The sequence below is a fragment of the Pandoraea pneumonica genome, from assembly GCF_902459645.1.
GTDB lineage: Bacteria > Pseudomonadota > Gammaproteobacteria > Burkholderiales > Burkholderiaceae > Pandoraea > Pandoraea pneumonica.
Genome location: NZ_CABPSK010000001.1, coordinates 1725961 through 1781872, shown reverse-complemented (window position 1 = coordinate 1781872; position 55912 = coordinate 1725961). Strand labels below are relative to the sequence as shown.

General features: G+C 63.2%; 57 protein-coding genes (2 of these 57 running past the window's edge). 35 read left to right on the top strand and 22 right to left on the bottom strand.

Going from position 1 to position 55912, the window contains the following annotated elements; all coding sequences use genetic code 11:
• The 5 genes from PPN31114_RS07805 to PPN31114_RS07785 all read left to right on the top strand — a co-directional run.
• Window positions 1-172, top strand: the final stretch of a protein-coding gene (locus PPN31114_RS07805) for a DNA topoisomerase IV subunit B (RefSeq protein ID WP_150678828.1). Its footprint begins 1808 nt before the window's first position; only the last 172 of its 1980 coding nucleotides appear in the window; the start codon falls outside the window, past its left edge; its stop codon occupies window positions 170-172.
• Window positions 173-282: 110 nt separating this feature from the next.
• Window positions 283-747: a DUF4399 domain-containing protein gene (locus PPN31114_RS07800; RefSeq protein WP_174987772.1), complete on the top strand. Its 465-nt coding sequence runs from the start codon at window positions 283-285 to the stop codon at window positions 745-747.
• A complete protein-coding gene (locus PPN31114_RS07795; protein WP_246182429.1) occupies window positions 728-1672 on the top strand; it encodes a lytic transglycosylase domain-containing protein in 945 nt (314 codons plus the stop codon). The genes PPN31114_RS07800 and PPN31114_RS07795 overlap by 20 nt, the downstream gene beginning before the upstream one ends.
• 309 nt (window positions 1673-1981) lie before the next feature.
• The gene (parC, locus tag PPN31114_RS07790; RefSeq protein ID WP_150678827.1) at window positions 1982-4318 is read left to right on the top strand and encodes a DNA topoisomerase IV subunit A; all 2337 of its coding nucleotides are present in this window, start codon (window positions 1982-1984) and stop codon (window positions 4316-4318) included.
• A 12-nt stretch (window positions 4319-4330) separates the two neighbouring features.
• A complete protein-coding gene (locus PPN31114_RS07785) occupies window positions 4331-4783 on the top strand; it encodes a CopD family protein (protein WP_150678826.1) in 453 nt (150 codons plus the stop codon).
• On the opposite strand, the gene PPN31114_RS07780 is transcribed toward PPN31114_RS07785, so the two are convergent.
• Window positions 4752-5699, bottom strand: coding sequence for a LysR substrate-binding domain-containing protein (locus PPN31114_RS07780; RefSeq protein ID WP_150678825.1), 948 nt, complete (start codon window positions 5697-5699; stop codon window positions 4752-4754). The two genes, PPN31114_RS07785 and PPN31114_RS07780, sit on opposite strands and share 32 nt — an antisense overlap.
• Before the next feature lie 129 nt (window positions 5700-5828).
• Here PPN31114_RS07780 and PPN31114_RS07775 point away from each other — a divergent pair, with 129 nt between their 5' ends.
• Entirely contained in the window at window positions 5829-7094 is a 1266-nt protein-coding gene (locus PPN31114_RS07775; RefSeq protein WP_150678824.1) for an MFS transporter, read from the top strand.
• 147 nt (window positions 7095-7241) lie between these two features.
• On the opposite strand, the gene PPN31114_RS07770 is transcribed toward PPN31114_RS07775, so the two are convergent.
• From PPN31114_RS07770 to PPN31114_RS07750, 5 genes are all read right to left on the bottom strand, one after another.
• Window positions 7242-7697, bottom strand: coding sequence for a RidA family protein (locus tag PPN31114_RS07770; RefSeq protein ID WP_150678823.1), 456 nt, complete (start codon window positions 7695-7697; stop codon window positions 7242-7244).
• A gap of 74 nt (window positions 7698-7771) precedes the next feature.
• Window positions 7772-8962 (bottom strand): aminotransferase-like domain-containing protein, encoded by a 1191-nt coding sequence (locus tag PPN31114_RS07765; protein WP_150678822.1) that lies wholly within the window; start codon window positions 8960-8962, stop codon window positions 7772-7774.
• A 167-nt stretch (window positions 8963-9129) separates the two neighbouring features.
• Window positions 9130-10026: a DMT family transporter gene (locus PPN31114_RS07760; RefSeq protein ID WP_150678821.1), complete on the bottom strand. Its 897-nt coding sequence runs from the start codon at window positions 10024-10026 to the stop codon at window positions 9130-9132.
• Window positions 10027-10099: 73 nt separating this feature from the next.
• Complete coding sequence (locus PPN31114_RS07755; RefSeq protein WP_150678820.1) at window positions 10100-10807, bottom strand: VOC family protein; 708 nt, start codon at window positions 10805-10807, stop codon at window positions 10100-10102.
• Between the two features lie 157 nt (window positions 10808-10964).
• The gene (locus PPN31114_RS07750; RefSeq protein WP_150678819.1) at window positions 10965-11303 is read right to left on the bottom strand and encodes a DUF2917 domain-containing protein; all 339 of its coding nucleotides are present in this window, start codon (window positions 11301-11303) and stop codon (window positions 10965-10967) included.
• 276 nt (window positions 11304-11579) lie between these two features.
• Here PPN31114_RS07750 and PPN31114_RS07745 point away from each other — a divergent pair, with 276 nt between their 5' ends.
• The 5 genes from PPN31114_RS07745 to PPN31114_RS07725 all read left to right on the top strand — a co-directional run bounded on the left by PPN31114_RS07745 (window position 11580) and on the right by PPN31114_RS07725 (window position 17352).
• Window positions 11580-13007 carry an aminotransferase-like domain-containing protein gene (locus tag PPN31114_RS07745; protein ID WP_370865859.1) on the top strand — a complete coding sequence of 476 codons (1428 nt, stop codon included), beginning with the start codon at window positions 11580-11582 and terminating at the stop codon, window positions 13005-13007.
• A gap of 204 nt (window positions 13008-13211) precedes the next feature.
• On the top strand, window positions 13212-15098 hold the full coding sequence (gene htpG, locus PPN31114_RS07740; RefSeq protein ID WP_150678817.1) for a molecular chaperone HtpG: 1887 nt from the start codon (window positions 13212-13214) through the stop codon (window positions 15096-15098).
• 179 nt (window positions 15099-15277) lie between these two features.
• Window positions 15278-15889: a chorismate--pyruvate lyase family protein gene (locus tag PPN31114_RS07735; protein WP_150678816.1), complete on the top strand. Its 612-nt coding sequence runs from the start codon at window positions 15278-15280 to the stop codon at window positions 15887-15889.
• A 7-nt stretch (window positions 15890-15896) separates the two neighbouring features.
• Window positions 15897-16421: a DNA-deoxyinosine glycosylase gene (locus tag PPN31114_RS07730; protein ID WP_150678815.1), complete on the top strand. Its 525-nt coding sequence runs from the start codon at window positions 15897-15899 to the stop codon at window positions 16419-16421.
• 100 nt (window positions 16422-16521) lie between these two features.
• Window positions 16522-17352 carry a class I SAM-dependent methyltransferase gene (locus PPN31114_RS07725; protein ID WP_150678814.1) on the top strand — a complete coding sequence of 277 codons (831 nt, stop codon included), beginning with the start codon at window positions 16522-16524 and terminating at the stop codon, window positions 17350-17352.
• A 129-nt stretch (window positions 17353-17481) separates the two neighbouring features.
• Here the strand turns inward: PPN31114_RS07725 and PPN31114_RS07720 are convergent, their stop codons facing one another.
• From PPN31114_RS07720 to PPN31114_RS07705, 4 genes are all read right to left on the bottom strand, one after another.
• Window positions 17482-17823: a DUF2322 family protein gene (locus PPN31114_RS07720; protein WP_150679210.1), complete on the bottom strand. Its 342-nt coding sequence runs from the start codon at window positions 17821-17823 to the stop codon at window positions 17482-17484.
• 99 nt (window positions 17824-17922) lie between these two features.
• Entirely contained in the window at window positions 17923-19119 is a 1197-nt protein-coding gene (locus PPN31114_RS07715; protein WP_150678813.1) for a benzoate/H(+) symporter BenE family transporter, read from the bottom strand.
• Window positions 19120-19170: 51 nt separating this feature from the next.
• Window positions 19171-20346, bottom strand: a complete 1176-nt coding sequence (locus PPN31114_RS07710) for a vWA domain-containing protein (RefSeq protein WP_150678812.1) — start codon at window positions 20344-20346, stop codon at window positions 19171-19173.
• Between the two features lie 16 nt (window positions 20347-20362).
• Window positions 20363-21205, bottom strand: coding sequence for an AAA family ATPase (locus PPN31114_RS07705; RefSeq protein WP_150678811.1), 843 nt, complete (start codon window positions 21203-21205; stop codon window positions 20363-20365).
• Between the two features lie 282 nt (window positions 21206-21487).
• On the opposite strand from PPN31114_RS07705, the gene PPN31114_RS07700 reads away from it, so the two are divergent.
• Entirely contained in the window at window positions 21488-21844 is a 357-nt protein-coding gene (locus tag PPN31114_RS07700) for a c-type cytochrome (protein ID WP_150678810.1), read from the top strand.
• Window positions 21845-21881: 37 nt separating this feature from the next.
• Entirely contained in the window at window positions 21882-22283 is a 402-nt protein-coding gene (locus tag PPN31114_RS07695; RefSeq protein ID WP_150679209.1) for a c-type cytochrome, read from the top strand.
• Window positions 22284-22461: 178 nt separating this feature from the next.
• On the opposite strand, the gene PPN31114_RS07690 is transcribed toward PPN31114_RS07695, so the two are convergent.
• Window positions 22462-22893, bottom strand: coding sequence for a DUF1841 family protein (locus PPN31114_RS07690; RefSeq protein WP_150678809.1), 432 nt, complete (start codon window positions 22891-22893; stop codon window positions 22462-22464).
• A 98-nt stretch (window positions 22894-22991) separates the two neighbouring features.
• Here PPN31114_RS07690 and PPN31114_RS07685 point away from each other — a divergent pair, with 98 nt between their 5' ends.
• Window positions 22992-23900: a DMT family transporter gene (locus PPN31114_RS07685; protein ID WP_150678808.1), complete on the top strand. Its 909-nt coding sequence runs from the start codon at window positions 22992-22994 to the stop codon at window positions 23898-23900.
• A 163-nt stretch (window positions 23901-24063) separates the two neighbouring features.
• A complete protein-coding gene (locus PPN31114_RS07680; protein WP_150678807.1) occupies window positions 24064-24657 on the top strand; it encodes a malonic semialdehyde reductase in 594 nt (197 codons plus the stop codon).
• 113 nt (window positions 24658-24770) lie between these two features.
• On the opposite strand, the gene nth is transcribed toward PPN31114_RS07680, so the two are convergent.
• On the bottom strand, window positions 24771-25415 hold the full coding sequence (nth, locus tag PPN31114_RS07675) for an endonuclease III (protein WP_150678806.1): 645 nt from the start codon (window positions 25413-25415) through the stop codon (window positions 24771-24773).
• An 85-nt stretch (window positions 25416-25500) separates the two neighbouring features.
• On the bottom strand, window positions 25501-26394 hold the full coding sequence (rsxB, locus tag PPN31114_RS07670; RefSeq protein WP_150678805.1) for an electron transport complex subunit RsxB: 894 nt from the start codon (window positions 26392-26394) through the stop codon (window positions 25501-25503).
• A gap of 102 nt (window positions 26395-26496) precedes the next feature.
• On the opposite strand from rsxB, the gene PPN31114_RS07665 reads away from it, so the two are divergent.
• Window positions 26497-27135, top strand: a complete 639-nt coding sequence (locus PPN31114_RS07665; RefSeq protein WP_150678804.1) for a TetR/AcrR family transcriptional regulator — start codon at window positions 26497-26499, stop codon at window positions 27133-27135.
• Window positions 27136-27248: 113 nt separating this feature from the next.
• Here the strand turns inward: PPN31114_RS07665 and PPN31114_RS07660 are convergent, their stop codons facing one another.
• Together PPN31114_RS07660 and PPN31114_RS07655 are read right to left on the bottom strand one after the other, a co-directional pair.
• The gene (locus tag PPN31114_RS07660; protein ID WP_150678803.1) at window positions 27249-28490 is read right to left on the bottom strand and encodes a polyhydroxyalkanoate depolymerase; all 1242 of its coding nucleotides are present in this window, start codon (window positions 28488-28490) and stop codon (window positions 27249-27251) included.
• Between the two features lie 221 nt (window positions 28491-28711).
• Window positions 28712-29911 carry an amino acid aminotransferase gene (locus PPN31114_RS07655; RefSeq protein ID WP_150678802.1) on the bottom strand — a complete coding sequence of 400 codons (1200 nt, stop codon included), beginning with the start codon at window positions 29909-29911 and terminating at the stop codon, window positions 28712-28714.
• A gap of 339 nt (window positions 29912-30250) precedes the next feature.
• On the opposite strand from PPN31114_RS07655, the gene uvrB reads away from it, so the two are divergent.
• The 12 genes from uvrB (at window position 30251) to iscX (ending at window position 41207) form a co-directional block, all read left to right on the top strand.
• Window positions 30251-32338 (top strand): excinuclease ABC subunit UvrB, encoded by a 2088-nt coding sequence (gene uvrB / locus PPN31114_RS07650; protein ID WP_370865858.1) that lies wholly within the window; start codon window positions 30251-30253, stop codon window positions 32336-32338.
• 52 nt (window positions 32339-32390) lie between these two features.
• Entirely contained in the window at window positions 32391-32867 is a 477-nt protein-coding gene (locus tag PPN31114_RS07645; RefSeq protein WP_174987769.1) for a low molecular weight protein-tyrosine-phosphatase, read from the top strand.
• A 98-nt stretch (window positions 32868-32965) separates the two neighbouring features.
• Window positions 32966-35065 carry a site-specific recombinase gene (locus PPN31114_RS07640; RefSeq protein ID WP_150678800.1) on the top strand — a complete coding sequence of 700 codons (2100 nt, stop codon included), beginning with the start codon at window positions 32966-32968 and terminating at the stop codon, window positions 35063-35065.
• Window positions 35066-35181: 116 nt separating this feature from the next.
• Window positions 35182-35706, top strand: a complete 525-nt coding sequence (iscR, locus tag PPN31114_RS07635) for a Fe-S cluster assembly transcriptional regulator IscR (RefSeq protein WP_058379418.1) — start codon at window positions 35182-35184, stop codon at window positions 35704-35706.
• Window positions 35707-35737: 31 nt separating this feature from the next.
• Window positions 35738-36961, top strand: coding sequence for an IscS subfamily cysteine desulfurase (locus PPN31114_RS07630; protein WP_150678799.1), 1224 nt, complete (start codon window positions 35738-35740; stop codon window positions 36959-36961).
• Between the two features lie 18 nt (window positions 36962-36979).
• Complete coding sequence (gene iscU / locus PPN31114_RS07625; RefSeq protein WP_150678798.1) at window positions 36980-37387, top strand: Fe-S cluster assembly scaffold IscU; 408 nt, start codon at window positions 36980-36982, stop codon at window positions 37385-37387.
• 37 nt (window positions 37388-37424) lie between these two features.
• Window positions 37425-37748 (top strand): iron-sulfur cluster assembly protein IscA, encoded by a 324-nt coding sequence (gene iscA, locus PPN31114_RS07620; protein WP_150678797.1) that lies wholly within the window; start codon window positions 37425-37427, stop codon window positions 37746-37748.
• On the top strand, window positions 37714-37983 hold the full coding sequence (locus PPN31114_RS07615) for a DUF3565 domain-containing protein (protein ID WP_150678796.1): 270 nt from the start codon (window positions 37714-37716) through the stop codon (window positions 37981-37983). Before iscA ends, PPN31114_RS07615 begins: the two co-directional genes overlap by 35 nt.
• A 110-nt stretch (window positions 37984-38093) precedes the next feature.
• Window positions 38094-38624 (top strand): Fe-S protein assembly co-chaperone HscB, encoded by a 531-nt coding sequence (hscB, locus tag PPN31114_RS07610; RefSeq protein WP_150678795.1) that lies wholly within the window; start codon window positions 38094-38096, stop codon window positions 38622-38624.
• 87 nt (window positions 38625-38711) lie between these two features.
• Window positions 38712-40589, top strand: coding sequence for a Fe-S protein assembly chaperone HscA (gene hscA / locus PPN31114_RS07605; RefSeq protein WP_150678794.1), 1878 nt, complete (start codon window positions 38712-38714; stop codon window positions 40587-40589).
• Between the two features lie 23 nt (window positions 40590-40612).
• Window positions 40613-40954 (top strand): ISC system 2Fe-2S type ferredoxin, encoded by a 342-nt coding sequence (gene fdx, locus PPN31114_RS07600; RefSeq protein ID WP_150678793.1) that lies wholly within the window; start codon window positions 40613-40615, stop codon window positions 40952-40954.
• Window positions 40955-41012: 58 nt separating this feature from the next.
• A complete protein-coding gene (gene iscX, locus PPN31114_RS07595; protein WP_150678792.1) occupies window positions 41013-41207 on the top strand; it encodes a Fe-S cluster assembly protein IscX in 195 nt (64 codons plus the stop codon).
• Between the two features lie 142 nt (window positions 41208-41349).
• Here iscX and PPN31114_RS07590 read toward each other — a convergent pair whose 3' ends face one another.
• Entirely contained in the window at window positions 41350-42051 is a 702-nt protein-coding gene (locus tag PPN31114_RS07590; protein WP_150678791.1) for a glycine zipper 2TM domain-containing protein, read from the bottom strand.
• Window positions 42052-42390: 339 nt separating this feature from the next.
• Here PPN31114_RS07590 and PPN31114_RS07585 point away from each other — a divergent pair, with 339 nt between their 5' ends.
• Entirely contained in the window at window positions 42391-43002 is a 612-nt protein-coding gene (locus PPN31114_RS07585) for a hypothetical protein (protein ID WP_150678790.1), read from the top strand.
• Between the two features lie 120 nt (window positions 43003-43122).
• Complete coding sequence (locus PPN31114_RS07580; RefSeq protein ID WP_150678789.1) at window positions 43123-44145, top strand: hypothetical protein; 1023 nt, start codon at window positions 43123-43125, stop codon at window positions 44143-44145.
• A gap of 81 nt (window positions 44146-44226) precedes the next feature.
• On the opposite strand, the gene lysS is transcribed toward PPN31114_RS07580, so the two are convergent.
• The 4 genes from lysS to PPN31114_RS07560 all read right to left on the bottom strand — a co-directional run bounded on the left by lysS (window position 44227) and on the right by PPN31114_RS07560 (window position 47745).
• Window positions 44227-45765 (bottom strand): lysine--tRNA ligase, encoded by a 1539-nt coding sequence (gene lysS / locus PPN31114_RS07575; protein WP_150678788.1) that lies wholly within the window; start codon window positions 45763-45765, stop codon window positions 44227-44229.
• A gap of 15 nt (window positions 45766-45780) precedes the next feature.
• The gene (locus PPN31114_RS07570) at window positions 45781-46260 is read right to left on the bottom strand and encodes an Ivy family c-type lysozyme inhibitor (RefSeq protein WP_150678787.1); all 480 of its coding nucleotides are present in this window, start codon (window positions 46258-46260) and stop codon (window positions 45781-45783) included.
• Between the two features lie 3 nt (window positions 46261-46263).
• Window positions 46264-47368 (bottom strand): peptide chain release factor 2 gene (gene prfB / locus PPN31114_RS07565; RefSeq protein ID WP_174987766.1). Its coding sequence is split into 2 segments (ribosomal slippage): window positions 46264-47295 and window positions 47297-47368, totalling 1104 coding nucleotides; the frame shifts between segments, so codons are not numbered across the junction.
• Window positions 47369-47523: 155 nt separating this feature from the next.
• The gene (locus tag PPN31114_RS07560) at window positions 47524-47745 is read right to left on the bottom strand and encodes a YjiS-like domain-containing protein (RefSeq protein WP_150678785.1); all 222 of its coding nucleotides are present in this window, start codon (window positions 47743-47745) and stop codon (window positions 47524-47526) included.
• A gap of 249 nt (window positions 47746-47994) precedes the next feature.
• On the opposite strand from PPN31114_RS07560, the gene PPN31114_RS07555 reads away from it, so the two are divergent.
• The 5 genes from PPN31114_RS07555 (at window position 47995) to PPN31114_RS07535 (ending at window position 53504) form a co-directional block, all read left to right on the top strand.
• Window positions 47995-48891: a LysR family transcriptional regulator gene (locus tag PPN31114_RS07555; protein ID WP_150678784.1), complete on the top strand. Its 897-nt coding sequence runs from the start codon at window positions 47995-47997 to the stop codon at window positions 48889-48891.
• 119 nt (window positions 48892-49010) lie between these two features.
• The gene (locus tag PPN31114_RS07550) at window positions 49011-49961 is read left to right on the top strand and encodes a helix-turn-helix domain-containing protein (protein WP_150678783.1); all 951 of its coding nucleotides are present in this window, start codon (window positions 49011-49013) and stop codon (window positions 49959-49961) included.
• A 207-nt stretch (window positions 49962-50168) separates the two neighbouring features.
• Window positions 50169-52331: a TonB-dependent siderophore receptor gene (locus tag PPN31114_RS07545; protein WP_246182428.1), complete on the top strand. Its 2163-nt coding sequence runs from the start codon at window positions 50169-50171 to the stop codon at window positions 52329-52331.
• Window positions 52332-52378: 47 nt separating this feature from the next.
• On the top strand, window positions 52379-53047 hold the full coding sequence (locus PPN31114_RS07540; protein ID WP_150678782.1) for a hypothetical protein: 669 nt from the start codon (window positions 52379-52381) through the stop codon (window positions 53045-53047).
• Window positions 53037-53504 (top strand): cupin domain-containing protein, encoded by a 468-nt coding sequence (locus PPN31114_RS07535; RefSeq protein WP_150678781.1) that lies wholly within the window; start codon window positions 53037-53039, stop codon window positions 53502-53504. The genes PPN31114_RS07540 and PPN31114_RS07535 overlap by 11 nt, the downstream gene beginning before the upstream one ends.
• A 60-nt stretch (window positions 53505-53564) precedes the next feature.
• Here the strand turns inward: PPN31114_RS07535 and recJ are convergent, their stop codons facing one another.
• Both recJ and PPN31114_RS07525 read right to left on the bottom strand, forming a co-directional pair.
• Window positions 53565-55262: a single-stranded-DNA-specific exonuclease RecJ gene (gene recJ, locus PPN31114_RS07530; RefSeq protein ID WP_150678780.1), complete on the bottom strand. Its 1698-nt coding sequence runs from the start codon at window positions 55260-55262 to the stop codon at window positions 53565-53567.
• Window positions 55259-55912: the 3' portion of a regulator gene (locus PPN31114_RS07525; protein ID WP_150678779.1), read on the bottom strand. It continues 426 nt past the right edge of the window; 654 of the gene's 1080 nt are visible here — the last part of the coding sequence; its start codon lies beyond the right edge, outside the window; its stop codon occupies window positions 55259-55261. The genes recJ and PPN31114_RS07525 overlap by 4 nt, the downstream gene beginning before the upstream one ends.

The window sequence follows — 55912 nt, the reverse complement described above, 5'->3', positions numbered from 1 at the left end:
GTGGGAAACGACGATGAACCCCGACACGCGCCGCCTGAGCCCGGTCGCATTGGGCACGCTCGATTTCGATGCGACGGTATCGCGCATGAACATGCTCATGGGCAAGGGCGAGGCGGCACAACGCCGTAGCTGGCTCGAAGCCAAGGGCAATGAGGTCGAAGCCGACATCTGACGGTCGGTTTTGACCGCAGTCAGCACATGCTGGGCGGGGCAGGCTGCCCGACCAGCGTGAGTGCCCACATAGTGGGATAATCCACCTTTCACCCCTCCGGGAGTCACGTTATGTTGCGTTCTATGCCTGTCAGCATGCGTCGCATGGTCGTGCCGATGTTGCTTGTTAGCCCACTGCTTGGCGCCAGCGCCGCAGCCTATGCGCAATCGGCGCAGCCGGCGCCCGCAGCACCGGCAGCGCGTGTCTTCTTCGTCACGCCGAAAGACGGCGCGACGGTGACCAACCCGGTCGTGGTCAAGTTCGGCGTCGAAGGCATGGCGATCAAACCGGCGGGCGATATGTCGCCCAACACCGGTCATCACCACCTCATCATCGATGGCGATCCGGTTCCCGCAGGTCAGGTCGTGCCCACCGACGACGCGCACCTGCACTTCGGCAAAGGCCAGACCGAGACGACGGTCAATCTGACGCCCGGCGATCACACGTTGACGATGCAATTCGCCAACGGGGCGCATCAGTCGTACGGTCCGGCCATGAGCCAGACGATCAAGGTGCATGTCAAAGGTCAACAATAGTTATCGCTCGATGGCGCACGGCGTGACAGAAAATGTCAACGCAGTGCGCCGATGGTTCTCTCTGCGGCCCCTCGCAGGGCGCGTGCTGGCAGCCGTGCTGCTGAGCGCCGCGCCGCTGGCCCACGCCGACTTGTACGGCTACGTCGACGAGAATGGCGTGGCGCATCTGGCCGCGCGCAAGCTCGACTCGCGTTTTCGTCTCGTGGTGAGTTCGGGGGCCAACGCCGATCTGCGCATTGCGCAAGGCGTCGGACAGAACGGCATCGTGAGCGGTGCCGACCGCTCGCGCCTCTACGACGCACTCGCACGACATCCCAACCTGAAACAACTCGGCCCGGTCATCGCACAGGCAGCCGAGCGTTATCACGTCGACGCTGCGTTACTCAAAGCGGTGATCGCAGCGGAATCGGGGTTCGACAGCAGTGCCGTGTCGCCGAAGGGCGCCGTCGGCCTCATGCAAGTGATGCCGACCACGGGCGAGCGCTACGGCGTGCGAGCGGATGCGACCCGAACGGTGGCCGACAAGCTCGCCGACCCGCGCACGAATGTGCTCACGGGCGCGCGCTATTTGCGTGATTTGCAGGCACGTTATCCCGACCGGCTGGAGTTGGTGCTCGCGTCGTACAACGCGGGCGAGGGCGCCGTCGCACGCCATGCCGATCAGATTCCGCCTTACGCCGAGACGCAGGGGTATGTGGCCGCAGTGCTCGAACTCTATCGACGCTTCAATCCCGACGCTCCCGCGCTTGGTGGGGGCACGTTGAAGACCGGTGTGCCAGGTGGGCGCGCCAATATCAGCGGATCGCGCGACGGCCGAATTCACGTGATTTTGGGCGCACCTAAGGGCCTGCCGGTCGTGCCTGCTACCATGCCGAACGCTCAGGTCACGGCACCCGCTATTCCGTCGGTACCGACGACCGACTGACGGCGGACTGACGACACCCGGTTGGACGTATTCATCGCTCGGCCGTCGGGTGCGGCCGAATCTCAGGTTGAATCCAGTTTTTCCGAACATCCCCCCGGCGATGGCGCATCAGCGTTTCCCGTTTTACTCGGATTTATCCGAAACGCGGACCGCTAATCGGCAATCGCCGTGGCCTTAGCACCTAATTCGCGGGTTCGCTTTGTCATTCGGTGGCGTTTTTGCCGAAATGTGCCAGTGAGCTTGGTATGATCTTGCGGTCAACGTGAACCGAACACTCGCCAAAACGTTCGCAGCAAACCCACAGGTTTTATGGAACAAGTAGAAGATCTCTTTTCGACCCCGTCCGATGACGACACGCTGACGCTTGGTGCGTATGCCGAGCGTGCTTATCTCGACTACGCAATCAGTGTGGTGAAAGGCCGTGCACTGCCCGACGTATGCGACGGTCAGAAGCCGGTGCAACGCCGTATCTTGTTCGCGATGAACGAGATGGGCCTGGCCTCCGACGCGAAGCCCGTGAAGTCGGCCCGCGTGGTGGGCGACGTCCTGGGTAAGTTTCACCCGCACGGCGACCAGTCCGCGTACGACGCGCTGGTGCGCCTCGCGCAGAATTTCTCGATGCGCTATCCGCTCATCGACGGTCAAGGCAACTTCGGTTCGCGCGACGGCGATGGCGCTGCCGCGATGCGATACACCGAAGCCCGCCTCACGCCGATCGCTCGCCTGCTGCTCGACGAAATCGATGCCGGTACGGTCGACTTCGTGCCGAACTACGATGGTTCGACCGAAGAGCCGCGTCTGTTGCCCGCACGCTTGCCCTTCGTCTTGCTCAATGGGGCGTCGGGTATCGCCGTGGGTCTGGCGACGGAAATCCCATCGCACAATCTGCGTGAAGTGGCTTCGGCTGCGGTCGCGCTGATTCGCAACCCCAAGCTCGACGATGCCGAATTGATGACGCACGTGCAGGGGCCCGACTTCCCCGGCGGCGGTCAGTTGATCTCCAGCCCGGCAGAAATTCGCGCGGCCTACGAGAGCGGGCGCGGCAGCTTGAAGGTGCGTGCGCGATGGAAGATCGAAGAGATGGCGCGCGGTCAGTGGCAAGCGGTGGTGTACGAGCTGCCGCCGAACACGTCGGGCCAGAAGGTGCTCGAGGAAATCGAGGAAATCACCAATCCGAAGGTCAAGCTCGGCAAGAAGTCGCTCACGCCCGAGCAGCAGAACCTGAAGCAGTCGGTGCTGGCCATGCTCGATGCCGTGCGCGACGAGTCCGGCAAAGACGCGCCCGTGCGTCTCGTCTTCGAGCCGAAGTCGAGCCGTATCGATCAGCAAGAATTCATCACGATGCTGCTCGCGCACACGAGCCTGGAGTCGAGCGCATCGGTCAATCTGGTCATGGTGGGGGCCGATGGCCGCCCGGGCCAGAAGTCGCTGCGCGACATCATCACCGAGTGGATCGGCTTCCGCTTCGAAACGGTTACACGCCGTTCGCGCCATCGTCTCGGCAAGGTAGACGACCGCATTCATATTCTCGAAGGCCGCATGATCGTCTTCCTGAATATCGACGAGGTCATTCGGATCATCCGCGAGTCGGACGAGCCGAAGGCCGCGCTGATGAGCTCGTTCAATCTGAGCGAGCGTCAGGCCGAGGACATTCTCGAAATCCGGTTGCGCCAGTTGGCGCGCATGGAGTCGATCAAGATCGAGCAGGAGCTTGCATCGCTGCGCGACGAGAAGTCGAAGCTGGAAGACTTGCTGGCGAACGACAGCGCAATGAAGCGCCTGATCATCAAGGAAATCGAGACCGACGCGAAGCAGTTCGGCGACGATCGCCGCACGCTGATTCAGGAAGAGAAGCGTGCCGTGGCCGAGGCCCGTGTGGTCGACGAACCGGTGACGGTCGTTGTGTCTGCCAAGGGCTGGGTCCGTGCGCTCAAGGGCCACGGGCTCGACGCGCAGGGCTTTGCATTCAAGCAGGGCGACTCGCTCTATGGCACGTTCGAATGCCGCACGGTCGATCCGTTTATCGCGTGGGGCAGCAACGGCCGGGTGTATTCCGTGTCGGTTGCGCAATTGCCGGGCGGGCGGGGCGACGGTGTGCCGCTGACCTCGTTGATCGAACTCGAATCGGGTTCGCGACTGCTGCACTACTTCGCCGCGTCGGCAGATCAACAACTGCTGCTGGCCACCACGAACGGCTTCGGGTTCTCGACCAAGCTGGGCGATATGGTGAGCCGTCTGAAGGCAGGCAAGTCGTTTATGACCATCGACGACGGGGCCGAACCGCTGCCGCCGCAGCGCATCTTCGCGGGTGCTAGCGCCATCGCCTGTCTGTCGAGCGACGGCCGCCTGCTGGTGTTCGGCATGGATGAAATGAAGTCGCTCTCGGGCGGTGGCCGTGGCGTCACGCTGATCGGCCTCGATGCCAAGCAAACGCTGGTGTCGGCGGTGGCGATTAGCGAAGCCGGCGTCGTGGTTCACGGCATCGTGCGGGGTGGCAAGGAGCAGTCCGAGACGCTTTCGGGCGCTGCGCTCGCGCCGAACATCGGCAAACGCGCGCGCAAGGGCCGTGCACCTGCGGTGAAATTCTCGACCTTTACGGCGCGTTCGCTGGATCCGGTGTTACCGGCCGCGCCTTCGGCATCCTGACGGGAGTCACGCATGAGCGTTTATGCCTTTAGTCTGTTCCTGCATCTGGTGAGCGTTGCGGTGTGGGTCGGCGGGATGTTCTTCGCGCTGGCGTGTCTGCGTCCGGCGTCGCTGGACTTGCCGCCGCAGCAGCGCCTGCCGTTGTGGGAGGCGGCGCTCTCGAAGTTTCTCACTTGGGTCGGCGTGGCCATCGTGCTGATTCTGCTCTCGGGCGGCCACATGATGCTTGGCATGGGGGGCTTGCATGCCCGCTGGCCGGTGCATGCCATGGCCGGTATCGGCGTGCTGATGATGCTGGTGTATGGTCACATCCGCTTCGCCCTGTTCCCGCGTCTGCAACGTGCGGTACAAGCGCAGTCGTGGCCTGATGGGGCTGCGGCCGTGAATGGCGTGCGCCGTCTCGTGATTCTCAATCTCGTGTTCGGTGTGGTCGTTATCGGTCTGGCGGCGTCGCTGCGCGGGTGAGCGCGTCGCCCGTCTTCGCTTGAACGCCCGCTACTTCATGGCACATCGCGACGAACGCCTGCACTAAGGGGCTGGCGTCGTCGCGACGTTTGGCGAGCAGCAGCGGGGTGTGGGCGTCGGCTTCGGTCAGCGCCATGAAGCGCGCCCCTTCGATTTGAATACAGCGCACGGCGGCGGGTAATACCGCGACGCCGAGGCCGCTGGCCGCGAGCGCGACGATGGTCGTCGACTCGCGCGCTTCTTGCACGACGCGCGGCGTGAAACCCGCGCGCTCGCACATCTTTCGAATCTTCCCGTCCACAGCCGTCCCCACATCGGGCGGGTGCATGATGAAGGCTTCTCCGGCGAGATCGGCCATCGAGATACTCGCCCGCCCCGCCAGCGTGTGACCCTGATGCATCACCACCACCAAGGCTTCGTCGACAAGGGTTTCGAAACTGAGCCCGGCGACAGCTGTGGCGTCGTCAGCTCGGCGCAACAGGCCGATGTCCAGCGTTCGCTCGCCCAGCGCATCGAGTTGACGCTCCGACGGTGACTCGCTTAGCGTGAGCGTGACGCGCGGATATTGCTGCCGGTAACTGGTCAGCACTCGCTTCATCAAGTTGGTCATTGGCGCAGACGTGGTGAACGCGATCCGCAATTCGCCCGCGTCGACCCCGGCGATCTGCTGAACCTCCTGCCGGGCGGCGTCTGCATCCGCCAGTATTTGCCGTGCCCGCACGAGAAACGTGCGTCCCGCCGTCGTCAGAAAGACGCGTCGCTGCGAGCGCTCGAAAAGCGTGACACCCAACTCGTCTTCCAATGCCCGAATCTGCATCGACAACGGTGGCTGGCCAATGTTGAGCCGGGCGGCCGCGCGGCTGAAATGGAGCTCTTCGGCGACGGTCACGAAGTAGCGCAGATGACGCAGTTCCATATGATTGATCTGTTTTATATATAGAAACGACGCTTAAATATATATTGGACATGGGGTAAGCGCAAACCTATCATCGCGCTATAGCTCCTCTTTCCCCTCCTGAATGGCTCGCCACGGTGAGCCAGCAACATGGCCTCTACGAATTCCCTTCCTCTGTCTAACGGCGTCGCGTCGGCGTCGGCGGCTGCCCCCAAGTTGCCCGCAGGTGTGACACGCGGCACGCCGGAATATGCGGTGATCAGCCGCGCACTGTTCTTCGGCGGCTTTTCGACATTCGCGCAGTTGTACTGCATGCAGTCGCTGCTGCCGCTGCTCACGACGACATTTGGCATTACCCCCGCGCAGGCGAGTTGGTCCGTGTCGGCCGCCACGATGATGATGGCGCTGGGGTTGCTCGTGACTTGCGTCGCCGCCGATCGTGTCAGCCGCAAACGCATGATGACGATCGCACTGCTCAGTTCATCGGTACTGACGCTGGCCAGCGCGTTCTCGACCAACTTCGAAACGATCGTGATACTCGCCGCCCTCAAGGGGTTGGCGTTGTCGGGGCTGCCCGCGATTGCGATGGCGTATCTCAGTGAAGAGATCGATCAGCGCTCGCTAGGGATGTCGATGGGCTTGTACATCGGCGGCAATATTCTGGGCGGCATGGCTGGGCGTGTGATGGCGGCCTTTGTCGCCGACATGTTCTCGTGGCGAGTGTCTGTCGCGGTGATCGGTCTGGTGTGTCTGGCAATGGGGCTGGAGTTTGCGCGCAGTCTGCCGCATTCGCGTCGCTTCACGCCGCGTCACATGACGGTGCGTGAAGCGCTCGGCCATGCGCGCCGCCACTTGGGCGATCCGGCATTGCTCGGCCTCTATCTGTTTGCCGGGCTGATGATGGGCAGCTTTGTGAGCGTCTACAACTATCTCGGCTTCCATCTGGCCGCGGCACCGTTCCAATTGCCGCATGCGGCCATCGGCGCGATTTTCGCGATGTATCTGATCGGTGTGGTGGGGTCGTTCATCGCCGGACCGCTGTCCGACCGCGTGGGCCGCGCACGTCTGCTTTGGGTGCTGGTGGCGCTCGCGTTTGTGGGCTTGCTCGTGATGCTGGCGCCGAAGGTACTCGGTGTCGTGATCGGGCTGGCGATCTTCACGTTTGGCTTTTTCGGTGCGCACACGGTGGCCAGCAGTTGGGTGGGGCGGCGTGCGACCGAGGGGCGTGCCATCGCCTCCGCGCTGTATCTGTTCTTCTATTACATCGGCTCGAGCCTGCTCGGCAGCTACTCGGGGGTGATGTTGCGCGCCCACGGCTGGTATGGCGTCGTGGCACTGCTGAGTGTGGCCGTCATCATCTCGCTGGGCGTCGCGATTGCGATGCGGCGTACGTATGGCAATACCAAGCCGGTTTAATGTCCATAATGGCCAACGGCGCGCGCGCGTTCACGCCGTAAGCGCAATGAGGCGCGCTAGGCAGGCCGATTGAGCGCAAAACAAAACAGGCACCCTGGGGTGCCTGTTTCGCTTTCTACGCCATCGCGGAGAATGCCTCCGGACGCTTTACGCCACTTCAGCAATCAGTTCGATCTCGACGCAAGCGCCCAGCGGAATCTGTGCCACGCCAAAGGCCGAGCGAGCATGCTTGCCAGCGTCGCCGAACACTTCAGCGATCAGTTCCGATGCGCCATTCGTCACCAGATGCTGATCGGTGAATTCCTGCGTCGAGTTCACGAGGCTCATCAGCTTCACGACGCGCTTGACCTTGTTCAGGTCGCCCGTGTGGGCGTGCAGCGTGGCGATCAGTTCGATAGCGACGGCGCGCGCGGCGGCTTTGCCGTCTTCCACGCTCACGTCCTGGCCGAGCTTGCCGGTCCAGATCTTGCCGTCTTTCTTCGGCAGGTGGCCCGAGAGGAACACGGTGTTGCCGGTTTGCGCGCTCATCACATAAGCGGCTGCCGGTGCGCCGGCGGTCGGCAGTTCGATACCCAGTTGCTTCAGTTTGTCGTAGACGGACATGTACGGCTTCCTTGCAAAGTCATTGAAACAGAACGTCGGAGCGTCGGAGCGTCGATAAACGCGCGGTGGCCAGTTCAGGCCGCGCGACGCGTCAACGCTTCGGCGATGAGTGCGCCCAGCCGTGAGACGCCCACTTCGATTTTCTCGGGCGGCACGGTCACGAACGACAGGCGCAACGTATTCGATTGCGGGGTGCCGACATAGAACGGCGCCCCCGGCACGAACGCCACATTCTGCGCGATCGCTTTTTCCAGCAACTGCATGGTGTCGATGCCGGCGGGCAATGTCAACCAGATGAACATGCCACCGGCCGGTGTCGTCCACGTGGCACCGTTCGGCATGTGCTTCTCGAGCGACGCGAGCATCGCCTTGGCCTGCGCGGCGTAAAGCGTGCGGATCGACGGGATGTGCGTGTCGAGAAAGCCGTCCTTGACCACTTCGTAAGCAATGCGCTGCGTGAGGCTCGGCGTATGCAAGTCGGCGGCCTGCTTGGCCTGCACGAGCTTGGCGATGACCGGTTGCGGTCCGATGATGAAGCCCAGACGCAAGCCCGGAGCCAACACCTTCGAGAACGAGCCCATATACAGCACGTGATCGGGCGCCAGCGACATCAGGCTCGGCAAACGCTGGCCTTCGTAGTCGAGTTCGCCATACGGATCGTCTTCGATGATGGCGAAACCCTCGCGCTTGGCGACGGCAGCCAGCGCCTCGCGGCGGGCGAGCGGCAGGCGGCGGCCCGTCGGGTTTTGGAAGTTCGGCATCGCGTACAAGAAGCGCGCACCGCTCACGAGTTCGGGCGTCAGCGCGTCGGGCAGCAGGCCGTGGTCATCGGTGGGCACCGGCACGTACTTGGGGGCGAACAGCGAGAACGATTGCAGCGCGCCCAGATAGCTCGGCGCTTCGACGATCACACGGCTGCCTTCGTCGATGAAGACTTTGCCGATCAGGTCGAGGCCTTGCTGCGAACCGGTGGTAATCAGCACGTTCTCGGGCTTGACGGTGAGACCGTCGCGCGAATAACGCTTGGCAATCCATTCGCGCAGCGGAGCGTAGCCTTCGGTGGCGCTGTATTGCAATGCGGCTTGCGGCGACTCGGTCAGTACGCGCTCGGCGGCGGCGCGCATTTCGGCAACCGGGAAAGTGGCGGGCGAGGGCAGGCCGCCAGCGAACGAAATGACTTCGGGGCGCTCGGTGACTTTCAGAATTTCACGGATCGCCGAGCTGGTCAGGTTGCGGGCACGTTCGGAATATTGCCAATCATGCATGATGGTCTCGCTTCAAGAAAAGCAATAAGGCGGCCACCCGGATGTCGGGGGAGTCGGGTTGGCCGCGAGTGTCAGGGCGCGCGGATGCCGGTCGCTTAGCAGCAGGGGCGCGCCCTAGGGGGGCAGGCAGTGTCCGGCGCAGGGATCGCAGGCGCCGGGCAGTGCCTTCAGACCGGTTTGCCCGTGAGTCGCGAGGCGCCGATCTTCATGTTCTTGCCAAGTGCAATGGTCAGGACGACGCCGGCGGCGAAGAGCCATGTCACCGTGTCGACCTGTTCGCCGAAAAAGAGGGCGGACAGTGCAATCGTGAAGAAAATTTGTAGCAATTGTACTTGGCCGACGCGCGCGATTCCGCCCATGGCGAGGCCCGCGTACCAAGCGAAAAATCCGATGAATTGCGAGAACAGCGTGACGTAGGCGAACGCACCCCACGCCCGGCCGCTCACCGGCCACGGCTGTTGCCATGCCAGCCAGCCGACCGGCAGTACCAGCACGGGGGCGCTGACGACGAGCGCCCAGCAGATCACCTGCCAGCCACCCATTTCGCGCGCCAACTTGCCGCCTTCGGCATAACCGAGGGCACCGATGACTACCGCGAGCACCATCAAACCGTCGGCGGCGTGCAGGGTGCCACCGCCCGCGCGCAGCGCGAAGGCGATGACCAGCACGCTGCCTGCGAGTGCGCACACCCAGAAGCCGCGCGACGGGCGCTCGCCGCCGAGCCAGTAGGCGTAGATCGCGACGAAGAATGGTTGCAGGCCGTTGACGACGGCGCCGTGCGAGGCGGGAATCGTCTTCATGGCCCAAGCGGAAAACACCGGAAACGCGATGATCACGCCGAGCGAGGTGATGGCCAGACTCTTGAGTTGGCGCATCGTCGGCCACGGCTCACGACGCCACCACAGCAGCGCCCCCGCGAAGACCGCCGCCACCAGCGCGCGTCCAAGGCCGTTGAGCAGCGGGTTGACTTCGGCTACGACGATGCGCGTCATCGGCAACGTCAGGCTGAAGATGAGGACGCCGATCAGTCCGAGCAGCATGCCTCGTGATTCGCGGGAATTCATGGTGTCGCCTCTAGTGTTTCTTTATCGTGTCGCCGCCCGCCATGCGTTGTGGCGGGCGCAGGTGGCGAGGGGGCTAGCGCAACGTGCGCGGGCCGTTCGGGGTTTCAAATTCGGCAACGAGGGTCGGTTCGACCAGCGTCGCTTCTACGTTGACCAGCGCGCTGGCGCCAAGCCATTGCAACTGATCGGCAATCGCCGCCGCTTGCGGGTGAAAACCGCGCAACGACGTCACCGCACAACCGGTCTCGGGCAGTGCATCGGCCGGGTGCTGCGGCGTATCCCATTGAATCAACGTCGGCACCAGCCCCTGACCGGCACCTTGCCACGAGGGCAGGCTGCCATCGTCGGGTACGCCGATCTGCCACGTGAGCGCGCCGCGTTGCATGGCAATGACCGGGGCGAGTCGTTGCGGATACTGCGACTGCCAGCGCGGCAGCGAGCGCGGACGTTCCACACGCGCGACCCAATGCGCCAGATACGGACCCCGTGCCACGCGGGTGCGCACGGCTTCGTCGTCCAGACCGAACCAGCGTGCGCGACCGGGCGCGGGGGCGTCCGGGTCGATCGCGATGATTTCCAGATACGCACCGCCCCACAAGCCCAGCAGGCTGTTGTGCGTGCCCATGCGCGCATGCTTGCCGCCGCGCTGCGGCAAGACGTCGGTGAGGCCCAATTGTTCGATGACATGGGCTTCACCGGCATCGAGCGTGTCGGCAGCGACGACGAGATGATCGAGTTTCAAGGCGTGATGGGCGTGGTAAGGGAAGTCGGAAACACTCATGTTCTGATTCGGCTCGGGCAATGGCGCACGCGAATGACGGGGGTGTGTCGCGCGGCAAAACCGTTAGCTTACTCCGCCCCGGTGCTCATGCCGCGTACCGCTATCCAAATCGATGGCTTGTCGCTCTCCCGTCAATTTCCGGGCGGTATCCCGACACTCAGCCGCGCGACAGGGCGCGTCCGGCCACACGTGCCGCCACGTCGCGCCACTGTAAGCGCCAACCGAAGCGGCGCGCGGCGCGGTGTCCCGGCAGGGCGGCGAGCGACATCGTCGGCTGGCTCACGCGCAGCCGAGCGCCGTCCTTCCACGTGCCAAGCCAAATTCGTTGACCCGCTCGCATCTCGAAGCTCTCGCCCGCACGCAGCCAGTGGTCAACGCTTTCGTTTTCCACCGTCAGCCAAAGCAGGCCCTGCAACACTTGCAGCGTCTGCGGCGTTTCGTTTTGCCAGAACACGGTTTGGTCCCCGTCCAGCTCGAAGAGTCGGATTTCACGCATAGCGGTCTCCAGTTGAGTGGACACTTTATCGGTTAACTCCGGTACAGTACCGGTACAGATATTCAGGTAATTGACTGTACAGTTCGGGATTGACAGGGAAATTGGCTAGCGTAGAGTGGCGTCCCATGAGTGATGCGAAGCAGACACTTTCGACACGGACGGTGGTCAACCGCCGTACCGAGGGACAAACACCCGACGCTTCGCAAGCGCTGGCGCCGGCATAACCGGCGAAGCCAGCCATCCCGACAAGGTGGAAAGACGATGACAACGAACCGCATTTCTCCGCTGGCACTGGCGGACAACGCCGCGCTCGACACCGCGCGCATGACACTCGTCGATCAACTCGTGCATTGGGCAAGCCTTCGCATCGAGGAGCGCGTGTTCCTGCCCGGCATGCGCATGCCGTCGATCCGCTCGCTCGCGGAAGACAAACGCGTGTCGCGCTTCTCGGTGGTCGAAGCCTATGAGCGGCTAGTGGCACAGGGGTATCTCGAAGCGCGCCGCGGTTCGGGTTTCTATGTGCGCGAGCGGCCCGTGATGGCGCAGCAAAACGCCAGCGCGCCGATGATCGCGAAGGGCCCGATTGACGTGCCCTGGCTCGTGCGCAGCATGCTGCACACCGTGGCCCCCGAGCGCGGGCCCGGCATGGGCTATTTGCCGCCGAGCTGGCTCGACGCCGACATGATGACGTCGGCCATTCGCTCGATGAGCCGCCAATCGACGATGTATCTCTTGCAGAGCGGGAGTCCGCACGGGTTTCTGCCGCTGCGCGTGCAATTGCAGACACAACTCGCCGAGTTGGAAATCGGCGCGCGCCCCGATCAGATCGTGCTGACCTCGGGTATCACGCAGGCCGTCGACTTTTTGTTGAAGCTGTACGTTCGCGCCGGAGACACCGTCTTGGTCGGCGACCCCGCGTGGTTCGTCATGTTCGGGCGTAGCGCGTCGCAGGGCGTGACGCCGATCGGCGTGCCGTACACGCCCGAGGGCATCGATGTGCAGGCGCTGGAGCGACTGGTGCAGCAGCATCGCCCCAAGATGCTGATTATCAATTCGATCTTGCAGAACCCCACGGGCACGTCGCTTACGCCCGCGCGGGCGTTTCAGATCTTGCGGCTCGCAGAGCAGTACGACTTCATGGTGCTCGAAGACGATATCTACTGCGATCTGTGCCCGCCGCATCAGCAGGTGGCGCGTCTGGCGAGTCTCGATCAACTCAAGCGCGTGATCTATCTCGGCAGCTTCTCGAAGACACTCGCGGCGAATCTGCGTGTGGCATTTGTTGCAGGCTCGCCCGAGCTGGCGAAGACCTTTGTCGATTACAAGATGCTCGCCGGGTCGACGACCCCTGAGATTAACGAGCGCATCGTGTACAAGGCGCTGACCGAGGGCCACTATCGCCGTCACGTCGAGCGTCTGCGTTCGCGGCTCGACGAAGTGCGCGACGGTGCGCGGCGGCGTCTTGAGCACATCGGCCTGCGCATGTTCGGCGACCCGACCGCGGGCATGTTCTTCTGGGCGAATACGGGCGTCGACACTAGCGCGGTGGCCGCCGCTGGCCACGAGGCAGGCTTCCTGTTCGCACCGGGCGCGCTGTTCTCGCCGCGTCAGGCGCCAAGTACGTGGATGCGGATGAACGTGGCGTGTTCGAGCGACCCGTCGATGCTGGCGTTCCTATCGCGGCAACTCGAACTGGCGGCCTGATGGGCTTTTGCCCAGTGCGCCGCAAAATCGTCCAACTTCGCACAATTCTCCCCAAAATAACCCTCCCGCCGGCCTTGAAATGAAGGTCGGCCGTCCCTATGTTCCGTGCTGTACCGCAAGACTGGCAGCGCGCGCGCAAGTGCGCCGGGCGGCGGACAGCGTCGAATTTCCATTCATCTCACCGTTTCACGAGGGTTCCCGACCATGGCGCAAGAAACCATGAGCTTTCAGGCAGAAGTTAAGCAACTTCTGCAACTGATGATTCATTCGCTGTACAGCAACAAGGAAATCTTCCTGCGCGAATTGATCTCCAATGCTTCTGATGCCGCCGACAAGCTGCGCTTCGAAGCGATCAACGACGGCGCGCTGTATGAGCAGGACCCGGAACTCAAGATTCGCGTGTCGTTCGACAAGGACGCCCGCACCCTCACCATCGAAGACAACGGCATCGGCATGAGCCGCGATGAGGCCATCGCCCATCTCGGTACGATCGCCAAGTCGGGCACCAAGGAATTCTTCTCGCGCCTGTCGGGCGACCAGCAGAAGGATGCCGCGCTCATCGGCCAGTTTGGCGTGGGCTTCTATTCGGGCTTCATCGTCGCAGACCGCATGACGGTCGAATCACGCCGCGCAGGTTTGCCCGCCTCGGAAGGCGTGCGCTGGTCGTCGGCGGGCGAGGGCGACTTCTCGGTCGAGACCATCGAGCGTGCCCCGCGCGGTACGGCCATCACGCTGCATCTGCGCGAAGGCGAAGACGAGTTGCTGTCGTCGTGGCAACTGCAATCGATCATTCGCAAGTATTCCGATCACATCTCGCTGCCGATCGTCATGCGCGGCGAGACGTGGGACGAAGAAAAGCAGGCCATGGTGCCGGCCGAGACCGATGAGACGGTCAATCAAGCTAGCGCGCTGTGGACGCGCAGCAAGAGCGAGATCACCGACGAGCAGTACACGCAGTTCTATCAACACATTGCGCACGACATGCAGCCCCCGCTCGCATGGACGCACAACCGTGTGGAAGGCCGTAGCGAATACACGCAACTGCTGTACGTGCCGGGGCATGCGCCGTACGACCTTTGGGACCGTAACTCGCAGGGCGGCTTGAAGCTCTACGTGAAGCGCGTGTTCATCATGGACGACGCCGAGCAACTGCTGCCGAACTATCTGCGCTTCGTGCGCGGCGTGGTCGATTCGGCCGATTTGCCGCTGAACGTGTCGCGCGAAATCTTGCAGGAAAGCCGTGACGTGAAGGCCATTCGCGAAGGCTGTGCCAAGCGCGTGCTCGGTCTGCTCGAAGATCTGGCGGAAAACCAGCAAGACAAATACACCCAGTTCTGGGGTGCGTTCGGTCAGGTGCTCAAGGAAGGTGTCGGCGAAGATCACGCCAACCGCGAGCGCATCGCCAAGCTGCTGCGCTTTGCCAGCACGCACAGCGATTCGGCAGAGCAGAACGTGTCGCTGGCCGATTACATCGGCCGCATGAAGGAAGGTCAGGACAAGATTTACTACGTCACGGCAGAGAGCTGGGTGGCCGCGAGCCATAGCCCGCATCTGGAAGTCTTCCGCAAGAAGGGCGTGGAAGTGCTGCTATTGACCGACCGCGTGGACGAGTGGCTGCTGTCGTATCTGCATGATTTCGATGGCCGTGCCCTGGTGAGCGTGGCACGTGGCGATCTGGATCTGGGCGCACTCGAAGATGCTGGCGAAAAGGCCGCGCAAGAGAAGACCAGCGACGAGCTCAAGCCGTTGCTCGAGAAGATGAAGGACGTGCTGGGCGAGAAGGCGAAGGACGTGCGTGTGACGTTCCGTCTGACCGATTCGCCGTCGTGCCTCGTCTCGGACGAGCAGGACATGAGCGGCACGTTGCAGCGTCTGATGAAGGCGGCCGGGCAGAAGATGCCGGAGTTCCGCCCGATTCTGGAGATCAACCCGGAGCATGCGCTGATCAAGCGTTTGAGCGCCGAGAGTGCCGATCTGTCCGACTGGACGCAACTGTTGTTCGACCAAGCCATGCTCGCCGAAGGCGGCAGTCTGGAAGACCCGGCAGCGTTTGTTAAGCGGACTAACGCGCTGTTGCTGGCGGCACGCTGATTGCGGCGATATCGCAGAAGCTAAGCGATAGATGAGCGCTAGATAGGCGATAGATGTCGAAGAAAAGCCCGGTATCGAAAGGTGCCGGGCTTTTTGCATTTGGCACTGGGCGAGAACGTGGCGCGCGGGGTGCATCGGTGGCGCGCGCATCGCGTGTCGCCCCTTTATAATTCCGAGCCATGACTTTCCGATTCGATGTAAGCGGGCGGCACTGGCAGGCTGTCCCGTCGCCGGCGCTCTCGCGCCGTCATAAGGACTGGCTGACCCGGGGTGGTGCGCTCACGCGTCACTTGTCGGCGCTTGGCCGCGTCACCGTGCGCGTTGTCGCCGAGCGCGTGATGCCCGCCGACGCCGATCAATGCCGTGCCATCGGCGTACCTCTGCGCACGCCGATGTGGGCGCGAGATGTCATTCTGCTGGTCGACGACGAGCCGGTGGTGGTCGCCCATAGCGTGACGCCGCTGGTGCACAGCCGCTCGGTCTGGCAAGCGATGCGGCGTCTGCGCACGCGGCCGCTGGCCGATCTGCTTTATCACGACCCCACGGTGACGCGCTCGGTGCTCGTCTCGCGTCCGCTAGGGCCGGGGCACTTGCTGCACGCACGGGCGCGGCACGATGCGCGCGACCCGCTGATCGGTCTCACGCCACGCGCGCGGTTGTGGGCACGCCGCTCGGTGTTTCTGCGTCATGGCGCGCCGTTGCTCGTCACCGAGGCCTTTCTGCCGCGCTTCTGGCGTCGGCTGCAAGCGGCGCATCTCGCGCACTCGGCATCCGCGATGCGCGCCGCCTGAGTGATCGATGTCCGCCACGTCTCCCGATCTCAAGCGTAATTTCCCGCCGGTGGTGGATGCCAACACGCGTGTGCTCATCCTCGGTAGCCTGCCCGGCGAGGTGTCGCTCGCGCATCAGCAGTACTACGCGCATCCGCAAAACCGGTTCTGGCATCTGGTGGGCGAAGTGATCGGCGAGCCGTTGCCTGCGCTCGACTACGCCGCGCGGCTCGATACCGTGCGTGCGCATGGCATCGGCTTGTGGGATGTGGTGGCCGAAGCGCGCCGCGAAGGCAGTCTCGACAGCAATATTCGCTTGCATGCAGGCAGCGATCTGGTGGGACTGATCGCGACGTTGCCATCGTTGCGTGCGGTTGCGTTTAACGGCGGCACCGCAGCACGTATCGGTCAACGTGCGCTGGCGCAGGGTGATGTGACGATACCTGTCGTGCTGCTGCCCTCGAGTAGTCCCGCCTACACGATTCCCTACGCGACCAAGCGCGACGCGTGGCTGGCGCTGCGCGATTTCGTCTCGGCGACGCCGCTCGCGTAAGGCGCATAAGGCGGGCGCGTAGGCCGCGTGGCGCGATGTGTCGCGCGAACCCGGTACAATGCGAACCCATCGGAATTTCCCGAATCTCCCCGAAGGACTCATGACCCTCATCAAACGCAAATCCATCGAAGCCGAAGCGTTCGTCGCAGAAGATCGCCCCGCCCGTCGTTACACGCCGCGCTTTGCGCCGGTGACTTTTTCTGAACAGGGTGGCGTGCGTTACCTGCATTTCGGCACGGAGTGGGTGCAAGGTGCGATGCGTCTGTCCAAGCCCGATCGTATCGAGCTGGAATACGCACAGCAGATGATGGCGTGGTTGTTGTTCATGCGCGCCCCGAAGCACGTGGTGCAACTGGGGCTGGGTACCGGCTCGATCACGAAGTTCTCGGCGCAGCAATTCCCGCGCACGCAAGTCACTGCCGTGGAACTGAACCCCGCCGTGGTGGTGGCCGCGCGCACGATGTTCAGCCTGCCGAGCGACTCGCGCCGCCTGAAAGTGATCGAAGCCGATGCATGGGACTTCGTCACCGATGCCGCGAATCAAGGCACGGTCGATGTGCTGCAAGTCGACCTTTACGATGCGACCGCGCGCGGTCCCGTGCACGACACGCCTGCGTTCTACAAGGCTTGCCGCGCTTCGCTCACCGCGCCGGGCATGCTGACGATGAACCTGTTCGGCGATCACGACAGCTATCCGAAAAACATTCGCCGCCTGCGTCAGGCGTTCGACAATCGCGTGATCGAATTCCCGGAAGTGCACGACGGTAACGTGATCGTGCTGGCTTTCAACGGCCCGCTGCTGTCGGTCGAATGGAAGGACGTGGAAGCGCGCGCCAAGGTGGTGGAAGCCGCCACGGGCCTGCCTGCGAAGCGCTGGGTCAAGCAACTGCGCTCGGCCAATGGCGACGGCGGTCCGGTGCTGACGATCTAACGTCGCGCCGTACGCTTTGCAAGATGCAAAAAACGCCAGCCGAAAGGCTGGCGTTTTTCATGGTGCCGCCAAAAACGCGTGAGGCGAATGAGCGCGTCGGCCGCGTCAGTCGCATCAACGGCGTTGGTGTCAGGCAGCGATCTCGTCGATGGTCAGCGCGCTGCCACCGGCCACGACGGCCAGCAGGCGGTCGACGTTCGGGTGCGCGCCCGTACGATTGCGGGCATCGGCCGTATGTTCGGCAAACACGGCCAGACCGTGTTCTGCCGCCTTGGCGTCGAGCGTGCCGAAGGCCTGCTTCAGATAGTGATACACCGCGAGCGAGCCCTGCTTGCCCGGCGCATTCTCGATGGTGGCCACGACAGCGCCGCTGGCGTCGCGCAATTCGATGCGCGCAATGCCGTCGATGGTGATGCCGTTTGCCGTCATCAGCGCGAGGTTTTCCTTGAAGACCGGGGTCGGTTCGATCACTGCCATTGTCTTGCTACTCCTGAAATTGAAATGCGTTGCGGGCGAGAGAGTATCACGCCGGTGACACCATTTCGCCCGGCATAGAGGGGGTGAACCGTCTCAATCGCGCCGCCACTGAAGAATCACAAGCGTGACCACGCCGGCGATCAAGCCCCAGAACGCGGAGCCGATCGAGAGCAGCGTAAGGCCCGAGGCCGTCACCATGAACGTGATCAGCGCGGCTTCGCGCTGCTTCGTGTCGCTCATGGCATTGGCCAGTCCGTTCATGATCGAGCCGAACAGCGCAAGCGCGGCAATCGACACCACCAGTGCTTTCGGGAACGCCGCAAACAAGGCGGCAATCGTTGCACCGAACGTGCCAGCGATCAGATAAAACACGCCGCTCCACACCGCTGCGGTGTAGCGTTTGTTCGGATCTTCGTGAGCTTCGCGTCCCGTGCAGATGGCTGCCGTTATCGCCGCCAGATGAATGCCGTGCGAACCGAACGGCGCGAGCAGCACCGACGTGATGCCCGTCGTCGAGATCAGCGGCGACGCAGGCACCTTGTAGCCGTCGGCACGCAGCACGGCCAGCCCCGGCACGTTTTGCGAGGCCATCGCCACGACAAACAACGGAATCGCGATGCTGATGGTGGCGGCGAGCGAGAACGACGGCGTCGTCCACACCGGTTTCGCCAGCGCGATGTTGAAATGGCTAAAGTCGAGCAAGCCCAGCCCGCCCGCAACCGCCGTGCCCACGATAAGCGTCAGCAAAATCGCATAGCGCGACGCCAGTCGCTTGACGATCAGATACGTGAAGAACATGGTGAGCACGAGCGCCGTCTGGTGCTGTGCCGCGACGAAGATTTCCACGCCGATGCGAAACAGAATGCCCGCGAGCAACGCCGACGCGAGCGCAGGCGGCACGCGCCGCATGATCGTCTCGAAGCCGCCCGTCAGCCCGCAAATCGCAATGAGTGCGTTGCAGACGATGAACGCCCCGATGGCTTCGCTATAGGGCACGCCGGGCAGAGAGGTGATGAGCAGCGCCGCACCCGGCGTCGACCACGCAATGACCACCGGGGTGCGGTAGCGCAGCGACAGGCCGATGGTGGTGACGCCCATGCCGATCGACAGCGCCCAGATCCACGACGAAATTTGCGCCGCTGAGAGGTGCGCGGCCTGACCCGCCTGGAACATCAACACGAGCGAACTCGTATAGCCGGTCATCATGGCCACGAAGCCGGCCACGATGGCCGAGGGCGACGTGTCTGTCAGAGGCCGCAACGGGGGAAGCGGGGTGGTGCTGGACGTCATGGGGGGTGTCTCGTCTTGTCTATTCTTGTGGGCGTACAGCAGCGGCTGTACTTACTTGCTGAGCGTGCGCATAGCGGTCTCGAGGCCCGCCAACGTAATCGGGTACATGCGGTTCGCGAACAGCTGGCGAATCACCGAGATCGATTGCCGATATTGCCATAGCGCTTCGGGCTCGGGGTTGAGCCAGGCATGCTTGGGGAAGCGATCGATGAAGCGGCGCAGCCACACGGCCCCCGCTTCCTTGTTGTTGTATTCCACCGAACCGCCCGGTTGCAGCACTTCGTACGGGCTCATCGTCGCGTCGCCCACGAAGATCAGCTTGTAGTCGGGCGGATACTTGCGCAGCACGTCCCACGTGTCGAAGCGCTCGTTGTGACGCCGCCGGTTCTGCCGCCACAAGTAGTCGTAGACGCAATTGTGGAAGTAGTAGAACTCAAGGTGCTTGAATTCGGATTTTGCCGCGGAGAAAAGCTCTTCCGTACGCGCGATGTGGTCGTCCATCGAGCCGCCCACGTCGAGCAGCATCAACACCTTCACATTGTTGTGGCGCTCGGGCACGAGCTTCAGATCGAGCCAGCCCGCGTTGGCGGCGGTCGCGCGAATCGTGTCGTCGAGGTCGAGCTCTTCGGCCGCCCCTTCGCGCGCGAACTTGCGCAAGCGGCGCAGCGCGACTTTGATGTTGCGGGTGCCGAGTTCGACGGTGTCGTCGTAGTCGCGGTAGCTGCGTTGATCCCACACCTTCACGGCGGTGCGGTTGCCGTTGCTCTCGCCGCCGATGCGAATGCCTTCGGGGTTGAAGCCGCCGTTGCCGAACGGCGAGGTGCCGCCCGTGCCGATCCACTTGCTGCCGCCTTCGTGTCGACCCTTCTGTTCGTCGAACAGTTGCTTGAGCCGCTCCATGAGCTTGTCGAGGCCGCCCAGCGCCTGAATGCGCGCCTTGTCTTCGGGCGAGAGCTCGCGCTCCATGCGCTTCTTGAGCCAGTCGAGCGGCACTTCGCCCGAGGCGTCCACGAGTTGCTGCACGCCCTTGAAGTACGCACCGAACGCTTGATCGAACTTGTCGTAATGCTTCTCGTCCTTCACGAGCGAGAGCCGCGCGAGATAGTAGAACTCGTCGAGCGAGGGCGCGATGACCTGACGTTGCAGCGCTTCGAGCAACGTCAGGTATTCCTTGACCGAGACGGGCAGCTTGGCCGCGCGCAGGGTGTAAAAGAAGTCGATCAGCATGATGACGTTGGCGCGCTTACCGGTTGGCGCGGTTCATGAAGACGAGACGCTCGAACAGATGCATGTCCTGTTCGTTCTTGAGCAGCGCGCCCGCAAGCGGCGGAATGGCCAGCTTGTTGTCGGCGCTGCGCAGGGCGTCGGGCCCGATTTCTTCGGCCATCAGCAGCTTGAGCCAGTCGATCAGTTCCGAGGTCGACGGCTTCTTCTTCAGGCCCGGAATCTCGCGCACTTCGAAGAACGTCGCCATCGCGGCGTTCACCAGTTCGTGACGAATGTTCGGGAAGTGCACGTCGATGATCGACTGCATCGTCGTCGGATCGGGGAACTTGATGTAATGGAAGAAGCAGCGGCGCAGGAAGGCGTCGGGCAGTTCCTTCTCGTTGTTCGACGTGATGATGACGAGCGGGCGATGACGCGCTTTGACGAGCTGACGTGTCTCGTAGACGTAGAACTCCATGCGGTCGAGTTCGCGCAGCAAGTCGTTCGGGAATTCGATGTCGGCCTTGTCGATTTCATCGATCAGCAGCACGGTCTGCTGCTCGGCCTCGAAGGCTTGCCAGAGCACGCCCTTGACGATGTAGTTGGCGATGTCGCGCACGCGTTCGTCGCCCAGTTGCGAGTCGCGCAGGCGCGAGACGGCGTCGTATTCGTAGAGGCCTTGTTGGGCTTTGGTGGTCGACTTCACATGCCATTGCAGCAGCGGCATGTCGAGTGCTGCGGCGACTTCCTCGGCGAGCATGGTTTTACCGGTGCCGGGTTCGCCTTTGATGAGCAGGGGACGTTGCAGCGTGGCCGCCGCATTGACCGCGAGTTTGAGATCGTCGGTGGCGACGTATTGGGAAGAGCCTTCGAAGCGCATTGTCTGAGCCGTCCGCAAACAGCCGGCCAACCGGCCGGGCAGGGGAAAAACTTCAGTATAAGACAATGCGCATACGGCTCGCTCATGGCGTGAAATTGTTCCGCCGCATCAAGGGGTTGCGAAAAAACTTCGGAGAACTGTGCGGGTCAGCCCCGAGTTTGCGCATCAGGGGGTGTGGGTTACAATCGATTGCTTTTTTCACGGGTCGTCGGCCTTGGAGTCAGGACGACGACCTGCGTGTTGCGGGCCGGTATTCCAACCAAAAACGTTCCCAAGAAGACCATGAAAAAGTTCCTCACGATGATGGCGCTGGCGCTCGGCAGCACGTCGCTCACCGCGATCCATGCGGCCGAACTCAAGCCCAATCCCGAGGCGGCAAAGGACAAGGTCGCCATGTGTATTGGCTGCCACGGCATTCCCGATTATCGGACCGCGTTTCCGGAGGTGTATCACGTGCCCCGGATCGGCGGACAGAATGCGAAGTACATCGAAAACGCCCTGAAGGAGTACGCCAAGGGCGATCGCAAGTTCCAGACGATGCATGGCATCGCAGCCACGTTGACCGAGCAGGACATCGTCGACATTGCCGCGTACTACGCGGCGCAAACGGCGTCGACGCCGGTCAATCCCCAGAAGTAAAACGTGCGTGGCTGAGGAGAACACGATGAAGCAATCGATGGCAAAGGCCGCTCTCGCGGCGTCCCTGGCGCTTGGCGCTACGCTCGCCGGGCTTGCCGGCACCGCTCACGCTGCGGGCAATATCGCCAACGGCAAAGCACTCGTCGACAAGGGCATGTGCGTGAGCTGTCACGGCGCGAACCTGAATGCACCGATCAGCCCGGAATATCCGAAGCTGGCCGGTCAGTACGCCGACTATGTCTACAACGCGTTGCGGGCGTATCAAAACGAGCAGAGCCTCGTCTTCGGGCGTAGCAACGCCATCATGAAGACGCAGGTGATGTCGAACCCGGCGACGATCGGCAAAGACGGCAAGCCGCGTCCGTTCACGTCGCAAGAGTTGAAGGACATGGCCGCGTATATCGAATCGCTCCCGGGCGATCTGGTGACCAAGAAGTAAGCGGTAAAAAGGCGCGGCAGAAATACGCGGTAGACCCTCAGTGCGCGGCCGTGATCGGCGGCGCGCGATGGCAAGCAGCGGTAGAAAGCAAAAAACGACGGTTGCGTGATGGCAACCGTCGTTTTCTTCGTTCTCGCGGCATCCGGCGGGCTATGGCCGGTGAGACGTTTCCCGCCGCTTAGCGCGACGCCTGCTGTTCGATGCGTTGCAAGTAGGCGTCGGAATCGGGCGGCTGGCCACTGCGCTGGGCTTCCCACAGCGTTTGTCCGAGACAGTCCATGATGCGATGCTGCGCTTCGTGCGGCGAGTCGAGCCGGTTCGTGAGCCGCTCGTAAGCGGCGCGAATGCCGGGCGGCTGGTCGATGGAGACCTGCTCGCTGATGGCCAGGTGCATCGACAAATGCAGGAACGGATTGGTCTGACCGGCTTCGGGCGAGTAATCGCGCGCGCTCGCTTCTTCGGTGTCGGAGAGGGCGTCGTGGTATTCCGGATGTTCGTTGATCCAGTCGGCGGCAATGGTTTCGAGCGGGGTGAGGATGCTACCGCCGCGTTGCTTTTGCCAAGTGGTGCAGAAGAATTGCCGCACTTCATCGCGGCTGGGATTGAACATGGGGACTCCGTGGGGTTCTCGTGACGCCAAACAGGCCGTATTGTCGCTCAATTCGCTCAATCATGTCGCGCAGCCCCCAGTCCTCCGCCTCCTCCGCCATGCCTGCCACCGCACAGAATGCCCGTCCGCCATCGGCCTGGGGCGGTATCGCGTTAATCGCCGTTTCCGCGTCGGCATTCGGTGCGATGGCCATCTTCGCGCGCGCGGCCAGCGCGTCCGGTGCCGATATTTTCGCCATGTTGCTGTTCCGCTTCGTGCTGGCGTCGGTGCTGCTGCTCGGCTGGTGCCGTGTGCAACGCGTCACTTTCCCGTCGCGACGTCAGTCGCTGGGTATCGCGCTGATGGGCGGCATCGGTTACGTGGGGCAGTCGCTGTGCTACTTCGGCGCGCTGCAATACGCGCAGGCGTCGCTCGTTGCGTTGTTGCTCTACCTGTATCCAGTGTTCGTGACGGTGCTCGCGGCGATTTTCCTGCATGAACGCCTGATCCCCGTGAAGCTCGGCGCGCTGCTGCTGTGTTCGCTCGGCACCGCGCTTACCGTGGGCGGCGGGCACGGGCAACCGCTGGGCATGGCGCTGGCGGTGGGGTCGGCGCTGATCTACTCGTGCTACATCGTGGTCGGCGCGAAGCTCACCCGCGGCGTGGATGCCCGTGCGACGGCCACGCTCGTCTGCATGGCCGCCACGGTCTCGTTTAGTGCGATGGCGCTGGTTCGCACGGGGCAGGGGCTGTCGCTGCATTGGCCCGCGAATCCAGGCGGCTGGGCGGCGCTGGTGGCGATTGCGGTGTGCTCCACCGTCATCGCCATCCTGACGTTCTTTGCCGGTCTGCAACGCCTCGGCGCAGGGCGCGCCTCGATGCTCTCGACGCTGGAACCCGTCGTCACCGTGTTGCTCGCGGCCATGCTGCTAGGCGAAACGCTCACCGCGGCGCAGTTGGGCGGCGGGGCGCTGATTCTGGCCGGCGTGCTTTGGCTGTCGGCACGAGGGACACCGGCAGGCGCCTGACTTGGCTTGAGGACGCTGGCTCAGGCGGCGATTTTTGCCCCGCCAGCGACTATCCCCGCGCGACGGTACAATCGCCGTTCGCTGCACGCTTCGATACAGGCTTCATTACGCGCATTCGCATCGCATTTGCATCGCAATTGCAACACTACCGAGATCATTCGCCATGAGCACTATTGCCAAAGAATCCATCGCCCAGCTGTTCACCGACGCACGCACCCACAACGAGTGGCTCCAGAAGCCGGTCAGCGACGAAACGCTGCGCGAGCTGTACGACATCGTGAAATGGGGCCCGACGTCGGCAAACACGACGCCCGCGCGCATCGTGTTCGTCAAGAGCGCCGAGGCGAAGGCCAAATTGCTCGAATGCATGGCCCCGGGGAACGTGGAAAAGACGCGCACCGCGCCCGTCACGGCGATCATCGCGTTTGATCTGAAGTTCTACGAACACCTGCCGAAGCTGTTCCCGAACGGTGCCGAAAAGATGGTGCCGATGTTCTCGGGCGACGCCGCCAAGGCCGCTGGTGCTGCCCACATGAACAGCTCGCTGCAAGGCGGCTACTTCATTCTCGCTGCCCGTGCACTGGGCCTCGACTGCGGCCCGATGGCCGGTTTCGATGGCCAGAAGGTCAACGATACGTTCTTCGCTGGCACCGACTGGCGCGTGAACTTCATCTGTAATCTGGGCTACGGCGATCACGCCAAGCTGTTCCCGCGCAACCCGCGTCTGTCGTTCGACGAAGCAGCTCGCATCATTTGACGGATAGGATTTGACGCAGCGTGTCGGTCTGACCGGCACGCATTGCGGCGATCAACGCAAAACGGGCGCTCCCCTCGCAGGGAGCGCCCGTTTTGCATGGCGGCGGTCAGTCTTTAGTGTTTCGGCGCGGGCGTCTTCGGGCGGAAGTCGCACAGCGGCTCGATGGCGCAGTGCCAGCACTCGGGCTTGCGCGCCTTGCAAACATAGCGGCCGTGCAGAATCAGCCAGTGATGCGCGTCGTGCTTGAATTCGCGCGGCGTGACACGCTCCAGCGCCAGTTCGACGGCCAGCGGGTCTTTGCCCGGGGCTAGACCGGTACGATTCGCCACGCGGAAGATGTGCGTGTCGACCGCAATCGTGTCTTCGCCGAAGGCCGTGTTGAGCACCACATTCGCCGTCTTTCGGCCCACGCCGGGCAGCGCTTCGAGCGCCTCGCGCGAGCGGGGTACGTCACCGCCGTGCTGATCGAGCAGCAGCTTGCACGTGGCGATCACATTCTTCGCCTTGGTGCGGTACAGGCCAATCGTCTTGATGTAGTCGGATACCCCGGCCTCGCCAAGCGCGAGCATCTTCGCAGGCGTGTTCGCCACGGCATACAGCTTGCGCGTCGCCTTGTTGACGGAGACATCGGTCGCCTGCGCCGAGAGCAGCACGGCAATGAGCAACTCGAACGGCGACGTGTATTCCAGCTCCGTCGTCGGATTCGGGTTGAGTTGCTGCAACGTCTCGAACAGGGCTCGGCGTTTGGCGTCGTTCATGTTGGCGGCGTCGGCGGGTTAGTGGGTTGGCGGGTTAGCGTGTTATCGGGGCCGGGACGGGGAAGGGCGGTCGTCGCGTCGAAGCTTACGGCTTTTCGGGCTCGGTGCCTGGCTTGCCCGGTGTGCCGGACAGGTTGAGCCGCTTGCGGCGCGCTTCTGCTTCGTCGATCTGCGCCTGCACTTCGGCCGACACGTTCTCGGTGTTCTTGGGGCCCAAACCTTGCGCGGCCAGCGCAGCCTTCTTCTGACGGGCACGCTCCAGCGCGGCTTGAATAATGGCTTGCTTGCGGGCAGCGGCCGCCGCGGCTTCATCGGCCGCCGGTGCCGCAGCGCTCGCGGGCGCGGCTTCGCCCTGCGTAGCCGTCGGCTCCCCAGCGGTGGCCTCGGTGGCGGGCGCAGCGGATGGCGCTGCCGGTGCAACCGGGGCAACACGCGCGGCTCGCGCCGCCAGGCGCGCTTCGCGCTCGGCCTTATCCTTGGCGAGCCGGGCCTGATGCCCTTCGAAGTGCACCCGGGCCTCGTCGGCTTGCGTTTGCGACCAGGCGTCCCAGCCGGTGTGCTCGCCGGTGACCGGCACCATCTCGATGCAATCGACCGGGCAGGGCGGCACGCACAGATCGCAGCCCGTGCAGCGGTCTTCGATCACGGTGTGCATCAGCTTGGCCGCGCCGACGATGGCGTCGACCGGGCAGGCCTGCAAGCACAGCGTGCAGCCGATGCACAGCGATTCGTCGATGACGGCGCGCGGACGCGGGCGTTCTACGCCGTTCTCGGGGTTCAGAGGAATGACCGGACGGCCGAGCAGCGTCGCCAGACGTGCGACGCCTTCGGCACCGCCCGGCGGACACTGGTTATAGCTGGCTTGCCCGCTGGCGATGGCGTCGGCATACGGCCGGCAACCGGCGTAACCGCACTTGGTGCACTGCGTCTGGGGCAATAGGGCATCGATGCGCTGCGCGAGCGCGCTGACTTCGGACACGTCTTTGTGGGGGATTCGGCGAAAAACGAATTATCCTGCATTTTGCGGAAACACTGAAACCGTTGTGCCATAATTCCGCCCGTTGAGAACGACCGGCCGATCATGACGACGCCTGAAACCAAGATCAAACGGGACCCCGAGCGTACCCGCCAGCGAATTCTGGCGGCAGCGATCGAGGAGTTTGCCGAACGGGGTTCGAGCGGCGCGCGGGTGGACAGTATTGCGCGCCGAGCGGACATCAATGAACGCATGCTCTATTACTACTTCGGCAATAAGGACCAGCTCTATCTGGCCGTGCTCGAAGAAGTCTACGGAGAATTCAACCGCGCGGAACACGCGCTCAAGCTCGACGCGCTACCCCCGCTCGACGCAGTCGCGGCGTTGGCGCACTTCGTGTGGGATTACTACGCCGATCATCCGGCGCTCATCCAGCTCATCAACAACGAAAACTTGCACGAAGCGAAGTCGATGCGTCAGTCGACGGAAATTCGTCAACAAGTCTCGCCAATCGTGGAATTGCTCGCGCAGACGCTCAAGCGCGGCGAGGTCAGCGGCGAGATTCGCACGGGCATCGATCCGGTGAATCTGTACGTGACGATCTCGGCGATGGGCTATTACGTGATGTCGAACCGCCACACGCTGTCCATCGTGATGGGCCGCGACGTGATGGCCGACGATACGCGCAAGACGTATTCGGCATTCAATACGCAGGTGCTGATGGATTCGCTGCGCACGCGTTAAGCCTTTCGCGTATCGCTTACCGCACGCTCGATTCCAATGAAAAACCGCCGCGTGGGCTGAGGCTCACGCGGCGGTTTTTTGTTTCGTCGACAACGATAGGACTAGCGATCCGATCAGTTGTTTTTGGCAATGAAGTCGCGAATCTGCGGATAGATCACGTTACGCCAGCGGCTGCCCGAGAAGATCCCGTAGTGACCGCAATTCGGTGCCGTGAAGTGCGCGCGGCGCTTGGCCGGAATGCCGGTGCACAGTTCGTGCGCTGCTTGCGTCTGACCACTGCCTGAGATGTCGTCCAGCTCGCCTTCGATGGTGAACAGGGCGGTCGTCTTGATGTCCTGCGGACGCACGCGCTCACCCGCCACATCCCACGTACCGCTCGCCAGACTGAAGTCCTGGAACACCGTCTTGATGGTGTCGAGGTAGTACTCGGCAGCCATGTCGAGCACCGCGTTGTATTCGTCGTAGAAGCGGCGATGCGAGTCAGCGTCGTCGTTGTCGCCGCGCATCAGATCGAGATAGAAGTCCCAGTGCGACTTCAAATGACGATCCGGATTCATCGCGACAAACCCGGCGTGTTGCAGGAAGCCCGGGTAGACCAGACGGCCCGAGCCCGGGTAATTGGCCGGCACCGCATGAATCACGTGATTCTCGAACCACTCGTACGACTTGTTCGTTGCCAGCGAGTTGACCGACGTGGGGCTCTTACGCGCGTCGATCGGGCCACCCATCATCGTCATGGTCTTGGGCGTTTTTTCGCCGTTCGACGCCATGAGCGAGATCGCGCCGAGCACCGGCACGGTCGGCTGGCACACCGAGATCACATGCAGGTTCTCAGCGCCAATATGGCGGATGAATTCCTGAATGTAGGCGACGTAATCGTCGAGATGGAACGCGCCGTCTTCCAGCGGGACCATGCGCGCATCGACCCAGTCAGTGATGTAGACCTTGTGGTCTTTGAGCAGCGTGGTCACCGTATCGCGCAACAGCGTGGCGTGGTGGCCCGACAGGGGCGCGACCACGAGCACGACCGGGTCGTCCTTGAGCTGGCCGACGGCGCTGGCGTCGTCCGCATAGCGCTTGAAGCGCAGCAGACGGCAGAAGGGCTTCTCCATCGCGGTCATTTCCACGACCGGGATGTTGTGCCCTTCGACTTCGACGGCCTTGATGTTGAATTCGGGTTTTTCGTAGTCCTTGCCGAGCCGGTAGAGCAGCTCGTAGCCGGCGGCAATGCGGGGCGCGCCGGGCATCATAGCGAGCAGGCTACCCGGGTTGACGAAAGTGGTAGCGGCCGCTTTGGCCCACGTGGTGAGGGGGTTCAGCCACGCGCGGTTGTACTCGTGAATCTGATACAGCATGTTGTGTGCCCTGAGGCGAGTGATGGGGGCAATTATGCAACCGTTTATCGCGGCTGTGCAACGCAGCATAACCCTGATATATGGCATTTCCGCATTAGGTCGATAGTTTTAGCTTATTCGGATCATTGTTATTAACTATCGTTGTTGCAATGCAACAAAAGCTGGGCGAAAAAAAGCCCGCCGGTGAGGCGGGCTTTCTCATTGGCTGATAACGCGAGTGCTTAGCGCAGCACTTGAGCGATCGCCGATGCCACGTGATCGATGTTCTGATCGTTGAGCGCGGCCACGCAGATACGGCCCGTGCTCACGGCGTAAATGCCGAACTCGTCACGCAGGCGCTCGACTTGATCGGCGGTGAGGCCCGAGTACGAGAACATGCCGCGTTGCTTGATCACGAACGAGAAATCGCGTTCCACGCCGTGCGCGCGGAGCTTCTCGACCAGTGCCAGACGCATGGCGCGGATGCGCTCGCGCATTTCGGCCAGTTCTTCTTCCCACAGGGCGCGCAGTTCCGGGTTGCTCAACACGGCTGCCACGACCGAGCCGCCGTGCGTCGGCGGGTTGGAGTAGTTGGTGCGGATGACGCGCTTGAGTTGCGAGAGCACGCGGGTCGATTCGTCCTTGCTGCTGGTCACGATCGACAGGGCACCCACGCGTTCGCCGTACAGCGAGAACGACTTCGAGAACGAGCTCGACACGAAGAAGTTCAGGTTCGAGGCGGCGAACAGGCGCACCACGGCGGCGTCGGCGTCGATGCCGTCACCGAAGCCTTGGTAAGCGATGTCGAGGAACGGCACCAGCTTGCGGGCCTTCACGACTTCCACGACTTGCGCCCACTGGTCCATCGTCAGGTCGACGCCGGTCGGGTTGTGGCAGCAAGCGTGCAGCACGACGACCGTGCCTTCCGGTTCTTTGCCCAGCATGTCGAGCATGCCCGAGAGGTTCACGCCATGCGTTTCGGCTTCGTAATACGGGTACGAAACGACGTTGAAACCGGCTTGTGTGAACAGCGCGCGGTGGTTTTCCCAGCTCGGATCGCTGATGGCGACCGTGGCGTTCGGGTTCAGTTGCTTCAAGAAGTCGGCGCCGATCTTCAGTGCGCCGGTGCCGCCCAGGGCTTGTGCCGTGATGACGCGGCCTTCGGTCAGGACGGGCGATTCTTTGCCGAACAGCATCTCTTGCACGGCCTTGTCGTAGGCGGCGATGCCTTCGATCGGCAGGTAACCGCGCGGCAGACCGGCGGCCACACGTTGTTCTTCCGCTGCCTTCACAGCCTTGAGCAGGGGCAGCTTGCCTTGCGCATTGAAATACACGCCCACGCCCAGGTTCACCTTATCGGTGCGGTGATCGGCGTTGAAGGCTTCGTTCAGACCAAGAATAGGGTCGCGCGGGGCGAGTTCGACAGCGGAGAAGAGAGTCATTTCGACGGCTCGAGGCAGTAGTGGAAAAATGCGGCGCAAAAGTGTCAGGCGCAACGGGCTATTTTAACGAAGAATACCCGCGCTTGTGGTTAACTCCGGGCCGCGCAGCAGGAATACATGGCATTTCGGCACAAAAACTGCCAATTTATGCCAGAAATTGGCGAGAAATCAGCCTGACCTGCATCGCGCCGCCGCGTCGTGCCGCCATTCCGCGCCACGCTCCGCCACACTCCCGTACCCGCTTGGCACCCGGATGTCTGCCTTGTCACCCATCGGACTCTAGGAATTGGCTGACGCGCTAGAATGGCAGATTCCGTCTCTCAGGCTCGCACCCCCGCCATGATCCCTGCGGCTGACAACGTCCTCGACGAAAGCAAGTTCCTGACCTTCCCGGATTCTCCGTACCAGCTTTACTGCCCGTTCCCTGCGGCTGGCGACCAGCCCGCGGCCATTGCCCAACTGACCGAAGGTATCGACGACGGCCTCGCGTTCCAGACCCTGCTCGGTGTGACCGGCTCGGGCAAAACGTTCACGATGGCCAACGTCATCGCCCGCATGGGGCGCCCGGCGATCGTCTTCGCACCGAACAAGACGCTCGCGGCGCAGCTTTACTCGGAATTTCGCGAGTTCTTCCCGCGCAATGCCGTCGAGTACTTCGTCTCGTACTACGACTACTACCAGCCGGAAGCGTATGTGCCGCAGCGCGATCTCTTTATTGAGAAAGACTCGTCGGTCAACGAGCATATCGAGCAGATGCGACTCTCGGCGACCAAGAGTCTGCTGGAGCGGCGCGATGTAGTGATCGTGGCCACCGTGTCGGCGATCTACGGTATCGGGAATCCGACCGAATACCACCAGATGATTCTGACGGTGCGCCAAGGCGACAAGATCGGGCAGCGCGACGTCATCGCGCGCCTGATTGCCATGCAGTACACGCGCAACGAGACCGACTTCGGGCGCGGCACGTTCCGCGTGCGCGGGGACACCATCGACATCTTCCCCGCAGAGCACGCCGAACTGGCGCTGCGCGTGGAGTTGTTCGACGACGAGGTCGACACGTTGCAACTGTTCGACCCGCTCACGGGCCGGGTGCGTCAGAAGGTGCCGCGATTCACGGTCTACCCGTCGTCTCACTATGTGACGCCGCGCGACACCGTGCTGCGTGCGATCGAGACGATCAAGGCCGAATTGCGCGAGCGGCTCGATTTCTTCTACAAGGAAGGCAAGCTCGTCGAAGCGCAGCGGCTGGAGCAGCGCACGCGTTTCGATCTGGAGATGTTGCAGGAGCTGGGCTTCTGCAAAGGCATTGAGAACTACTCGCGCCACCTTTCGGGCGCGGCGCCTGGTGAGCCACCGCCGACACTGGTCGATTACCTGCCGCCCGACGCGCTCATGTTCCTCGACGAGTCGCACGTGCTGATCGGCCAGTTCAACGGCATGTACAACGGCGACCGGGCGCGTAAGGAAAACCTGGTGAACTACGGTTTCCGGCTGCCGTCGGCACTGGACAACCGGCCGCTCAAGTTTGCGGAATACGAACGCAAGATGCGTCAAGCGGTGTTCGTCTCGGCCACGCCTGCCGACTATGAGGGCAAGCGTTCGGGGCAGGTGGTGGAGCAGGTGGTGCGCCCCACGGGGCTGATCGATCCGACCATCGAAGTGCGCCCGGCGCGCACGCAGGTCGACGACGTGCTCTCCGAGATCAACAAGCGGGTGGCCGTCGGTGAGCGGGTGCTGGTCACCACGCTGACCAAGCGCATGGCCGAGCAGTTGACCGACTATCTGTCGGATAACGGCGTGAAGGTGCGCTATCTGCACAGCGATATCGATACCGTCGAGCGCGTGGAAATCATTCGCGATCTTCGACTCGGCGCGTTCGACGTGCTGGTCGGGATCAACTTGCTGCGCGAAGGGCTCGATATTCCCGAAGTCTCGCTCGTGGCGATTCTCGATGCGGACAAGGAAGGCTTTTTGCGTGCCGAGCGGTCGTTGATTCAGACGATCGGGCGCGCGGCGCGTAACGTGAACGGCACCGCCATTCTGTATGGCGACAAGATGACCGACTCGATGAAGCGTGCCATCAGCGAGACCGAGCGTCGCCGTGCCAAGCAGATGGCGCACAACGAGGCGAATGGCATCGTGCCGGTGGGCGTGAAGAAGCGCATCAAGGACATCATCGACGGCGTGTACGACCCGCAGGACGCCAAGGCGGAACTGGCCGAGGCGAAGGAGCAGGCGCACTACCAAGATATGTCCGAGAAGCAACTGGCGCGCGAAATCAAGAAGCTCGAAAAGCAGATGCAGGAGCACGCCCGCAACCTCGAATTCGAGAAAGCGGCGAAGGTGCGCGATCAACTGCTGCACGTCAAGGCACTGGTGTTCGGCACGGACGGCGCGAGCGAAGCGGAATTGGGGCCGAAGCTTTGAGCGGCTTGGCAGTCTTGGAAGCATTGGAAGTTTTGGAAGGAGAAGGGCAGCGATGAAGCCGACGTCAGTTCTCTTCGTTTGTATGGGCAACATTTGTCGCTCGCCGAGTGCGGACGGCATCTTTCGCCATCGTCTCGCCGAGGCCGGATTGAGCGACATGGTGACGGTCGATTCCGCAGGCACGCACAGCTATCACATCGGCCATGCGCCCGATGCGCGGACGCAAGCGGCGGCCGCACGCCGGGGTTACGACCTGAGCGCGTTGCGTGCGCGACGCGTCGAAGCGGACGACTTCAAGCGCTTTACGTGGATCGTCGCGATGGACGACGCCAACGTCGCCGATCTCACGGCGCAGTGCCCGGCCGCCTATCGCCACAAGATCGTGCGGCTCATGGACTTCGCCACCCGTCACGACGCGACCGAAGTGCCCGACCCGTATTACGGCGGCGAACGGGGCTTTGAAACCGTCCTCGATTACGTCGAAGACGGGCTCGACGGGCTGCTCGCCCGCCTTCGCGAAGGGGACTGACGCGCGCTGCCGCGTCGCGCTTTTGCAGGCGTGGCGCTGCGCGAGCGGCTATCATTCGGGCCATCGCCGCCTCACATCGGCCCGAATTTCCCTGAAAGATGCTCAACACCCTCACGTCCTACTGGCGCAAATGGCGTGCCTCGCGCCATGCGGGCCACCAACTCGACGAACTGCTTGCCCACGCCGATCCGACGGCACCGTTGGCCGTGCGCAATCAATGGCTGATCGAGTTGGCGCACTGGGTGCAAAAGCGCGGCGCGCTCGCCAACGAATCGCGAGGCGAGGGCGAGGCCGCCCGTTACCGACCCCACACCCGACTGCGTTATCTGCTGCAAATGCTCGACCGCAACCCCGATTGGCGGTTGCCGGTGGCACGTACGTTGCGCAGCGTCATTAACGACAGCGACGCGATTTCCTTGCTGTGCGATACCGGTATGCCGGTGCGGCCCGGGTTCTGGGGCGCGCTGGCCGAGCGCATCGAAAAAGCGCTCATTCCGCCGCCGCCCACACGCCGCGATCTGTCGGCGCTGTGCTCGCTGATGTTCCCCGATGGCGACGCGGCAGACTGGATCGGCGATATGCCACCCGCGCTACTCATCGACCTCATCGCGCTGTTGCATTACGGTGAAACCGACGACGAAGACACCGACTGGAATCCGTTCGCGGAAGACTTGCTCGCGGCCATGCATCATCTCGTCGATCAGATTGCATCGACAGGGTTGTCGCAGGCGGTGCGGTCGCGTCTGACGTATCCGCGCGTGACGGAGTCGCCGTTCTACCGTCTTGGGCGCGCGATGCAAGGGCTGGAAGACGCCGGGCGCGAGTTCGTGCCGGGCACGCCGCCGAGCCAGCGCTTTGTGCAGGAGATCAACCTGTTTCGCGCGTTGCTAGACGATTGCGGGCGCGCGGCGCGGCAGGTGTACACCCATCTGGATGAGAACGGCGTGAGCGTCGATATCGTGTTTCAGGTGGAGCGGGCGAAGGCACGTATTCGGCGGCTGGAACGGCTGCTGGAGGCGTGGCTGGTCGATAGCGATCACGCAACGGCGCGCGTGCGATTAGTGGCAGATCTGGTGCGTGCAAATCGCGCGAGCCAGAGCGTAGGCGAACTGGCGCGCACGTCGTTTGGTCTGCTGGCACGCAAGGTGGTCGAGCGAAGCGCCGAGACGGGCGAGCATTACATCGCCCGCAATCGCAGCGAGTATCTATCGATGCTCAAGATGGCGTGTGGCGGCGGACTGGTCACCGTGGTGACGGTCTACGTGAAGTTTTTGATCACGAGCGCGCACCTGCCGACCATCGTCGAAGGCTTTCTCGCAGGCGCGAATTACGCGTTGTGCTTCCTGTTCATGCACTTTTGCCACTTCACGCTGGCGACCAAGCAGCCGGCGATGACGGCACCGGCGATTGCCAGCAAGCTCGACGACGTGGATACCCCGGCGGGCATGGATGCCTTCGTTGGCGAAGTCATCGCCCTGGTGCGTACGCAGGCGGCGGCCATTTTCGGCAATCTGGCGATGGTGTTTCCGTTCTGTCTGCTCGTGCAGTGGGGCGTGTCGGCGGCGCTGGGCATGAATACGATTCCGCCGGAAAAGGCGCAAGCCACGCTGCATTCGTTTTCGATTCTCGGCGTGACGCCGCTCTTTGCCGCCATGACGGGCGTGCTGCTGTGGTGTTCCAGCCTGATCTCGGGGTGGGCGGACAACTGGTTCGCGCTGCACGGCATTGGCGACGTGCTGGCCTATAACCGTCGTCTGCGGTTCGTATTTGGCCGCAATGGCGCGGCGCGGCTGGCGGACTGGTGCCGCCGTCACATCGCGCCGGTGCTCGGCAATCTGACGCTGGGGTTCATGCTCGGGCTGGTGCCTGCAATTCTGACGGCGTTCGCACTGCCGTTCGAGGTGCGCCACGTGACGTTGTCGACCGGGGCCATTGCGACATCTATCGGCGTGCTGGGCTTCCCGGTACTGCACGACTCGGCCCTTTGGCTGGCCGTGGCAGGGGTTGGGTCGATGGCCCTGCTCAACGTCGGCGTCAGTTTTGCGTTAGCATTCCACATGGCGCTCCGATCGCGTCCACTGCGATTGGGCGACCGTCGGCAAATCCACCGCGCCATCTGGCGCGCCGTGCTGCGCAATCCACTGGTGCTGTTGTTTCCGCTACGCACCGCGAGCCCCGAAGCTCGTCCCGAAAAATGAGATTTTTCACAAACGGACGAGGGAACTTCCGCAAAAAATGGGCCAGAAGTAGTTGACTAATTTCGTGGGGTATTTATACTTGACGAAAATAGTCGAGATTAATCCCCTGCATCATCATGAGACTTACCACGAAAGGCCGTTTCGCCGTTACGGCGATGATCGACCTGGCCATGCGCCAGGACGCGGGTCCCGTGACGCTTGCGGGCATTAGTCAGCGTCAGCGAATTTCCCTCTCTTATCTGGAACAGTTGTTCGGGAAGCTGCGCCGCCACGAAATCGTGGAAAGCGTGCGCGGTCCGGGCGGCGGTTACAGCTTGGCGCGCCGCGCGGAAGAGGTGACGGTCGCTGACATCATCATTGCGGTCGATGAACCGCTCGACGCCACGCAGTGCGGTAGCAAGGGCAATTGCGAGAAGGGCCAGGACGGCCATCGCGGTCATTGCATGACGCACGAGTTGTGGGCGACGCTCAACCAGAAGATGGTCGAGTATCTCGATTCCGTTTCACTGCGCGACTTGGTCGAGCAGCAGCGCAGCAAGCAGGCCCAACAAGCCGTGCTGCGTGACACGCGCGAGCCCGGCACCAGCCAGACCATCGCCACGCGCATTCCCAATTCGGTCTTCGATATGGCCCGTTCATAACAGGCGCCACGGCACGATCCTGGAGCACCCCATGAAAAACGACACCCTCAACCTCCCCATTTACATGGACTACAGCGCCACCACGCCGATTGACCCGCGTGTTGTGGACAAGATGCTGCCGTATCTGCGCGAGCAGTTCGGCAACCCGGCCTCGCGCAGCCACTCGTTCGGCTGGGCCGCCGAGCAGGCCGTGGAAGAGGCACGCGAGGAAGTCGCGAAGCTCGTGGGTGCCGACCCGCGCGAGATCATCTGGACGTCGGGCGCTACCGAGTCGGACAACCTCGCCATCAAGGGTGCAGCGCACTTCTATCAAGGCAAGGGCAAGCACCTGATCACGCTGAAGACCGAGCACAAGGCTGTGCTCGACACCATGCGCGAACTGGAACGCGAGGGTTTCGAAGTCACGTATCTGGACGTCAAGGACGACGGTCTGCTCGACCTCGACGTCTTCAAGGCAGCACTGCGCCCGGACACGATCCTCGTCTCGGTCATGGCCGTGAACAACGAAATCGGTGTGATTCAAGACATCGAGACGATCGGTGAAATCTGCCGCGAAAAGGGCATCATTTTCCACGTCGACGCCGCCCAGGCCACGGGCAAGATGCCCATCGACCTGAGCAAGCTCAAAGTCGACCTGATGGCATTCTCGGCCCACAAGACGTACGGCCCGAAGGGTATCGGCGCGCTGTACGTGCGCCGCAAGCCGCGCGTGCGTATCGAAGCCCAGATTCACGGCGGCGGTCACGAGCGCGGTATGCGTTCGGGCACGCTGGCCACGCATCAGATCGTGGGCATGGGCGAGGCTTTCCGTCTGGCACGTGAAGAGATGGCCACGGAAAACGAGCGCGTGCGTATGCTGCGCGATCGTCTGCTGCGCGGTCTGACGGAGATGGAAGAGGTTTATGTGAACGGCGACATGGAACAACGTGTGCCGCACAACCTGAACATCAGCTTCAATTTTGTCGAAGGCGAGTCGCTCATCATGGCGATCAAGGATGTGGCGGTGTCGTCGGGTTCGGCGTGCACGTCGGCCTCGCTCGAGCCTTCGTACGTGCTGCGCGCGCTGGGTCGTAACGACGAACTGGCGCACAGCTCGATTCGCTTCACGGTGGGTCGTTTCACGACCGAGCAGGAAGTCGATTATGTGATCGAACTGCTCAAGGGCAAGATCGGCAAGCTGCGCGATCTGTCGCCGCTGTGGGAAATGTACAAGGACGGGATCGACATCAGCTCGATCCAGTGGGCCGCACACTGAGCATTCAAGGAGTTAGCCATGTCTTACAGCAAGGAAGTTCTGGATCACTACGAAAACCCGCGTAACGTTGGCTCGTTCGACAAGGGCGACGACGCGGTGGGTACCGGCATGGTCGGTGCACCGGCTTGCGGCGACGTGATGAAGCTGCAAATTCGCGTGAACGAATCGGGCGTGATCGAAGACGCCAAGTTCAAGACCTACGGTTGTGGCTCGGCCATTGCCTCGTCGTCGCTGGTGACCGAATGGGTCAAGGGCAAGACGCTGGATCAAGCGCTCGACATCAAGAACACGCAGATCGCGCAAGAGCTGGCCCTGCCGCCGGTGAAGATTCACTGCTCGATTCTGGCCGAAGACGCCATCAAGGCGGCCGTGGCCGACTACAAGCAGAAGCACGGCGAGACGGCCGAAGCTGCCAAGGCAGCCTAAGACCGTCGTATTCAGTCTTAACGAGGAACAGGCAAAGATGGCTGTCACATTGACCGAGAAGGCTGCGCAGCACGTTACGCGTTATCTGACGCGGCGCGGCAAGGGCGTGGGCCTGCGGCTGGGCGTGAAGACGACCGGCTGCTCGGGCCTGGCCTACAAGCTGGAATATGCCGACGACGTGGAAACCGAAGACACCGTCTTCGAGAGCCATGGCGTGAAGGTGATCATCGATCCGAAGAGCCTGCCGTATATCGACGGCACCGAATTGGATTTCGCCCGCGAAGGTCTGAACGAAGGGTTCCGCTTCAACAACCCGAACGTCAAGGATGAGTGCGGCTGCGGCGAGTCGTTCCGCGTCTGAGGACGCGCCGGCCCGCGTGATCACCGGCTTTCGTCAAGACGACGAAGGCCAGTGGGTGGCCCGGCTGGCGTGTGGCCACGGGCAGCATGTCCGGCATCTGCCTCCGTGGCAGATCCGGACGTGGACGCAAAGCGCCGCGGGGCGCGACGCGATGATTGGCAGTGTGCTGACGTGTCGCAAGTGCCTGCGCGGTGAACCGCCCGACACCCCCGACGTTGCAGCGCGGGCAGATTGAGCGAGATGGGCTCCGGCCAACCGGAGCGGCAGTAGCGTAGGCAACAAGGCGGCGCGAGCCGCTTTTTTTACGGCCTGACCCCGATGCAAAGGGCGGGCAATGAGTGTGCGATGACTGCATTGACTGACAACTACTTCACGCTGTTCGAGTTGCCGCAGCGCTTCGCGCTGGACATCGAGGCGCTCGAAACCGCCTACCGGGCGGTGCAGTCGCGCGTGCATCCCGATCGCTTTGCCAACGCGAGCGACGCCGAGCGCCGCGTCGCGATGCAGTGGGCGGCGCAGGCCAATGCCGCGTATCGCACGCTGCGCGATCCGTTGCAGCGTGGCACCTATCTGTTGACGTTGCAGGGCATTGACGTGGGCGCGGAGAACAACACCGCGATGGCCCCCGATTTCCTGATGCAGCAGATGGAATGGCGCGAAGCCATCGACGACGCCGTGGCCGCTCGAAATGTCGGCGCACTCGACGCGTTGGCGAAATCGCTGCGCGACGATCGCCGTACCCGCCTGGCCAAGCTGGGCGACTGGCTCGATAGCGCCGCGTGGCAACCGGCGGCCGAGGCCGTACGGCAACTGATGTTTATTGCGCGCGCCGAGGAAGATATCGCGCAGCGCATCGAAATGCTGGAAAACGCGTGACGGCCCGGTGCGGCGCCGTCACATGACTCTGAGAACCGCTTGAGAACAGGGCGAGCGCGCCACACGCGCCGCCCGCATTGCAAAGCCATGGCCCTTCTGCAAATTTCCGAACCCGGCATGTCCCCCGCGCCGCACCAGCGGCGACTCGCCGTGGGCATCGATCTCGGCACCACGCATTCCCTCGTGGCCGCCGTGCGCAGCAGTGTCGCTGAAGTGCTGCCCGACGATCAGGGCCGCGTCTTGCTGCCGTCCGTCGTGCGTTACCTCGGCGGCCCCCGCACCCAGATCGGCTACGACGCCAAAGCAGCGGCGGCGACCGATCCGCGCAACACCATCGTTTCCGTCAAACGCTTCATGGGCCGGGGCCTGGCCGATGTGGCGCATGCCGACAATGCGCCGTACGACTTCGTCGACGCGCCCGGCATGGTGCAGATGAACACCGCAGGCGGCGTGAAGAGCCCGGTGGAAGTATCCGCCGAGATTCTCGCCACGTTGCGTCAGCGCGCGGAAGATACGCTGGGCGACGACCTCGTCGGTGCCGTGATTACCGTACCCGCCTATTTCGACGACGCGCAACGTCAGGCGACCAAGGACGCCGCGCGTCTGGCCGGTCTGAACGTGCTGCGTCTGCTCAACGAGCCGACCGCTGCCGCGATTGCCTACGGACTGGATAACGCCGCCGAAGGCCTGTACGCCGTCTACGATCTGGGCGGCGGCACGTTCGATATCTCGATTCTTCGCCTGACGAAGGGCGTGTTCGAAGTGCTCGCAGCCGGTGGCGATTCGGCCCTCGGTGGCGACGATTTCGACCAAGCGATCTACCGTTGGGCTGTCGGTGCCGCAGGTATCGAAGCCGGTTCGCTGACGCCGCAAGATGTACGCGCGCTGCTCGATCACGCTCGCACGGCGAAAGAAGCCCTGACCGATGCGGACGTGGCGGACATCGCACTTACGTTGTCGGGCGAGCGCCAGATTGCGCTCAAACTCACACGCGACCAATTCACCGAACTAGGCGCACCGCTCGTGCAACGCACGATCGGACCGATGCGCAAGGCGTTGCGCGACGCGGGCATGGGCCCGGAAGACGTCAAGGGCGTGGTGCTCGTGGGCGGCGCGACGCGCATGCCCCAAGTGCGCGCTGCCGTGGCAGCGTTCTTCGACCGTGAGCCGCTGGTCGACCTCGACCCGGATCAAGTGGTGGCACTCGGTGCCGCCGTGCAAGCCAACATGCTCGCTGGGAATCAGGCCGATGGCGACGAGTGGCTGCTGCTCGACGTGATTCCGCTCTCGCTCGGCGTCGAGACGATGGGCGGTCTGGTCGAGAAGATCATCCCGCGCAACGCGACGATTCCGGTCGCCCGCGCGCAGGAATTCACCACTTTCAAGGATGGCCAGACGGCCATGGCGATTCACGTGCTGCAAGGCGAGCGTGAGCTGGCGGCCGACTGCCGCTCGCTGGCCCGCTTCGAGCTGCGCGGCATTCCGCCGATGACGGCTGGCGCTGCGCGCATTCGCGTGACGTATCAAGTCGACGCCGACGGCTTGCTGTCGGTGGCGGCGCAGGAAATGCATTCGGGCGTGGCGGCTTCGATCGAAGTGAAGCCGTCGTACGGTCTGGCCGACGACGACATCGCCCGCATGCTGCAAGACAGCTTCGGTTCGGCGGAAGTCGACATGCGTGCCCGCGCCTTGCGTGAGCAGCAAGTGGACGCCGAGCGCCTGCTCGTCGCGATCGACAGCGCGCTGGCTGCCGACCCCGAATTGCTCGACGCCGACGAGCGTGCCCAGATCGACGGCCTGCTGGCCGACCTGCGCCAGAAGGCGTCGGGCGACGATCAGACCGCGATCAAGACGGCCACCGAGACGCTGTCGCAGGCGACCGACGCCTTTGCTGCGCGTCGCATGGACAAGAGCATCCGCGCAGCGCTGGCCGGCCGGCGCGTGGCGGACATCGACAAACTGTAAGACACACACGGAAACTGCAAGCCATGCCACAAATCGTCGTATTGCCTCACGAAGAGCTGTGCCCCGAGGGCGCCGTGCTGGAGGTTGCACCGGGCACCACCGTGTGCGATGCGCTGCTCGCCAACGACATCGAAATCGAACACGCCTGCGAAAAGTCGTGTGCGTGCACCACTTGCCACGTGATCGTGCGCGAGGGCTTCGAATCGCTCGAATCGGCGGAAGACGAGGAAGAGGATCTGCTGGACAAGGCGTGGGGCCTGGAGCCGACGTCGCGCTTGTCGTGCCAGACGCGCATGCCGGAAGATACCGACCTGGTGGTCGAAATTCCGAAGTACACGATCAACCACGCCAAGGAAAATCACTAAGCGAGCGCTGCGCAGCGTCGCCCTGTGAGATTCGATACAAGAACGAGGAGCTTGCCCCATGAAATGGACTGACATTCAGGACATCGCGATTGCACTCACCGACACGCATCCCGATGTCGACCCGCAGTACGTGCGCTTTACCGATCTGCACCAGTGGGTGATGGCGCTCGACGGTTTCGACGATTCGCCCGACCGCGCCGGTGAAAAGGTGCTGGAAGCGATCCAGATGGCGTGGATCGACGAAGCGCGCTGATCGTTGCAGACGCTGGTAAAACAAAAGCCGCTCGAATGAGCGGCTTTTGTGTTTCTGCGAAGCGTGCGACACGGTAGCGATGGTGCCAAGGCGGTGCCTTCCTGAGGGGCGCCGCGATGGCACTGAAGACTAGCCGGTGGGCTTAACCGGCGCGCACCAGTCCGTTGTTCTCCAGACGCACACGGTCGCCCGGCTGCACGCCAGGGGCTTGCTGATACGTCCAGTAACGGGTCTTGCCGGTGTCCATACGAACGTAGACGCGGTAGACCGTATCCGAGCGCACGTTCTTCTCGACTTCGTTACCCGCCAGACCGCCGCCGAGCGCGCCGACCACGGTCATTGCGGTGCGGCCGTTACCGGCGCCGAACTGATTACCGATCAAGCCGCCAGCGACGGCACCGCCCACAGCACCCAAACCGGTTGCGTGGCCCTGCGTACGGATCGGCTCCACGGATTGCACCGTGCCGCACGTCGAACACGTAGCGGCCTGCTGCTGTGTCGGGGCCGCCGATTGCTGCGCATACGACTGCTGCTGGGACGGCTGCGACGGGGCAGAGGCACGCTGCGCTTGCTGCTGCTGTGCGTATTCAGCCTGCTGGGCCCGTTGTTGGGCTTGCTGAGCTTGCTGGGCCTGTTGTGCCTGCTGGGCAGCCGTGGGCTGCGTTTGCGGCGGCGTCAGCGCGTATTGCGAGTTGTCGCTCGTCGGCGTGGGGCCGTTGGTGCTCTTGGCCGAGGGCAGCACGCCGGTGATGGCGGCGACACCGAGCAAGCTGACGACCACGATGCTGCCAGCGGCAGCAGCGATCAGCGGATGCATGCGACGCGGTTGCAGATCGTTATCCATGTTGTTTTCTCCATCGTGCGGTTGGCGAGTCACCGTTCTATCCAGACCTTTCTCAGTCGGCAGATGCATCGGAATCCGCTGCATCTGGATGACACCGTGTTAGCGTTCACGGTGCGCATCGAGTGATCTCGCATGCGAGAAGTGTCCGTCACCGCAAGCGCGGCAACCGTTTCTTTTTGTAACGCGATGTAAGATGTTTCGCGTGCCGGACCGGCCGCACGGTGCGTAGTTGGTGGCGTAAGTGAATGAAATGCAAAGGATTTTTCGGATGTCTCCCAAGTGCGGCACTTGCCGTGCCCCCGAACGTCCTAACAAATGAAACAGATCTCGACGCGACCCATGACCGATACCTTCGATACCTTGCCACCGCTGGATACGCCGCTCGATAGCGCCAATCACCTTCACCTGTATCCGTACGTTGTCCCGGGGGCGTGGGTGGATCAGTGCGATCCGAATGGCGACGTGAGCGAACCCTTTTCCGACGACGTGTTTCTCACGCTGGTGATGGACGGCCCGCAGGGGCTGCGCCGCTTACAAGGCGCGGATCTGACGGCGGCCGGTATGACGTTCGAAGACGTGTTTGCGCACGCCGCCAGCAACCTGTCTCGCGCGTGGAACGCACGCCACTTCGATTTCGGCATTGCGTGTCTCGACGACGGCACGCATTTCGGCGGCTCGCGCGGCAACTGGCTGGCACCGGCAGGCGCGCTGGTGTTGGGCAATCTCTATGAGTCGATGAAGGCGCACTTCGGCGTAAGCGAATTTGCCGCCGTGGCGGTGAATCGCACGTTTCTCGTGGCGTTTCCTACTGACGAAAAGACACTCTCGTCGCTGGCGTTGCGTCAGTTGGTCGAGGAAGCGTCGAATGGCTCGATTCATCCGATTTCACGCACATGGCTACGGCTCGATGGCGGATGGCCGTCCGCGTATCGCGGTCAACCGGCTTTCTGAGCATCGGCGTCGGCGGCGTTCTCGTTTCGCGTAGCGCCGGTCAGTTACGCGATAACGCGGAGTGCGCAGAAACCTAGACTCCTTGGCGGCACAATTCGATGCCGTTACAGGAGCTAACGCATGCTTGCTTTAACCCCTTTGGGAATGTCTGCGCCGTCGCTGTCGACACCATCGCCAGCGACGGCGGATGCCGGTGCATGTGCGGGGATGCCCGACGCGCTGCGCATTGTCTTTGCTGGCGATCTGATTGACGTGCAAGCCGCACCCGGTGCGCCCGACGAGAGTGGTTTTCGCCGTGAAGATTGCGCGACATGGTTGCCTATGCAAGCCCCGGTCGAGGTGCAGTCGGAGAGCGGAACGATCAAGCATCTGTATACCGAGCCGGACCGCATCAGTTTTCTATCCGATCACAAGGCAGGGGCGCTCTGGGTGGAGTTGCTTGACCTGCTGGCCCCGGTGGACGGGTGCCCCAACGGTGTCGAGGGTATGGCGCTCGTCGATGCGTTGGAGCAGCGCATGGAGTGTCTGGGGATCGGCGCGATGGAAGGCATGCAGACGTCGGGCGGCAATTTGGGCGACGGCACGAACGGTGAGGGTGAGTGCGTCGACGCCCCTCCCTTTAGCGAATTTGAGACGGCTGAGGCACTCTCGATACCTTCGATCTACATGCGATGCGATGGTTACCAGCCTGGGACGATGGCGGCGTTGGAATACGACCTCGGCTGGTGGGCGATGGCACCGAAGCGCAACCGGCTGACGCCACTCGATGAAGAGACGTGGTGCAGCGATCCGAACCCGGGGCTATACCGCATGGCAGGACGGGACATCATTCGTCGCCTGCCCATCGAGCCGTCGAAGCTCATCACGGCGAGCGGTGTGGCGCGGATATTGTCGCTGCACAGTCACGCCGCAGGATTCGCCAACTGTCTGACGAACGTAACGCGCGTTGCGGCACGAAAAAGTGCGCATGGGGTGCCAATTCCGGCCATCGAGGCATCAGTCTTCGAGCGCGCCTGCACGGGGGATTGGTGGCGTTCGGAGAACGCCCGGGCGCCCGAACGAGACGCGCTGACGCAGCATCGCAAGGAATGCGACGCGCGTATGGCCACGTCCACGACACCCAGGACGACAGGCTTGCCCTGATCCGGCACCCGCAAAGAAAAATGCCGCAGCTTTTATCGCTGCGGCATTTTTACGTACCGATCAGACAGGCGTTCGTGACGCTTAGTCTTCGCGGCGCAGGTGCGGGAACAGCAGCACGTCGCGGATGTTGGGGCTGTCGGTGAGCAGCATGATCAAGCGATCGATGCCGATACCGCAGCCACCCGTCGGGGGCATGCCGTACTCGAGCGCGCGAATGTAGTCGGCGTCGTAGTACATCGCTTCTTCGTCGCCTGCATCCTTTTGCTCGACCTGCGCACGGAAGCGCGCGGCCTGATCTTCCGGATCGTTCAACTCCGAGAAACCGTTGGCGATCTCGCGGCCCGTCATGAACAACTCGAAGCGCTCGGTGATGCCCGGCACCGTATCCGATGCCCGTGCGAGCGGCGACACTTCCACCGGGTAGTCGATGATGAACGTCGGCTCCCACAGTTGGCTCTCGGCGGTTTCTTCGAACAGCGCCAATTGCAGCGCGCCCAGACCGGCGTTCTTGAACTGCGGTGCATCGACCTTCACGCCGTACTTCACCAGCGCGCCACGCACGAATTCGATATCGGCCAGCTGCGCATCGGTGTACTCCGGTGCGTACTTGCGAATCGCTTCGACGATGGTCAGGCGATGGAACGGCTTGGCCAGATCCAGCTCGCGGCCTTGGTATTGAATGGTCGCGGTGCCGAGCGCGTCGACGGCGGCGCGGCGAATCAGCGACTCGGTGAAGTCCATCAGCCAACGGTAATCCGTGTAGGCCGCGTAGAACTCCATCATCGTGAATTCCGGATTGTGGCGCGGCGACACGCCTTCATTGCGGAAGTTACGGTTGATCTCGAACACACGCTCGAAGCCGCCGACGATCAGGCGCTTCAGATACAGCTCAGGCGCGATGCGCAGATACATCTGCATATCAAGCGCGTTGTGGTGCGTGATGAACGGCTTGGCCGCGGCGCCGCCCGGAATCGGGTGCAGCATCGGCGTCTCGACTTCCATGAACTCGGCATCGGTCATGAACTGGCGAATCGACGAGATGGCCTTAGCGCGTGCGCGGAACGTGTTGCGCGTCTCCGGCGACGTGATCAGATCGACGTAACGCTGGCGGTACTTCGTTTCTTGATCCGACAGGCCGTGGAACTTATCGGGCAGCGGACGCAGCGCCTTGGCGAGCAGGCGCAGTTCCTTCACCTTGACCGACAGTTCGCCGGTGCGGGTGCGGAACAGCGTGCCGGTGGCGGCGATGATGTCACCGATGTCCCAGCCCTTGAAGGCGGTCATCGAATCGACGCCCACGTCGTCACGGCTGATGAAGAACTGAATCTGACCGCTGCCGTCTTGCACGGTGGCAAACGCGGCCTTGCCCATCACGCGCTTGAGCATCATGCGACCGGCCACCGACACGGGTACGGGCTCGGCTTCCAGCGCCTCGTTCTGCACATCGGCATAGCGCGTCTGCAAGTCGCCGGCGTGCTGCTCGGGACGGAAATCGTTCGGGAAAGCGACGCCCTCGGCGCGCAGTGCCTGAAGTTTCTCGCGACGCTCTGCGATGAGCTTGTTGTCGTCTTGCGCGGCGTCGTTGGCCTGGTCTTGGGCCGGAGTGTTTTGATCGGTCATGGTGCGAACGATAGGTTATTCAGTAAAGCGCAGTGTGTGGAGCAGGGCGTTCTTGAGCGAGCCGTCGGGTGAGCCCAGCCAGATCAGTTCCGTGCGATCTTGATGCACGCTGGCGTTAGCCGCGGCACTCGGGTCTCGCACGAACAACGCCGCGATCGACTGCGAGCGCGGTTCATACAAAATATGGACATACTCGCTCGGGCAGTCGTGCGGCTTGCAGCTTTGCACGAGCAGCCACGGCTTGCCCGCCACGCTCACGCGTTGCGACGGCGTCGACGTGCCGCCCTGGCGCACCCACGACGGCAGGTTGCGCGGCGCCACGATGCGCGTATAAGCGCCCGAAAAATCCGGGCGCTTGAGTAGTTCGTGCAGATACGGCCCCGTGTCGGGGCTTGGACCCGGCGCACCCGGCGTACTCGCCGGGCCCGCCATGGCGGCGCGTTGCAAACACATCGCACCCACCACCCACACGGCTAGCGTGCGGACAAACGCCATTCCTTACACTCCCTGCTTGAGACTCGCGGAGATGAAGTCGTCCAGATCGCCGTCGAGCACCTTGCCGGTATTGCCGGTTTCCACGCTGGTGCGCAGGTCCTTGACGCGCGACTGATCGAGCACGTACGAGCGAATCTGATGGCCCCAGCCCACATCGGTCTTGCTCGACTCGAGCTTGTCTTGTTCGGCGCGACGCTTGCGCATCTCGTGTTCGAACAGACGCGAGCGGAGCATGTCCCACGCTTCGGCGCGGTTGCGGTGCTGCGAACGATCGTTCTGGCAGGCCACGACGATGCCGGTCGGGATGTGCGTCAGACGCACGGCGGAGTCGGTCTTGTTGATGTGCTGACCGCCCGCGCCGGACGCGCGGTACGTGTCGGTACGCACGTCGGCCGGGTTGATGTCGATCTCGATCGAATCATCCACTTCCGGGTACACGAACAGACTGGCAAACGACGTGTGACGGCCGCCCGACGAGTCGAACGGCGACTTGCGCACCAAACGGTGCACGCCGGTTTCCGTACGCAGATAGCCGTAGGCGTAGTCGCCCGTGACTTTGAGCGAGGCGCTCTTGATGCCGGCGACGTCGCCGTCCGACACTTCGAGCACTTCAGCCTTGAAGCCCTTGCGTTCGCAGTAGCGCAGATATTGGCGCAGCAACATACCGGCCCAGTCGTTGGCCTCGGTGCCGCCAGCGCCGGCTTGGATGTCGATGAAGCAGTTGTTCGGGTCGGCCGGGTTGTTGAACATCCGGCGGAACTCCATGTCGCCCACGCGGGCGGCGAGACCTTGCGTGTCGCTCTCCAGCGCCAGCAGCGAGTCTTCATCGCCCTCTTCGCGGGCCATGTCGAACAATTCCTGCGTATCGGAAAGGCCAGCGTCGAGCTCGGTCAGGTTCGTGACGATGCTATCGAGCGCTTTCTTTTCCTTGCCCAGTGCTTGCGCACGCTTGGAATCGTTCCAGATGTTCGGGTCTTCGAGTTCTTTGTTGACTTCAGTCAGGCGAGCTTGCTTGACATCGAAGTCAAAGATACCCCCTGAGCTCGCCGACGCGGGTGCGCAGGTCGGCGAGGAGGGATTCAAGTGCGTTTAGGCGTTCGGCTTCCATGTGTGGTGACAGGTGCGAATTCGGTGAAAACCGCGATTATAACGCAGCGAAGGCCCCAATCCGGGGCCTTTTGGCGACTTTCGGTGGAATCCGACCGACTTAAAGCGACCGACCTAAACCGACTGATTTAAACCCACGCTTTGCGCGGCAACCGCTTAGCTTGCGCGATGACGCAAGCCGAAGGCATCGCGCGTATAGCCGACATCGGCGAGCGACGTGTCGTCGAGCGAGGCGAGCGCTTGGGCTTGCAGCGTCTGTTCGTAGTGCGCGCGCCATTGATCCATGGCGCGGAAAAACAGACCGAGCGGCGTGACCGGCGCAGCAACCACCGGGGCGAAGGTGTTGACGTTAGCAGCGGCGGACAGAGGGCGGAACATGATGTGACTTCCTTCGGGAGCGGCGGGGTTTGGCGGCGGGCGGGATGCCTTGGCAAACGTCGCACTAGGGATAACCCGAACTGTAAGCGTTTCCGATGCGCTAAAAAAGTGAAATGTTGAAGCGATTTTGTTCACTATTATTGAAGTGTTGCGGCGCGTCGCTTAAGCTTCGTCAAATCGCCTCGTCAGTTCGCTTCGGCGATTCGATCCTTCTTTGCTGTTTTCGCGCCCCGGGGCCGGGAGACGTTCATGGATTTTCTGCAACTTCAGACCTTCAAGGCCATCGTCGACGAGGGCAGTGTGCTGGGCGCAGCCGAAGCGTTGCATTGTGTGCAATCGAACGTCACCGCTCGCATTCGCTCGCTCGAACACACCGTGGGCGTGAAACTGTTCCACCGGCAGGGGCGGCGTCTGCAACTCACGCCGAGCGGGCGCACGTTGCTGGGGTACGCCGACCGGATTCTGGCGCTTTCGCGTGAGGCGAGCGCCGCGCTGAACCCCATGAGCGAACCAGCGGGCGATTTTTCGCTGGGTGCGATCGAATCGTCGGCGACCTCGCGTTTACCGGCAGTGCTCGCGCGCTTTCATGCCGCTTACCCGAAGGTGCGGCTCAATCTGGTGACGGACACCTCGCTCAACTTGCTCGACGAGATTCAGCACGGCCGGGTGGACGCGGCGCTCATCGCAGGCACGGCCTGTCTGGAAGCGCAGGCACAGGCGTTGGTCGTGGCCGACGAAATCTATCGAGAACCCATCGTGCTGGTGGCGCCCGCGCGTGCGGACACGGTGCACGAAGCGTCGGATCTGGCGGGGGCCACGCTGCTGATGTGGCCGCCGGGGTGCCCGTATCGCGCCACGATGGAGCAATGGCTCGCGGCGAATACCGTCACGCCCGGGCGCATTCTGAGCTACGGCAGCTACGCGACTATCGTGGCGTGCGTCGGGGCGGGCGTGGGGTACTCGCTCGTGCCGCGCGGTGTGTATCTGCGCTATCGGCAGGAAGCGGCCATCGTGGGCCATGCGCTTGACGATTTGGCGGCCGTGCCGAACTTCTTCGTGCGTCATCGCGGCGTGGATGTGCACCCGGCGCGCGAAGCGTTTCTGCGTGTGATGCGCGAATACGTGGCTGAGGCACCAGTGGTCTGAAGTATGCGGACTTAGCGCGCGCCAAGGTCTCACGGCATGCGAAAGCGGTGCGTCGTCATTGCCTAAGTTCCGCCATCAAATGATAATGTGTCTCATTAACATTTGATGGCGGAATAGCAATGTCGCAAGCATCCACCGCTGGCTATGAGGTATCGACACCGTGGCGTCGCGCGTTCGATGTCGACGGTCTGTCGATTGCGCAGGGCGTCCAGCACGCGCGTGCCGGGGAGTCGGTGCGCGAATCGCTGACGGCGGGCGACATCAAGATCGTGTTTCTGCTCGATGGCACGTTGCGATGGGGCGCTTGCGGGGAGCCGCTGCTCACGGCGGGGGCCGCCAGCGTCAGCGTGTGTTTTGGCGCGACGTCGTTCGATATCGATAACGAGTACCGACACGCGGGCGCGTTGCGGTATTGCAGCGTGCGCTTGTCCGAGGCGTATCTACGAGCCACGTGCGGACTCGACGCCACGGCGCTGACGCATCGTTGGCGCGATGCAGATGCAGCAGGCGAATGGGCGAACGATAGCGCCGTACTCACGCGCGCCATGAGCGCCGACGAGTGGCGTTGGGCGAATGCGATGGCGTCGCCGCCGGAAACCGGCGTGGCGGGGAGCACCGCGATTTCGCCCGACGCAGACGCCCCTTGGCAGCGGCTTGCCCTCGTTGGTCAAACCTTTGAGGCGTTGGCGCGCTGCGCTGCTTTCGCACCCGACACGATCACGGTTCAGCGTGAGTCCGCGCGCGAGACCGCGCTACGCAAAGCACTTCTGGCTGCACGCGATCTCCTCGACGAACAATTGCAAACACCTCCCTCACTGCCACAACTTGCGCGCACCGTCGGCATCAACGTGAACAAACTGTGTGAAGGCTTTCGCGACCAATTCGGCACGACCGTACATGGCTACGTGCGCGAGCGCCGCTTGACCAAAGCGTTCGAACTCCTCAGCGCGCATCGCATCAGCGTGAGCGAGGCGGCGTGGCGGTGCGGCTATACCGACTCGCACTTTTCGAAAGCCTTCCGCGCTCGCTTTGGCGTGCTACCTCATACGCTCACGCGTGAAGGTGTATAGCCGCCCAGCGTCTTAGCGTTTGCGCACATCGGCGTCGTGCACTTTCCTTCGGTGCGCGGCGCTTCGACATTGTGGCGGCGTCCAGGTGCTGTCCGACGACCGCATTCGTGACGCCATCGCCAGCGTTGGTGATGCAAGCGCGAGTGCGTGTGTCGATGCCTCGGCACGATAGCGGGATTGATTCTCAATCTCGTTGGTGTGCTGCAGATGTCTTCGATTATTCCAAGTGGTTTCAGAGAAATGCCGACGGTGGCGCCCGGGGTGTGGCGTGCCGTCGCGGTGGCGGCGTTGGCCGTCGTGATGGGGGCGGGCGCGATGCCAGCGATGGCGCAGGAAGCGCCTGAGAGCACCGAGCTGCCGACAACGCAGGTCAGCGCGACGGCTACGCGCGATGCGGCTGCGCAAGGCTCCGTGCTCGGCAAGCTCGCGCCGTCCGTGCGCGATTTGCCGCAAACGGTGACCGTCGTCGACGAAAAATTGATGGAGCAGCAAGGCGCGCACTCCATCGAAGACGTGCTGCAACAAGTGCCCGGTATCACGGTGCAGCCCTACGTGCTGCTGACCACCGCGTTCTATTCGCGCGGCTTCAAGCTCGACGCGTTCGAGCAGGACGGCGTGCCCGTACTGATGGCGAACACCGCCGCCGGGCCGCAAGACATGACGCCGTACGAGCGCGTCGAAATCATTCGCGGCTCGACGGGCCTCTTCCACGGCACGGGAAATCCGGGCGGACTGGTGAACCTCGTGCACAAGCGCCCGGGCAAGACATTTGCCGCGTCGGCATCCGTCACGCTGGGCAGTTGGGATCGCTATCGCGAAGAGGCGGATATCGGCGGCCCGCTCAACGAAAGCGGTTCGCTGCGTGCGCGTGTCGCCGTCTCCGACGACCGGCAGCGCACGTACTACGACTTCGGCAAACAGCACGCCACCACGGTCTATGGCGTGGCGGAGGCCGATCTCACGTCGTCCACGCTGTTGCGCGTCGGTGTGCAACATCAACGCACCACGTCGACGCCGAACCTTGCGGGCGTGCCGTTCTCGACGAAGGGCGGCGATCTGAATTTGCCGCGCTCGATCTTTCTCGGTTCGTCGTGGGACACCTTCGACTGGACCGAGACGCGCGTCTTCGGCACGTTGGAACAGCAGCTCGGCAGCGGATGGGCCGCCAAGCTCTCGGCGAACTATCTCGATGCGGGCGGCGATCTGAAATACGGCGTCGCCTTCGGGGCGATCAATCCGGCGACCGGTGCGGGCAGTCAATTGACCGGCGCGGCCTACCGCTTCGACAACACGCAAACGGGCGTGGATTTGCAGGTCGACGGGCCGGTGAAGCTGTTCGACCGCGAGCACCATTTGCTGTTCGGATTGCAACGGCTCGAAGCCACGACCCAGCAGCGCAGCGCGGCACTCATGCCGTCGATCAACGGCACGCCGGTCGATATCTACCGCTGGGATCCGAACACGATTGCCGAGCCCGCGACCGGCCCGTTTTCGAGCGTCACGCCCACGCGCACCGTGCAGAACGGGGCTTATGCGATGGGGCGCATTCGCCTCGCGCAGCCGCTCACGCTGGTGCTCGGCGCGCGCGTGTCGTGGTGGGATCAACACGCTCCGGCCAGCAGCTACCGTACTGGCGCGAAGGCGACGCCGTACGGCGGGCTGGTGTTCGATCTGGACGACCAGTGGTCGCTGTACGCGAGCTATGCCGACATTTTCCAGCCGCAGACCGTGCTCGACGCGGGTAACAACTTGCTCAAGCCGATTACCGGCGCGAGTTATGAGGCGGGGGTGAAGGGGCAATTGTTCGACGGTGCGATGGATGTGTCACTGGCCGTGTTCCGCATCCGCCAGAAGAACCGGGCGCAGACCGATCCGAGCGTGCCCTGCGTGGGCACGACGTGCCGCTATATCGCGTCGGGTGAAGTGCAGAGTCAGGGTGTGGAGATGCAGGCGAGCGGGCAGATCACCGAGGCGTGGAACGTGTTCGCGGGCTACACCTTCAACACGACCCGATACCTGACCGACGCCGCGATGCAAGGGCAGTCGTTCGCGGACTTCGCGCCCCGGCATTTGCTGCGCGTGTGGACCAATTACCAACTGCCGTTCGACGGGCGCCGTTGGAGCGTGGGCGGCGGGGTGGATGTGCAGAGCGAGACGTCGGCCACGTCCAACGGGATTGTGCTGCGTCAGGGCGGCTACGCGACGCTCAATCTGCGCGCAGGGTATCGCTACAACAAGCATGTGAGCGCGTCGCTCAACGTGAACAACGTGTTCGACCGGCGCTACTACCAGAGCTTGTCGAACGCGAGTTGGAACAACCACTACGGCAATCCGCGCAGCGTAATGCTGACGCTTCGCACGGACTATTGACCGCCCCGGGCAATGGCATGCCGATAACTTCGAAAAGGGAAAAATTCATGACAACACCCGTTCACATCATTCGACGCGCGACGGGCGCATGGCTGACGGCGGCGCTGGCAGGCATTTCGATGGTCGCGACCGCACAGACGGTAGAGCCGACACCAAGGTCAACATCGACGTCTATCTCAACGCCGACGTCTACGCTTTCGCCCGCGCAAGCAGCATCGCTTTGCGCCGCATCGCCGGTGATGACCACGACGCTACGCGGCACCTATCAACTCGAAGGCGAAGGGCCATTGCCGATCGAACTGGTGCTGGCCCCACGCGACGGCGCATCGTCGCGGGTCTTTCAGGTGAGCGGCATTGTGTCCGAAGGCGAGCATCGCTTTGGCGTGTCGGGCATGGCGTACTGCACCGGCGACGCGGGTGATGCCGGTCGCGGCAAGCCATCGACACTCGCCTTCGACATCACGATGAGCGGCGGCTTCCACGACACGCCCGTCGATGACGAATTGCGTCGCGCGTGGCCCGCAGGCAAGGCACCCAAGCGTGCCAGTTCGGTGGGCACCAGTGTCGTACACGCCGAGGTCGCACTCGCCTCGATGCAAGGCTGGGCCGAAGCCATGCGCACGATTGTGCTGACCGGACAGCGCGTAATGGGGCCGCGTCATGTGTCGGCAAAGGTGTCGTTTGCCAATGCCGGGGAGACCGGTCATGGGCAGTGACGCCGTCAATAACGTCAATAGCGTCAATAACATCGATAACGCGGGCGATGGCGACGAAGGCGAGCGCGCGCTTGGGGCGCGGTTGCCATGGGCTTGCGGCACAGGGCGCGACGCGTTGCTCGGTCTTTATGACGACGACATGCTTGCCACGCTGGCGACACGCAGCGGCGCGCGCCGGATGATCGGCATGTTCGATGCGCCCGACGACGCGTCGGTGCATGCCGATGTCTGGGAATGCCACGAAGCGGGCGACGAATTGCTGATGGTGGCGCGCGGCACGCTGGCGATCGATTACGTCGATCTCGCCGGTGTCACGCGCACGTTGGAGATTGCCGCGCCCCGGTTGGCGGTGGTGCCTTCGCGCTGCTGGCACCGGGTGCGGGTGATCGCCCCGGCGGTGCTGGCGTTCGTCACGCCCACTGGGCGCACGCGGCGCTCGGCACAGCCGTTCGGGTGAAAGCGCGGTGGCTGGTCGATCGGCGTGTCCTTGATTCGCTCACGAACACGCCCCACAGCGTTACGCCTGCGCGTGCTCGACGATCATTTGCACGCGCGACACGCCGTTGAACGTGTCGGCGGCCAGCCGATAGGCAAAGCGCGCGCGGCTCGGCAGCGTGTCGGCATGGTTGAACCAGATGGCGTTAAAGCGCATGCGCCCGCGCCCGAGTTGCAGCTTCAGGTGCTTGTCTTTGAGAATCGCCTGCGAGAGCACTTCGAACTCGCCCGAGAACACCGGCGGCGGGAAGCCTTGACCCCACACCTGCGCATCGAGCAGCGCGACGAACGGCGGCACGAAGCATTCGTCGCCGATGTCGCCATCGGTTTCGATCACGCGCGACAGTGTCTTTTCGTCTAACCATTCCTGCCCGACAGCTTCGAACGCCGCTTGGAAGCGGGGCAGATCGTCGGCGGCGATGGTCAGCCCTGCGGCCATGGCGTGTCCGCCGAACTTGGCGATCAAACCCGGCTCACGCTTGGTCACGAGATCGAGCGCATCGCGCAGGTGGAACCCCGGAATCGAGCGGCCGGAGCCCTTGATCTGGCCGTCGTCGCCCGGCGCAAACACGATCGTCGGGCGGTAGAACTTCTCTTTGAGACGCGCAGCAACAATGCCGATCACGCCCTGATGCCATGTCTCGTTGAACGCGCAGAGCGTGGTCGCGGCTCGCGGATCGAAGCGGGCGAGGTCGGCTAGCGCCTCTTGCTGCATACCGGCTTCGATTTCGCGGCGCTCGCGATTCATCGCATCGAGTTCTTGTGCGAGGGTCCACGCGCGGGCGTCGTCGTCGGTCAGCAGGCACTCGATACCGAGCGACATATCGGCCAGGCGTCCGGCCGCGTTCAGGCGCGGACCGAGGCCGAAGCCGAGGTCGAAGCTGCCTGCCTGACGGGCGTTGCGGGCCGCCGCGCGAAACAGCGCGTTGATGCCCGGATGCATACGGCCAGCGCGCATGCGCGAGAGGCCTTGTGCGACGAGAATCCGGTTGTTCGTGTCGAGCTTGACCACGTCTGCGACGGTGCCCAGCGCGACGAGGTCGAGCAGGGTGTCCAGGCGCGGTTGTTCTTTGTTTTCGAACGCCCCGCGCTGGCGCAATTCGGCGCGCAGGGCGAGCAGCACGTAGAACATCACACCCACACCGGCTAGATTCTTGCTCGGGAATTCACAGCCCGGCTGATTCGGATTGACGATGCAGCGCGCGTTGGGCAACTCGTTGCCGGGCAAGTGGTGATCGGTGACCACGACTTCAATGCCGAGCGCTTGGGCCGCGGCCACGCCGTCGAGGCTGGCGATGCCGTTATCGACGGTAATGAGCACGTCGGGCGGGCCCAACTTGCCGCGCGCCGCAAGCGCCACGATTTCTGGCGTCAGGCCGTAGCCGTATTCGAACCGGTTCGGCACCAGATACTCGACCTTGGCCCCGAACATGCGCAGACCACGCACGGCCACGGCGCAGGCGGTGGCGCCGTCGCAGTCGTAATCCGCCACGACGAGCATTTGTTTGCCCGCGGCGATGGCATCGGCCAGGAACACGGCGGCGTCTTGCGCCCCTTTGAGTTGGGTCGGCGGGACGAGCCGCGCGAGCGCCGTCTCGGTTTCTTCGCTGGCTGCAACGCCGCGCGAGGCGAACAGGCGGGCGAGCACCGGATGCACGCCGTCGCGGGCGAGCGCGTCGGCAATGCCGTCGTCGACGACGCGGGTGACGATATCGGTCATGCCACTTCCTCGCCAAGGCGGGCGAACGGCACCAGACGCGTGGCGAGCGGCTGACGGCGCCAGAACTTACGCAAATCGCCGCTGCGCGAGAGGATGGTCACGCTGTGGCTGTCGCCACAAAGCGTCAGGCTGACTTCGCGGGCGTTGCCCTTGGCCAGCCGTTCTAGGGCGGGGGCGAGCCACATGCGGTCGATCTCGACGAGCGCATCGCGCCAACGCGCCCAGTCTTCCATCAAAAAATGGGACGTGAGCGTATCGATCTGGACGAGCGTGCGGCCGTTGGCGGCTTGGAGTCCCGCAGCCGTGTCGTGCAGGGCAATTTGCAGATGGCGGGCAAGCCCGCGCGTGGCGGGCGCGTCGGCCAGCACCGTGACGCAGGGCCGGTTCAGACGCGGCGCTGCAATGCGCTGACCACCGGCGTACAGCCAAATGGCGTTGACCGGCGGCAGACGGCGCGCTTCGCGGGCCTGATTGGCCGGGTGGTCGTACCAGGCCATCTGCACTTCGTTTTGCCATTTGCGCCACGTGAGCTCGGCCTTGCCTTGCGGCAGCCAGATGTCGACGTTGCGCCCGGCAGCGCGCGCGGGCGATGCGGTCAGCAGGTCGCCCAGCACGGGGGCGCTCAGATACCAGCGGTCGGGGCGCGGAGC

Bases quoted from the DNA above. Each gene is read 5' to 3' on its own strand.
- PPN31114_RS07800 (WP_174987772.1), top strand. From the start codon at position 283: ATGTTGCGTTCTATGCCTGTCAGCATGCGTCGCATGGTCGTGCCGATG.
- PPN31114_RS07795 (WP_246182429.1), top strand. From the start codon at position 728: ATGTCAAAGGTCAACAATAGTTATCGCTCGATGGCGCACGGCGTGACA.
- parC (WP_150678827.1), top strand. From the start codon at position 1,982: ATGGAACAAGTAGAAGATCTCTTTTCGACCCCGTCCGATGACGACACG.
- PPN31114_RS07785 (WP_150678826.1), top strand. From the start codon at position 4,331: ATGAGCGTTTATGCCTTTAGTCTGTTCCTGCATCTGGTGAGCGTTGCG.
- PPN31114_RS07780 (WP_150678825.1), bottom strand. From the start codon at position 5,699: ATGGAACTGCGTCATCTGCGCTACTTCGTGACCGTCGCCGAAGAGCTC.
- PPN31114_RS07775 (WP_150678824.1), top strand. From the start codon at position 5,829: ATGGCCTCTACGAATTCCCTTCCTCTGTCTAACGGCGTCGCGTCGGCG.
- PPN31114_RS07770 (WP_150678823.1), bottom strand. From the start codon at position 7,697: ATGTCCGTCTACGACAAACTGAAGCAACTGGGTATCGAACTGCCGACC.
- PPN31114_RS07765 (WP_150678822.1), bottom strand. From the start codon at position 8,962: ATGCATGATTGGCAATATTCCGAACGTGCCCGCAACCTGACCAGCTCG.
- PPN31114_RS07760 (WP_150678821.1), bottom strand. From the start codon at position 10,026: ATGAATTCCCGCGAATCACGAGGCATGCTGCTCGGACTGATCGGCGTC.
- PPN31114_RS07755 (WP_150678820.1), bottom strand. From the start codon at position 10,807: ATGAGTGTTTCCGACTTCCCTTACCACGCCCATCACGCCTTGAAACTC.
- PPN31114_RS07750 (WP_150678819.1), bottom strand. From the start codon at position 11,303: ATGCGTGAAATCCGACTCTTCGAGCTGGACGGGGACCAAACCGTGTTC.
- htpG (WP_150678817.1), top strand. From the start codon at position 13,212: ATGGCGCAAGAAACCATGAGCTTTCAGGCAGAAGTTAAGCAACTTCTG.
- PPN31114_RS07735 (WP_150678816.1), top strand. From the start codon at position 15,278: ATGACTTTCCGATTCGATGTAAGCGGGCGGCACTGGCAGGCTGTCCCG.
- PPN31114_RS07730 (WP_150678815.1), top strand. From the start codon at position 15,897: ATGTCCGCCACGTCTCCCGATCTCAAGCGTAATTTCCCGCCGGTGGTG.
- PPN31114_RS07725 (WP_150678814.1), top strand. From the start codon at position 16,522: ATGACCCTCATCAAACGCAAATCCATCGAAGCCGAAGCGTTCGTCGCA.
- PPN31114_RS07715 (WP_150678813.1), bottom strand. From the start codon at position 19,119: ATGACGTCCAGCACCACCCCGCTTCCCCCGTTGCGGCCTCTGACAGAC.
- PPN31114_RS07710 (WP_150678812.1), bottom strand. From the start codon at position 20,346: ATGCTGATCGACTTCTTTTACACCCTGCGCGCGGCCAAGCTGCCCGTC.
- PPN31114_RS07705 (WP_150678811.1), bottom strand. From the start codon at position 21,205: ATGCGCTTCGAAGGCTCTTCCCAATACGTCGCCACCGACGATCTCAAA.
- PPN31114_RS07700 (WP_150678810.1), top strand. From the start codon at position 21,488: ATGAAAAAGTTCCTCACGATGATGGCGCTGGCGCTCGGCAGCACGTCG.
- PPN31114_RS07695 (WP_150679209.1), top strand. From the start codon at position 21,882: ATGGCAAAGGCCGCTCTCGCGGCGTCCCTGGCGCTTGGCGCTACGCTC.
- PPN31114_RS07690 (WP_150678809.1), bottom strand. From the start codon at position 22,893: ATGTTCAATCCCAGCCGCGATGAAGTGCGGCAATTCTTCTGCACCACT.
- PPN31114_RS07685 (WP_150678808.1), top strand. From the start codon at position 22,992: ATGCCTGCCACCGCACAGAATGCCCGTCCGCCATCGGCCTGGGGCGGT.
- PPN31114_RS07680 (WP_150678807.1), top strand. From the start codon at position 24,064: ATGAGCACTATTGCCAAAGAATCCATCGCCCAGCTGTTCACCGACGCA.
- nth (WP_150678806.1), bottom strand. From the start codon at position 25,415: ATGAACGACGCCAAACGCCGAGCCCTGTTCGAGACGTTGCAGCAACTC.
- PPN31114_RS07665 (WP_150678804.1), top strand. From the start codon at position 26,497: ATGACGACGCCTGAAACCAAGATCAAACGGGACCCCGAGCGTACCCGC.
- PPN31114_RS07660 (WP_150678803.1), bottom strand. From the start codon at position 28,490: ATGCTGTATCAGATTCACGAGTACAACCGCGCGTGGCTGAACCCCCTC.
- PPN31114_RS07655 (WP_150678802.1), bottom strand. From the start codon at position 29,911: ATGACTCTCTTCTCCGCTGTCGAACTCGCCCCGCGCGACCCTATTCTT.
- uvrB (WP_370865858.1), top strand. From the start codon at position 30,251: ATGATCCCTGCGGCTGACAACGTCCTCGACGAAAGCAAGTTCCTGACC.
- PPN31114_RS07645 (WP_174987769.1), top strand. From the start codon at position 32,391: ATGAAGCCGACGTCAGTTCTCTTCGTTTGTATGGGCAACATTTGTCGC.
- PPN31114_RS07640 (WP_150678800.1), top strand. From the start codon at position 32,966: ATGCTCAACACCCTCACGTCCTACTGGCGCAAATGGCGTGCCTCGCGC.
- iscR (WP_058379418.1), top strand. From the start codon at position 35,182: ATGAGACTTACCACGAAAGGCCGTTTCGCCGTTACGGCGATGATCGAC.
- PPN31114_RS07630 (WP_150678799.1), top strand. From the start codon at position 35,738: ATGAAAAACGACACCCTCAACCTCCCCATTTACATGGACTACAGCGCC.
- iscU (WP_150678798.1), top strand. From the start codon at position 36,980: ATGTCTTACAGCAAGGAAGTTCTGGATCACTACGAAAACCCGCGTAAC.
- iscA (WP_150678797.1), top strand. From the start codon at position 37,425: ATGGCTGTCACATTGACCGAGAAGGCTGCGCAGCACGTTACGCGTTAT.
- PPN31114_RS07615 (WP_150678796.1), top strand. From the start codon at position 37,714: ATGAGTGCGGCTGCGGCGAGTCGTTCCGCGTCTGAGGACGCGCCGGCC.
- hscB (WP_150678795.1), top strand. From the start codon at position 38,094: ATGACTGCATTGACTGACAACTACTTCACGCTGTTCGAGTTGCCGCAG.
- hscA (WP_150678794.1), top strand. From the start codon at position 38,712: ATGGCCCTTCTGCAAATTTCCGAACCCGGCATGTCCCCCGCGCCGCAC.
- fdx (WP_150678793.1), top strand. From the start codon at position 40,613: ATGCCACAAATCGTCGTATTGCCTCACGAAGAGCTGTGCCCCGAGGGC.
- iscX (WP_150678792.1), top strand. From the start codon at position 41,013: ATGAAATGGACTGACATTCAGGACATCGCGATTGCACTCACCGACACG.
- PPN31114_RS07590 (WP_150678791.1), bottom strand. From the start codon at position 42,051: ATGGATAACGATCTGCAACCGCGTCGCATGCATCCGCTGATCGCTGCT.
- PPN31114_RS07585 (WP_150678790.1), top strand. From the start codon at position 42,391: ATGACCGATACCTTCGATACCTTGCCACCGCTGGATACGCCGCTCGAT.
- PPN31114_RS07580 (WP_150678789.1), top strand. From the start codon at position 43,123: ATGCTTGCTTTAACCCCTTTGGGAATGTCTGCGCCGTCGCTGTCGACA.
- lysS (WP_150678788.1), bottom strand. From the start codon at position 45,765: ATGACCGATCAAAACACTCCGGCCCAAGACCAGGCCAACGACGCCGCG.
- PPN31114_RS07570 (WP_150678787.1), bottom strand. From the start codon at position 46,260: ATGGCGTTTGTCCGCACGCTAGCCGTGTGGGTGGTGGGTGCGATGTGT.
- PPN31114_RS07560 (WP_150678785.1), bottom strand. From the start codon at position 47,745: ATGTTCCGCCCTCTGTCCGCCGCTGCTAACGTCAACACCTTCGCCCCG.
- PPN31114_RS07555 (WP_150678784.1), top strand. From the start codon at position 47,995: ATGGATTTTCTGCAACTTCAGACCTTCAAGGCCATCGTCGACGAGGGC.
- PPN31114_RS07550 (WP_150678783.1), top strand. From the start codon at position 49,011: ATGTCGCAAGCATCCACCGCTGGCTATGAGGTATCGACACCGTGGCGT.
- PPN31114_RS07545 (WP_246182428.1), top strand. From the start codon at position 50,169: ATGTCTTCGATTATTCCAAGTGGTTTCAGAGAAATGCCGACGGTGGCG.
- PPN31114_RS07540 (WP_150678782.1), top strand. From the start codon at position 52,379: ATGACAACACCCGTTCACATCATTCGACGCGCGACGGGCGCATGGCTG.
- PPN31114_RS07535 (WP_150678781.1), top strand. From the start codon at position 53,037: ATGGGCAGTGACGCCGTCAATAACGTCAATAGCGTCAATAACATCGAT.
- recJ (WP_150678780.1), bottom strand. From the start codon at position 55,262: ATGACCGATATCGTCACCCGCGTCGTCGACGACGGCATTGCCGACGCG.